47 protein-coding genes are annotated in these 44,139 nt (G+C 31.8%); 9 read left to right on the top strand and 38 right to left on the bottom strand.

Annotated features, from left to right (window positions below; translation table 11 throughout):
- A partial coding sequence (locus AAC053_RS03345; protein WP_339752791.1) for a 1-acyl-sn-glycerol-3-phosphate acyltransferase occupies window positions 1-364 on the bottom strand: 364 nt, incomplete at its 3' end.
- A 121-nt stretch (window positions 365-485) separates the two neighbouring features.
- Between AAC053_RS03345 and trpS the strand changes: the two genes are divergently transcribed.
- Window positions 486-1,457 carry a tryptophan--tRNA ligase gene (gene trpS / locus AAC053_RS03340; RefSeq protein ID WP_339752797.1) on the top strand — a complete coding sequence of 324 codons (972 nt, stop codon included), beginning with the start codon at window positions 486-488 and terminating at the stop codon, window positions 1,455-1,457.
- Window position 1,458: 1 nt separating this feature from the next.
- Here trpS and AAC053_RS03335 read toward each other — a convergent pair whose 3' ends face one another.
- Genes AAC053_RS03335 through AAC053_RS03325 form a run of 3 tightly spaced genes read right to left on the bottom strand, consistent with a single transcriptional unit; the run spans window position 1,459 to window position 5,107 of the window.
- Window positions 1,459-4,113 carry a hypothetical protein gene (locus tag AAC053_RS03335; RefSeq protein ID WP_339752788.1) on the bottom strand — a complete coding sequence of 885 codons (2,655 nt, stop codon included), beginning with the start codon at window positions 4,111-4,113 and terminating at the stop codon, window positions 1,459-1,461.
- A complete protein-coding gene (locus AAC053_RS03330) occupies window positions 4,103-4,852 on the bottom strand; it encodes a GLPGLI family protein (protein ID WP_339752786.1) in 750 nt (249 codons plus the stop codon). Before AAC053_RS03330 ends, AAC053_RS03335 begins: the two co-directional genes overlap by 11 nt.
- A gap of 9 nt (window positions 4,853-4,861) precedes the next feature.
- Window positions 4,862-5,107: a hypothetical protein gene (locus AAC053_RS03325; protein WP_339752783.1), complete on the bottom strand. Its 246-nt coding sequence runs from the start codon at window positions 5,105-5,107 to the stop codon at window positions 4,862-4,864.
- 106 nt (window positions 5,108-5,213) lie between these two features.
- On the opposite strand from AAC053_RS03325, the gene AAC053_RS03320 reads away from it, so the two are divergent.
- Window positions 5,214-5,564 (top strand): helix-turn-helix transcriptional regulator, encoded by a 351-nt coding sequence (locus AAC053_RS03320; protein ID WP_339752781.1) that lies wholly within the window; start codon window positions 5,214-5,216, stop codon window positions 5,562-5,564.
- A gap of 26 nt (window positions 5,565-5,590) precedes the next feature.
- Here AAC053_RS03320 and dprA read toward each other — a convergent pair whose 3' ends face one another.
- A complete protein-coding gene (dprA, locus tag AAC053_RS03315; RefSeq protein WP_339752779.1) occupies window positions 5,591-6,694 on the bottom strand; it encodes a DNA-processing protein DprA in 1,104 nt (367 codons plus the stop codon).
- Window positions 6,695-6,801: 107 nt separating this feature from the next.
- Here dprA and AAC053_RS03310 point away from each other — a divergent pair, with 107 nt between their 5' ends.
- The gene (locus AAC053_RS03310; RefSeq protein WP_339752776.1) at window positions 6,802-7,740 is read left to right on the top strand and encodes an SPOR domain-containing protein; all 939 of its coding nucleotides are present in this window, start codon (window positions 6,802-6,804) and stop codon (window positions 7,738-7,740) included.
- A gap of 62 nt (window positions 7,741-7,802) precedes the next feature.
- Window positions 7,803-8,312: an acyl-CoA thioesterase gene (locus AAC053_RS03305; RefSeq protein WP_339752774.1), complete on the top strand. Its 510-nt coding sequence runs from the start codon at window positions 7,803-7,805 to the stop codon at window positions 8,310-8,312.
- Window positions 8,313-8,454: 142 nt separating this feature from the next.
- Here AAC053_RS03305 and AAC053_RS03300 read toward each other — a convergent pair whose 3' ends face one another.
- The 25 genes from AAC053_RS03300 to AAC053_RS03180 form a co-directional block, all read right to left on the bottom strand.
- Window positions 8,455-8,730 carry a GIY-YIG nuclease family protein gene (locus tag AAC053_RS03300; protein ID WP_339752794.1) on the bottom strand — a complete coding sequence of 92 codons (276 nt, stop codon included), beginning with the start codon at window positions 8,728-8,730 and terminating at the stop codon, window positions 8,455-8,457.
- A gap of 105 nt (window positions 8,731-8,835) precedes the next feature.
- The gene (locus AAC053_RS03295; protein WP_339752772.1) at window positions 8,836-10,059 is read right to left on the bottom strand and encodes a peptidoglycan DD-metalloendopeptidase family protein; all 1,224 of its coding nucleotides are present in this window, start codon (window positions 10,057-10,059) and stop codon (window positions 8,836-8,838) included.
- Window positions 10,059-10,850 (bottom strand): DUF4292 domain-containing protein, encoded by a 792-nt coding sequence (locus AAC053_RS03290; protein ID WP_339752769.1) that lies wholly within the window; start codon window positions 10,848-10,850, stop codon window positions 10,059-10,061. The genes AAC053_RS03295 and AAC053_RS03290 overlap by 1 nt, the downstream gene beginning before the upstream one ends.
- A gap of 87 nt (window positions 10,851-10,937) precedes the next feature.
- Window positions 10,938-12,299 (bottom strand): tetratricopeptide repeat protein, encoded by a 1,362-nt coding sequence (locus AAC053_RS03285; RefSeq protein WP_339752767.1) that lies wholly within the window; start codon window positions 12,297-12,299, stop codon window positions 10,938-10,940.
- A gap of 112 nt (window positions 12,300-12,411) precedes the next feature.
- Window positions 12,412-13,431, bottom strand: a complete 1,020-nt coding sequence (locus tag AAC053_RS03280) for a sugar phosphate nucleotidyltransferase (RefSeq protein WP_339752764.1) — start codon at window positions 13,429-13,431, stop codon at window positions 12,412-12,414.
- Between the two features lie 250 nt (window positions 13,432-13,681).
- On the bottom strand, window positions 13,682-14,116 hold the full coding sequence (gene dut / locus AAC053_RS03275) for a dUTP diphosphatase (RefSeq protein ID WP_339752762.1): 435 nt from the start codon (window positions 14,114-14,116) through the stop codon (window positions 13,682-13,684).
- 170 nt (window positions 14,117-14,286) lie between these two features.
- A complete protein-coding gene (locus tag AAC053_RS03270; protein WP_339752760.1) occupies window positions 14,287-14,868 on the bottom strand; it encodes a DUF6090 family protein in 582 nt (193 codons plus the stop codon).
- 1 nt (window position 14,869) lies between these two features.
- Window positions 14,870-16,330 (bottom strand): oligosaccharide flippase family protein, encoded by a 1,461-nt coding sequence (locus AAC053_RS03265; RefSeq protein WP_339752758.1) that lies wholly within the window; start codon window positions 16,328-16,330, stop codon window positions 14,870-14,872.
- Between the two features lie 170 nt (window positions 16,331-16,500).
- Window positions 16,501-17,034, bottom strand: a complete 534-nt coding sequence (locus AAC053_RS03260) for a hypothetical protein (protein WP_339752755.1) — start codon at window positions 17,032-17,034, stop codon at window positions 16,501-16,503.
- Between the two features lie 224 nt (window positions 17,035-17,258).
- Window positions 17,259-18,119, bottom strand: coding sequence for an ATP synthase F1 subunit gamma (gene atpG, locus AAC053_RS03255; protein ID WP_339752752.1), 861 nt, complete (start codon window positions 18,117-18,119; stop codon window positions 17,259-17,261).
- Window positions 18,120-18,236: 117 nt separating this feature from the next.
- A complete protein-coding gene (gene atpA, locus AAC053_RS03250) occupies window positions 18,237-19,817 on the bottom strand; it encodes a F0F1 ATP synthase subunit alpha (protein ID WP_339752749.1) in 1,581 nt (526 codons plus the stop codon).
- Between the two features lie 61 nt (window positions 19,818-19,878).
- Complete coding sequence (gene atpH / locus AAC053_RS03245) at window positions 19,879-20,415, bottom strand: ATP synthase F1 subunit delta (RefSeq protein WP_339752746.1); 537 nt, start codon at window positions 20,413-20,415, stop codon at window positions 19,879-19,881.
- 6 nt (window positions 20,416-20,421) lie between these two features.
- The gene (locus AAC053_RS03240; protein ID WP_339752744.1) at window positions 20,422-20,916 is read right to left on the bottom strand and encodes a F0F1 ATP synthase subunit B; all 495 of its coding nucleotides are present in this window, start codon (window positions 20,914-20,916) and stop codon (window positions 20,422-20,424) included.
- A gap of 75 nt (window positions 20,917-20,991) precedes the next feature.
- Window positions 20,992-21,201, bottom strand: coding sequence for an ATP synthase F0 subunit C (atpE, locus tag AAC053_RS03235; protein WP_339752741.1), 210 nt, complete (start codon window positions 21,199-21,201; stop codon window positions 20,992-20,994).
- Between the two features lie 19 nt (window positions 21,202-21,220).
- Window positions 21,221-22,309, bottom strand: a complete 1,089-nt coding sequence (gene atpB / locus AAC053_RS03230; RefSeq protein ID WP_339752738.1) for a F0F1 ATP synthase subunit A — start codon at window positions 22,307-22,309, stop codon at window positions 21,221-21,223.
- A 144-nt stretch (window positions 22,310-22,453) separates the two neighbouring features.
- On the bottom strand, window positions 22,454-22,849 hold the full coding sequence (locus AAC053_RS03225) for a hypothetical protein (protein ID WP_339752736.1): 396 nt from the start codon (window positions 22,847-22,849) through the stop codon (window positions 22,454-22,456).
- A gap of 9 nt (window positions 22,850-22,858) precedes the next feature.
- Window positions 22,859-23,119: an AtpZ/AtpI family protein gene (locus AAC053_RS03220; protein ID WP_339752733.1), complete on the bottom strand. Its 261-nt coding sequence runs from the start codon at window positions 23,117-23,119 to the stop codon at window positions 22,859-22,861.
- Entirely contained in the window at window positions 23,055-23,504 is a 450-nt protein-coding gene (locus AAC053_RS03215) for a polymer-forming cytoskeletal protein (RefSeq protein WP_339752730.1), read from the bottom strand. The genes AAC053_RS03220 and AAC053_RS03215 overlap by 65 nt, the downstream gene beginning before the upstream one ends.
- 15 nt (window positions 23,505-23,519) lie before the next feature.
- A complete protein-coding gene (locus tag AAC053_RS03210; RefSeq protein WP_339752727.1) occupies window positions 23,520-26,087 on the bottom strand; it encodes a tetratricopeptide repeat protein in 2,568 nt (855 codons plus the stop codon).
- Window positions 26,088-26,426: 339 nt separating this feature from the next.
- Window positions 26,427-27,149, bottom strand: coding sequence for an ABC transporter ATP-binding protein (locus AAC053_RS03205; RefSeq protein WP_339752724.1), 723 nt, complete (start codon window positions 27,147-27,149; stop codon window positions 26,427-26,429).
- Between the two features lie 23 nt (window positions 27,150-27,172).
- Window positions 27,173-28,651 carry a DUF5687 family protein gene (locus tag AAC053_RS03200; protein ID WP_339752722.1) on the bottom strand — a complete coding sequence of 493 codons (1,479 nt, stop codon included), beginning with the start codon at window positions 28,649-28,651 and terminating at the stop codon, window positions 27,173-27,175.
- A gap of 60 nt (window positions 28,652-28,711) precedes the next feature.
- Window positions 28,712-29,401 carry a hypothetical protein gene (locus AAC053_RS03195; RefSeq protein ID WP_339752719.1) on the bottom strand — a complete coding sequence of 230 codons (690 nt, stop codon included), beginning with the start codon at window positions 29,399-29,401 and terminating at the stop codon, window positions 28,712-28,714.
- Window positions 29,398-30,033: a hypothetical protein gene (locus AAC053_RS03190; RefSeq protein WP_339752717.1), complete on the bottom strand. Its 636-nt coding sequence runs from the start codon at window positions 30,031-30,033 to the stop codon at window positions 29,398-29,400. Before AAC053_RS03190 ends, AAC053_RS03195 begins: the two co-directional genes overlap by 4 nt.
- Window positions 30,034-30,035: 2 nt before the next feature.
- Complete coding sequence (locus tag AAC053_RS03185) at window positions 30,036-30,683, bottom strand: hypothetical protein (protein ID WP_339752713.1); 648 nt, start codon at window positions 30,681-30,683, stop codon at window positions 30,036-30,038.
- A gap of 5 nt (window positions 30,684-30,688) precedes the next feature.
- Window positions 30,689-31,021, bottom strand: coding sequence for a PadR family transcriptional regulator (locus AAC053_RS03180; RefSeq protein WP_339752710.1), 333 nt, complete (start codon window positions 31,019-31,021; stop codon window positions 30,689-30,691).
- Window positions 31,022-31,144: 123 nt separating this feature from the next.
- On the opposite strand from AAC053_RS03180, the gene AAC053_RS03175 reads away from it, so the two are divergent.
- Window positions 31,145-32,203, top strand: a complete 1,059-nt coding sequence (locus AAC053_RS03175) for a ferredoxin--NADP reductase (protein WP_339752708.1) — start codon at window positions 31,145-31,147, stop codon at window positions 32,201-32,203.
- Window positions 32,204-32,260: 57 nt separating this feature from the next.
- On the opposite strand, the gene AAC053_RS03170 is transcribed toward AAC053_RS03175, so the two are convergent.
- Together AAC053_RS03170 and AAC053_RS03165 are read right to left on the bottom strand one after the other, a co-directional pair.
- The gene (locus tag AAC053_RS03170; protein WP_339752705.1) at window positions 32,261-33,247 is read right to left on the bottom strand and encodes a glycosyltransferase family 9 protein; all 987 of its coding nucleotides are present in this window, start codon (window positions 33,245-33,247) and stop codon (window positions 32,261-32,263) included.
- 158 nt (window positions 33,248-33,405) lie between these two features.
- Window positions 33,406-34,014, bottom strand: a complete 609-nt coding sequence (locus tag AAC053_RS03165; protein WP_339752703.1) for a DUF4254 domain-containing protein — start codon at window positions 34,012-34,014, stop codon at window positions 33,406-33,408.
- Window positions 34,015-34,084: 70 nt separating this feature from the next.
- Between AAC053_RS03165 and upp the strand changes: the two genes are divergently transcribed.
- Complete coding sequence (upp, locus tag AAC053_RS03160; RefSeq protein WP_339752700.1) at window positions 34,085-34,744, top strand: uracil phosphoribosyltransferase; 660 nt, start codon at window positions 34,085-34,087, stop codon at window positions 34,742-34,744.
- Here upp and AAC053_RS03155 read toward each other — a convergent pair.
- Window positions 34,733-35,650, bottom strand: coding sequence for a DUF6427 family protein (locus AAC053_RS03155; protein ID WP_339752698.1), 918 nt, complete (start codon window positions 35,648-35,650; stop codon window positions 34,733-34,735). The genes upp and AAC053_RS03155 overlap by 12 nt on opposite strands.
- 201 nt (window positions 35,651-35,851) lie before the next feature.
- On the opposite strand from AAC053_RS03155, the gene AAC053_RS03150 reads away from it, so the two are divergent.
- The gene (locus AAC053_RS03150) at window positions 35,852-36,079 is read left to right on the top strand and encodes a uracil phosphoribosyltransferase (RefSeq protein ID WP_339752695.1); all 228 of its coding nucleotides are present in this window, start codon (window positions 35,852-35,854) and stop codon (window positions 36,077-36,079) included.
- On the opposite strand, the gene purD is transcribed toward AAC053_RS03150, so the two are convergent.
- Complete coding sequence (gene purD / locus AAC053_RS03145; protein WP_339752692.1) at window positions 36,074-37,345, bottom strand: phosphoribosylamine--glycine ligase; 1,272 nt, start codon at window positions 37,343-37,345, stop codon at window positions 36,074-36,076. The two genes, AAC053_RS03150 and purD, sit on opposite strands and share 6 nt — an antisense overlap.
- Before the next feature lie 56 nt (window positions 37,346-37,401).
- On the opposite strand from purD, the gene AAC053_RS03140 reads away from it, so the two are divergent.
- Window positions 37,402-38,727 carry a hypothetical protein gene (locus tag AAC053_RS03140; protein ID WP_339752689.1) on the top strand — a complete coding sequence of 442 codons (1,326 nt, stop codon included), beginning with the start codon at window positions 37,402-37,404 and terminating at the stop codon, window positions 38,725-38,727.
- Here the strand turns inward: AAC053_RS03140 and AAC053_RS03135 are convergent.
- The 4 genes from AAC053_RS03135 to AAC053_RS03120 all read right to left on the bottom strand — a co-directional run bounded on the left by AAC053_RS03135 (window position 38,717) and on the right by AAC053_RS03120 (window position 43,090).
- Window positions 38,717-39,490, bottom strand: a complete 774-nt coding sequence (locus AAC053_RS03135; RefSeq protein ID WP_339752686.1) for a glycosyltransferase family 2 protein — start codon at window positions 39,488-39,490, stop codon at window positions 38,717-38,719. The genes AAC053_RS03140 and AAC053_RS03135 overlap by 11 nt on opposite strands.
- Window positions 39,491-39,493: 3 nt before the next feature.
- A complete protein-coding gene (locus AAC053_RS03130) occupies window positions 39,494-40,849 on the bottom strand; it encodes an undecaprenyl-phosphate glucose phosphotransferase (protein ID WP_339752683.1) in 1,356 nt (451 codons plus the stop codon).
- A 205-nt stretch (window positions 40,850-41,054) separates the two neighbouring features.
- Window positions 41,055-42,164, bottom strand: coding sequence for a DUF1972 domain-containing protein (locus AAC053_RS03125; RefSeq protein WP_339752680.1), 1,110 nt, complete (start codon window positions 42,162-42,164; stop codon window positions 41,055-41,057).
- A gap of 8 nt (window positions 42,165-42,172) precedes the next feature.
- On the bottom strand, window positions 42,173-43,090 hold the full coding sequence (locus tag AAC053_RS03120; RefSeq protein WP_339752678.1) for an SDR family oxidoreductase: 918 nt from the start codon (window positions 43,088-43,090) through the stop codon (window positions 42,173-42,175).
- A gap of 80 nt (window positions 43,091-43,170) precedes the next feature.
- Between AAC053_RS03120 and AAC053_RS03115 the strand changes: the two genes are divergently transcribed.
- The coding region (locus AAC053_RS03115) for a hypothetical protein (RefSeq protein ID WP_339752675.1) at window positions 43,171-44,139 on the top strand (969 nt) is incomplete at its 3' end.

The following is a 44,139-nucleotide window of genomic DNA, read 5'->3' as shown; positions in this document are numbered from 1 at the left end:
AGGTGCGTTTGTAAAAGAAACCGAATAATGGAATTTTTGCTAATTCTTTCTTACCTACAAATACAAATGGGTTTTTAGAAGCCACCAACATTAGCATAATATCTGCCATAGATGTGTGGTTAGCCACAAACATGTAACTCTTTATAGGGTCTGGAGTTTCGGCTCTTGCTATTTTATATCCAAAACCCATTCCTATTAAAATAAATTTAGACCAAATACGTGCTAACCTAAAGAAATAAGGATACCATTGTTCTCTAGAGATAGAAATAATAAGTAAAGGGAACAAGGCTATTATCGGAATTGCTACTAATATGTAGAACCAAATACGATAAAAAACCCAGAATGGATATTTAAAAAACTTCATTTGTTCAAAACTAAGTATTTAATTCAAATACCTTCTAATAGTTCTTTCAAAAAATTATCTTTGTTTCAATTTTAGAATTAAGTTTAATTTAATGAGATTCCTGCTTTCGCAGGAAGTTGGCATGGCAAGAATATTAACAGGAATACAAAGTACAGGCACACCTCATCTCGGTAATATTTTAGGCGCAATACTACCTGCGATAGAACAAGCAAAAGATGGAGCTAATGATTCGTATTTGTTTATTGCAGATCTACATTCTTTAACTCAGATAAAAGATGCTGAGACATTAAGAAGTAACACTTACTCTACAGCAGCCACCTGGTTAGCTTTTGGTTTAGATATAGATAAAACGGTTTTTTACAGACAAAGTGATGTGCCACAAGTCACTGAATTATCTTGGTATTTAAATTGCTTTTTTCCTTTTAAACGTTTAGAATTAGCGCATGGTTTTAAAGATAAAGCAGATCGTTTAGACGATGTAAATGGAGGGTTATTTACGTACCCAATGCTTATGGCTGCTGATATTTTATTGTACGATGCAGAAATTATTCCTGTAGGTAAAGACCAAGAACAACATATAGAAATGACACGCGATGTGGCATCTCGTTTTCATGCCAAAATGGGAAGTGAAACTTTTGTATTGCCAAAAGCAGATATACAAAAAGATACGATGTTAATTCCTGGTACTGATGGTTCTAAAATGAGTAAAAGTAAAGGGAATATCATTGATATATTTTTACCTGAAAAGAAATTGCGAAAGCAAATAATGTCTATTGCAACAGATAGTACACCACTTGAAGAACCAAAAGATTGGAAAACTTGTAACTGTTTTGCTTTATATAATTTATTAGCTTCAGATGCTCAAATTTCTGAAATGAAAGCCAATTACGACCGTGGGAATTATGGCTATGGACACGCCAAACAAGCTTTATACGAATTAATTTTAGAGCGTTTTTCTGAACCAAGAGAACGTTACGATTATTATATGAATAATCTTAATGAAGTTGATGCTGCACTAGCCAAAGGAGCTGCTAAAGCGAAGGTTGTTGCTGAAGGTGTTTTGAAACGTGTTAGAACTAAACTTGGGTATTAAATTAAAATCTAAAGCCAATTGAAAATAAGGCAAAACGTTCTTGTAAATTATGCTCAAAACTTGTTGTAGATAAATCTGAAGAATTTATATTTCTATATTTTTTCTGATTTAAGAGATTATTGGCTTTAAACATATATTCTATTTTTTTATTTTTTGAGGTCAATCGAATAGATGCATCTAAAAATAAATCTCCTGAAATATCTTGTTTTAAATCTGGCTTAAAATATTGGGTATTTATATTAAAATGAAAACTATTTTTGATATACTTTACAGAAAAATCATTTTGAAAAGAAGTAAATTCGTTAGAATTACCTAAGCCTGTTTCAAAGAAATTGTTATTTACAAATACATTATTTTCAAAGTTTAAGGTGCCTTTAAAACCTGTTCTTATTTTAAATTCTACAAATAAATTTTTACTTGTATTGTCTCTTAAGCCCGAATCATTTATAATATTTTGATATTGCCTAATCGTATAATTGGAATTTAAATTTAGTGTACTTCTTAAAAAATGAAGATACTTCTCTAGTCTAAACCCAAACTGCAAATTCTTATTATTCACTGATTCTACAATTGATGTAGAAAAACTTAAATCTTCATTAATATTTAACTGAGATAAGTAACCGTATTTGCTATAATTATAATTAGCATACACATTAAATTGAAACAAATTATAAAAATCATTAACTCTAAAACCAACATCGAAAGACTGATTATTAAATAAGTTAAACGAAAAATCATTATTCAGAAATAATCTGTTATTAGTTAGTATTAGTCCAGAAAAAACATTTTGTGCGTCTGGTATTTGATTGGATAGCTTATAACCCGTATATAAATTTGAAACTTTACTTAATTTATGTTGAATAGTTAATGAAGGGTTTATAGTATAAAAGGAATTATTATAATCCGTGTCTAAATTCATATCAATTAGAGAAATATTAAAAATCTCATTTTCTATATTTGCTATAAAATTCCATTGACCTAATCTATGGTTATAATCTAAGTTTAAGTACGGTTTGGATATTCTGTAATATACATCATTTGATATATTCTGATTATTAAAAGAAATACCTTGCAAGTCTGAATTAACAAAATTTTCATCAAAATTATAGCCTAACTTAATGCCATATTCGCTTTTTTTTATTTTAGATAATAAAGACGCATTAATATCTAAGGTGTTTTTCTTAAAATCAATTTGCTGTCTAGCATTATCTAAATCAGTAGTAATATTTACATTTTGTGGTAAGTCATTAGAGGAAATTTCAATAGAAGATTGAAATACAGTAGATGTTTTAAAACGATTGGTGTATTCTATTTTATTATTAAAAAATACATCTCTGCTAGTGGTCTTATTAGAAAATAAATCTTCATTATTAAAACCGCTGGAAGCACTATTAATTTTTTGATAATCAACTTTTCCTTTAGAAGTTAATAACTCTTTTTTATTGATTTTATAGATGAGCTCGTAAGCACCTGCGTTTATTAGTGGGCTCTTAATGAAATTTTCAGCGGTGTTTATATTAATTTCTTGGTTATTAAATATAAAACGCGTGTTGGTGCTCTCGTTTCTAATTAATTTATCTTTAAAAAGATTATAATTTACTCGTAATGAAAGGTTGTCTTTGAGTTTATATAATGCGTTTAGACTCCCGAAAAAATTATTATTAACACGTACTCTATTATCTGGCAGTATGGAATTAAAACCATTATCGTTAACTAAATTAGAAGTGCGCTGAGATAGCTCTGACAATCTCGAAATATCAATGTTATTAGATACGAAATTATAAGGGCTATAATTCTCACCAATGTTATTATAACCAACAGAAGAGAAGCCTTTTGCTTTTTTTGAAACTACGAGAGCATTACCCTTTGCATATTTTTTAGAATCAACACCTAAGCCTAACTCTGTATTTCCTGAAATATCTGCTTCTCCTTTTTTTAGTTTAAGATTTAAGGCAACATTTTGAGAAGATTTTACGCCTTTTAACAATGGGTTTTCGTTATAATCTTCTATCGCTTCAATACCCTCAATAATATCTGAGCTTATGTTTTTTGTGCCTATGCCGTAATTAGAATCAAAAATATTATCATTATCCAATAACAATCTGGTAACAGTTTTTCCTTTAAATTTTACCAGACCATTTTCCCCTACTGTAATGCCTGGTAGTTTTTTAAGGATATCTTCCACAACACGCTCCGTACCATCTTTAAACTTTTCTAAATTATAAACCGTAGTGTCTTGTCTTACCGTAATAGGTCGCTTTTTTCCTTCAATATATACTTCTTCTAGTTCATCCAGACGCTCTTTAAGAGCAAAGTCTAAAATGTAAGTCTCCTTATTTGAGTCTATAATTTTTATAACTTTAACACTTTTTTTGTAACCAATAATCGATACTTCTACATAAAGTAAGTCATAATCTTTAGGTAATGTCTTTTTATAAAACCCTTTAGAATTAGTGAAGGTAAAATCTAATAATTTATTTTTATTGGATTTTATAAGAATATTTACGTTATGTAATGGTACATCTGTAAGAGAATCTTTGACAAAACCCTGAACAACACCTTGGGAATATGATATATTACTAATAATAAAAAACAAAACCATAAAAAAATTTATGGTTTTGTTTTTATTTCCATGAATACTTAACTTAGTCTTCAATTAATACTTCTATTTTCCTTTTCGGTATTGTCATTGTAACGTTGTTTTCATCAACATATGAAAGAAGTTCATCGTATTTTTTTCTATATTTTAATATGAATTCCTCCCAATTAATTGCTTTTTCTAAATTTTCGTAAGGACTTGATATATCTGTACTATTATTAATAATTTTCAGATTAACTGCATTCATTTCAAAAACTCCATCTTCAGATTTAATTTCCAAAATTGTACCAGGTAAACCAGAAAATTTCCAAGGGCCTGCATTAAAAGGAATGTCAGTAGTAAAAAAAGCTATATAAACCCTCCCTCTATATTCTAACTTGGCTTTTTGACAATCATAATTTAAAATGGTCTTTCGCTCTTCTAATAAATTCCATTTAAATATATTAGTCGAATCTTTAACCAAAAATGGCTTAATGCTAATCCTTTCAGTACTATAAAAAATTTCTTTTGAATAATCTTTGAAAATATACGGGTTAGAAGAAGTTCTTATTGAAAGAAACGTTTGACCATCATCATTGTCTTCCTCGTCAATTAAATTTTGATTATTACGATAATCCATTTCATATAATGAAAATTTATCATTTGAAATTAAGGTAGCATTAACCGAAGTCTTTGAAGGCAAACCTTCAATATGAGTAGAATGAATATAATTGATAATCAATGTTCTTTCTTCTTTCCCCTTGATTCCTAAGACAAATGTAGAAAAGCAAAGAATTGTATAAACAAAAGTTTTCATTATATATTTTTATTCAGCTGCTGCTGTCAATTCTTTCATTAATTTATTTTTCGCCATCTTACAAACAAGATTGATAGTTTCCGGTCCAGAAACTCCATTTACACAGGCAGTCGCAGATGGACCAGGTTCTCCATTAATTATTAATGTTGCTTTACAACAAACTTGAGGTAGCTCGGATTTATTGGTAATTAATTTATTACTAGTAAATGACATTAGACTAAAAGCCAATACAAATAAAACAAGAATTTTTTTCATAATATTAAATTTTAAGTTAAAAGATTAATAATTAGTTAAAATTCAATCAAAAGAACAATTGCACCAATTAAAAAAATAATATCTTTATTAAAATTTTAATAATTCTATGAGTATAGGCAGTAATATTAAAACCAAACGCGCTGGTAAAGGCTTATCACAAGAAGTTTTAGCTGAGAAATTACATGTGTCACAAGCAACACTTAGCAACATTGAAGCAGATAAATCTGTGCCAGATGTTATTCTCCTGCAACAAATTGCAGAAATTTTAGATACCAATATTAATGAATTGTTAGATGGAAAGACTGTTTTTGTGAATAACAACAATCAGAATGGTGGTGTTGGCTATGCAGAAGTAGTTAATCAATTATCAGAAAAATTAATTGAACTCTATGAGAAACAGCTTAAGGATAAAGATGCACTAATAAGAGAGTTGAAAGAAAAGTTGAAAGATTCCTAAGTTAAGATTCCTGCCTGCGCAGGAATTTAAATAACCTCAAACAACTTACCTGGCAAAGGTCGCACAACTCCTTTCAATTCCATATTTAATAATATGCCTGCAATCTTATAGGTTGGCATTTCACAGCGTAAAGCAATGACATCTAGTAACTCTTTGTCATTATCTTTTAAAAAATTATAAATGATTTTCTCATCTGGTTCTAGCTCTACAAATAACTGTTTTTGTACTGCTGGTTTTTTATCGGATTCCAGTTCCCAATTCAACATATAAGGTACATCTAAAGGGTTAGATAGTAAATGTGCTTTCTGAAATTTTATCAAATTATTACAGCCAATACTTTGGCTATCAGTTGTTCTTCCTGGTACGGCAAATACTTCTCTATTGTACGAGTTTGCAATATCTGCTGTTACTAAACTTCCACCTTTTTCGGCAGATTCTATAACTATGGTCGCTTCACTAAGTCCTGCAATGATTCTATTTCGTTTTAAAAAGTTGTTTCTATCAAATGTATCTGTACTCCAAAAATCGGTATAAAATCCACCATGATTTTCAATACCTGCTACATATTTTTTATGCACTTTAGGATAAATCTGGTTTAGTCCATGCGCTAAACAACCTATGGTTTGCAAATTGTGTTTAACTGCTGCCTTCTGTGCTGTAATATCGGTACCATAAGCAAAGCCCGAAACAATTACTGGGTTAAATTGAGATAAGGATTCAACCAACTTTTCACAAAATGCGATTCCGCTAGTTGTTATTTTTCGAGCTCCAACGATACTAATAATCCGTTGTTGTTTTAAATTGATGTTTCCGGATTGGAACAATACAATAGGACCATCAATACAATGCTTTAATTTTTCGGGATAAGTATCTTCTGTGAAATAATGAGCGATAATGTTATTGTCTTTGATGAATTTTAATTCGCTTTCTGCTTCTTCAAGATGAATTTTATCAAAAAGCCCTTCAATTGTAATGGTGCCAATGCCATCAATTTTTAAGAGCTTCGATTTTTTCTCTTTTAAGACTTCCTCAGCAGAACCACAGTGATTAATAAGCTTTTTGGCTGTTGTTGCACCAATTTTTGGAACGTGTTGCAAAGCTAAAGCGTAAATTAATTGTTGGTCTGTCATTTTAAAGTATTGATTTCAAACCTACAAGAAACTAAATTTTTCTGATGTTAATAACTAAATCATGCTAAACTTCATTCAGAATCAAAAATTTTTAACTTTGTTTCACTATGCAGTTAGAGACTTACATTAGCGATCTTTTATACCGTTACGATTGTGTAACCGTTCCTGGTTTAGGAGCCTTTTTAACCAATCGCGTTTCGGCTAAAGTCCATAAGACAACTCATACCTTTTATCCTCCTAAAAAAGTATTATCATTTAATGAGCAACTTCAAAATAATGATGGCTTATTAGCTAATTATATTTCTGAGGTCGAAAAAACACCATATTCTAAGGCTGCGGAAAAGATTTCTGAACAAGTGAAATCTATAAAATCGTTTTTAGTTGAAGGTGAAACAATTAAGTTTGAAAATATTGGTGAGTTAATTTTAAATGCTGATGGAAACATTGTGTTTGATCCTTCTTTCCATATCAATTATCTAACAGACTCTTTTGGTTTTTCTCACTTTATGTCTTCTGATATTACACGCGAGATTTATAAAGACACTGTTGAAGCAATTGAAGAAACAGCTCCAATTGCTTTTACACCAGAAAAACGCTCTAACAACAATTGGTTAAAATATGCAGCTACTGCTGTAATCATATTAGGATTAGCTGGTTTAAGTGCTGCATTTCTCTATAATAACAGTATTGAAGACCACAATCAATTAGCACAAGAAAAGGCTAATGAGCAACTTGATGCTAAGGTACAAGAAGCAACTTTTATTATTAGCAATCCATTGCCTGCCGCAACCTTATCTATAAAAAAGCAAAGTGGCAACTACCATATTGTTGCTGGTGCTTTTAGAATTGAAGCTAATTCTGATAAAAAAGTAAATCAACTTAGGGCTAAAGGTTATAAAGCTAGAAAAATTGGTGCTAATCGCTATGGTTTGCACGAAGTGGTTTACGCTAGTTTTGAAACCAGAGCAGAAGCGCAAAGCGAACTTTACAAAGTACGTCGTGAGCACAATCGGGATGCTTGGTTATTGATTAAGAAATTAGATTAACCTTTCTCTTATCCATTTATTTAAGTAAAGCACCTTATCTTTGCGCATAATTTCGAAAATTTATGCAATCAAGAACAGCATTTCAGTCTAAAACAATCGTTACTGATATAGTTTTACCAAGTGAAACTAATCCCATCAATAATTTATTTGGTGGAGAGTTGCTAGCGCGTATGGATAGAGCTGCAAGTATTTCTGCCAGACGCCACTCTAGATGTATTGTGGTAACAGCCTCTGTTAATCATGTTGCATTTAATAGGTCTGTGCCTTTAGGAAGTGTAGTTACAATTGAAGCTAAAGTATCTAGAGCGTTTAACTCTTCTATGGAAATCTATATGGATGTTTGGATTGAAGATAGAGAGTCTGGTGAATCTGTTAAAGCTAATGAAGCCATTTACACCTTTGTTGCAGTTGACGAAACTGGCCAGCCTGTAAAAGTACCAGAGCTTGTACCAGAAACTGAATTAGAAAAACAACGTTTTGATGCAGCTTTGCGTAGAAAGCAATTGAGTTTGCTTTTAGCTGGGAAAATAAAGCCAAATGAAGCTACTGAGCTTAAAGCGCTATTTGAGTAATTAACTTGTCATTCAGAAGGACGTAAGGATTGAAGAATCTATATAACTTTTTGATTGTTTCTTTTGAGATTATTCGCTAGTGCTCTGAATGACACACATTATGTTTTGTCATTCAGAAGGAACACAGTGACTTAATGAACTCTCAGATATCCTCGTTTAAAAATTTCCATTTAGCATTAATTGAATTAATTAAATCCTCCTTTTTCTTTCTGCTCCAACCTTTGATTTCTTTTTCTCTTTTTATGGCATCGTCAATGTTAAAAAAATGTTCATAATATAACAGATATAAACACTTATACTTCGCAGTAAAAGCCTTTGAAAATGGCTCTGGATTATGATGAAAATGTAATCGGTCTTTAAGATTGTTTGTTACACCAGTGTACAGTACTGTTTTCGTTTTATTTGTAAGAATATAAATATAGTAGTTGTATTGCCTATAGTTTTCATAATGTAAATTATATGAATTTTAGGTGTTTATAGATTCTTCGCTAGCGCTCTGAATGACAAATCAATAACTTTATAGCTAGTATTTAGCAAGCCACAACTCAGGATTAAGCTTTTGGTCGTTTTTGTATATTCTAAAATCTAGTAATGATTCTCCAGTGGTTTTATTACTAAAAACCTCACCAATCACTTGTCCTGTTTCAATTTTATCACCAGTTTTAACATAAATTTTTGATAGATTATAATATATACTTAGGTAGTTTCCGTGTCGTATTATTATAGCGGCATTTGCGTTTTTCACAATGGTAATTGAAGATACTTTACCTTTAAAAACAGACTTAACTTCAGCCCTTTTTTCAGCAGCAATTTTAATTCCAGAATTATTAACTTCAATTGAGTTATCTGTCAATGAACGTCCTTTACCGAATTTACTTTTTATAACTCCTCTAGAAACCGGCCAGCCTAATTTACCTTTGTTGGCCTCAAAGTTTACAGCTAATTTTTTAGCTTCAGGAGTAAGTACAAACTTTCCTGTTGAGGTTGTTTTTCCTGCTTTTTTATTAGATGCAGCAATAGCTAGCTTAATTAAACGATCTATCTCCCTATCTAAGCGATCAGCTTCTTGCTTCTTCTTTTTTATTTGAGCCGAAAATTTTCCCATATCAGACTTAATTGAAGCCATCAATACTTCGCGATCCTTTAACTCTTTCTCTAGTTGTCGTTTTTCACTTCGGTTTTCTTCAATAAGCTTTTGCTTGTCTTCCTTTTGTTTAGATAATTGAATATTTAAGTCTTGAAGTTGCTTTGTTTTTGTCTTTATAGCTACACCTTGCTCTTTTTGATAATTAGCATATTGCTTAATGTATTGCAAACGTTTATAGGCTTGTTTAAAGTTATCTGAAGATAATAGAAACATCACTTTACTTTGTTCTGATTTACTTTTGTAAGATTTTACAAGCATTGCCGCATAATCATCTTTTAATTCTTGAAGCTGTGTTCTAAGGCTTGTAATTTCTTTTTGATTGCCGTTAATCTCTCTTGTTAGTAGATTAGCTTGTTCGTTAGTAATTTTAATTAAATTTTTTCTAACCCTTACTTTATAGGTAAGGTCTTCAATGAGAGTGATTACTGATTTTTTTTGCTTTTTATTAGAGAATAATAAGGCATTAAGTTCTTTAAGTTCTTTACGTTTTTGCTGAAGTTGAGCCTCCAACTCCTTTTGCTTATTGCCTTGTGCAGTAACAGCAAAGCAAGATAGTAGCAATGCAAAAACAAGTGTAATATAGAATCGCTTAGTACTCATTATTTTATAACTATTTCTTTGTATCCAGTAGGAATTTTAAACGGGAAACGAACGTCTTCATTTAAAGATACCGATTTAAATTCTATAGTAATGGCAACCTCATCTGAATCTTCAACTGCAATTATTCTTATGTTTTGAGGTAATACTTGATTCTTTACTTCTTGATAAGAGGAATAATCGATTTGAAGCATTCTTCTTTTCAACTGTTGGAATAACTGTAAACTATCCATTTTAAAATGCGACGGATTAATAAGATAAAACAACTCTAAAAGTGCATTCTGATCTTTTGGTTGCAATGCATAAGAATTTTCATTAATCTCAACTCTATAAGGTTCATCTTTGAGGTTATAAATAGCCTGACCTAAAAGAATATTCTGCACTTTCAAAAAATCTAAATCTACACCAACAAAATCAATCAATAGCTTATAGTCTCCATCAAAATATTGATTGTCTTGTTTATTATAAAAACGAACTTTATCTGGAGTTAACATCATTCGTGCTATTCCAAACGGAGCGCTTAACCAGATCACCTTATTCTTTTCCATTCTAAAATTAAACGTAAGGCCTTGTTCTTTTTCTCCTTTAATTAAGTCAATTCTAACTTTCGCGAGCATAGTTTTAAAATTAGCATCATTCTTCTGGTGCTGCTTAATGACTTGCTTAGCAGAGAGTTTATTGCTTGCTTCACCAGATGCGATGACACTTTTAGCAGACCTACAGCTAAAAGCTAATAGAACTAATACTATGCAAAATGTGGTTTTTAAGTTTTTATAGGTTTGAGGTAAATTCATGTGTGTTTTCTATTGCTTTTCATTGGTCACATGTCGTTTGCTGTTAATCATTTTTTTTATTTAAACTTTTGAAAATGCTCGTTTCATTTATTGTTGCGCTTTTATGGCTTGTGCCTTTTTAGCAAACGTTTCAGATTTAATAATATTATTTAAGGCTTTATAAGCAATACTTAATTGAGAATAAAAATCGGCTTCCATATTAGGGTTATCAATTAAAAAATCTAAACCCATTTCTAAATTATCGATTGCTTTTTTATAGTGTTCTAAATTATTATTAGCTACACCATTTACTAAATACAAAATAGGTTGTGCAGGGTATAACTCTAGAGCACTTTCACTATCATTTATAACGGCTATATAGTCTTTAATGTCTAATTGAAGTAGTAATACGTCTTTTATTAATTTAAAGTCGCTAGGGTCTTGCTTAAGCGCTTCTTTGAAATTTGAAAGTGCCTTAACCTTGTCTCCTGCTTTTAAATAATACTGACCTAAGTCACTATGGGTTTGTGCGTCTTTATTCTCGTCAACCAAAACCATAATGTTAATTAATTCAGCTTCGTGTTTAGGGTTTTTAGCCACAAAATTCACAAAATCTTTTAGAACTTTAGCTTTAGCATCTGCATTAATCTCTGGACTCGTTAATGCTATCTTTACAGAACGAATAGCAGCGTTGACTTTACCATCTTGAAGATGAAATTTATACAACGCTAAATGCACAAACTTAGAGTCTGGCTTCACTTTTAATAAGTTTTTAGCCGCTTTAAAAGCGTTTTTCCGATCTCCTGTTTGACTGTATCTATAAATGAGCTTTAAATGATTGTCTTCGTTATTGGGATTATTAGCAATGCGCTGTTCAAGATTTTCAATTCTATCGTCTGCATTGCCTGTAATACTGTAAACATCGTTACGCATCGCATCTCTAGATTCGCTAATACCTATTTCAGAATCCAACTCATCTAATAATTGTAAAGCTTGCTTGTATTTTTCTTCTCTAACATAAAGTGCTGCTAAATCTTCCTTATAATCTGGATGGAATTTTACAAGTTGTTTTATGGTTTTTATGGCATTATTAATATCGTCTTGCTGATAATAAACATCGTAGAGTTCATCCAAAAACCATTCGTTATCTGGTTGCATACTAATCGCTTTTTTTAGATTGTCTTCTGCAGCACCAAAGTTTTTGAGTTTATTATAATTCTTACCGAGTTCGAAATAGATAACTGGAAATTTACTATTTAGGTTTAAACATTTCTGAAGTGCATCTATAGCACGATCATAGTTTTCAATTCCTTTTTGTTTTAAGGCTTCAAAAAAACACTCTTGAAATTCGTCTTCTACGTTTCCTAAGTCATCATCTGGTGGTTTATTGAAATTGACTTGAGCCACAGCAAGCATTGGTACTATAAAAAGTACTAAGAAAAGTCTTATTATTTTTCTATTCAATTTCATTTAAGATGCTTCATTTTACTCTGAATGACAATTTAACTTTCAAAGATTGTTCCAAACTAAAATCAAGAGATTAGATTCGTTGAATCTTCGATTTTCAGCCTTCGTAGGAATTTTACTCAATTATTGTATAATCACCAATACTAATCTTAGTAAACTCACCATTATACTTCACATGGTTACCAATCATAGCTTCGTCTAAATTAGCGTTTTTAATAGTGCTTTGGTTTTGAATTAAGCTATTTTTAACGGTTGAGTTTTCTATGACACAAGCTTTACCTATTGAAACATATGGTCCGACCGTTGTGTTTTTTAACACAGTGCCTTCACCAATATAGCATGGCTCAATAACTGATGAGTTTTCTAAAACGACAGAATCATCAATTAATTGTTCTTCTTTATCTGCTGTTAAAAAGCCTAACATCTTAGCATTGGTCTCTAAAGTAACCGCTTTGTTTCCGCAGTCCATCCACTCGTCAACTGTACCTGTTTTAAAAACTCTTCCATCTGCCATCATACGTTTAATACCATCGTTAATCTGGTATTCGCCTCCATTCATTATGTTTTCATCTAATACTTCTTGTAGTTTTTCCTTTAATACTGCAACATCTTTAAAGTAATAAATGCCTATTACGGCTTGGTCACTAACAAAGGTTTCTGGCTTTTCAACCAACTCAACAATATTATGTTGGTCATTTAATTTTACCACTCCATAAGCTTCAGGATTTGCCACGCGTTTTGTCCAAATGACACTATCGGCAGCCGAATCTAAATCGAACTCTGCTCTAATTAATGTATCTGCATAAGCAATTACAGCAGGACCAGACAAAGATGGTTTAGCACTCATAATAGCATGCCCAGTTCCTAGTGGTTGATCTTGTCTGTAAATAGATGCTTTAGCTCCAAGTCCTTCAGCAAGTTCAGTTAAACTCTCAATAACTTCATCACCAAAAAATGCAGGATCGCCTAAAACAAAAGCAATTTCTTCAATAGGTTGCTTTAAAATTTTGGCGATATCTTTTACTAAACGGTGTACTATAGGTTGTCCCGCAACCGGAATTAAAGGTTTTGGCACGGTTAAACTATGCGGTCTAAGGCGCGAACCTCTGCCTGCCATTGGTACTATTATTTTCATATTACATGCCTGCAAAAGCAGGTATCTTTTAAAGGTTAAACTTCTTTTCTAATTTTACTATAATTCAGATTCCAATTGACACTTATACCTGACCAACTTGGATTCAAATCTTCTATTAATTCTATTTTCCAATCTCTTCTATATTATCAGGTACTCCAATTTATAAAACACCATCTTTCTTATTGCTCATTTTATAGACGTACCAATGTTTTATACAATTAATTATGAGATTCCTGCTTTCGCAAGAATTTTATTGAACGCCTGTACTCCCAAAACCACCTTCACCTCTATCAGTGTTAGATAATAACTCAACCTGTTCCCATTCAGCACGTTCATGTTTTGCGATAACTAATTGTGCAATACGTTCACCATTATTAATTGTGAAATCTTTATTTGAGAGGTTTACTAAAATTACTCCTATTTCACCTCTGTAATCTGCATCTACTGTTCCTGGTGCATTTAGTACTGTAATTCCTTTTTTTGCCGCTAACCCACTTCTTGGTCTTACTTGTGCTTCAGTACCTATTGGTAATTCTATAAATAAGCCTGTACCAACGATGGTTCTTTCTAAAGGTTTTAATATTCTAGACTCTGTTAAACTGGCACGCAGATCCATACCAGCAGATGCGATGGTTTCGTAATGCGGTAACTCGTGTCTTGATTTGTTTATTATTTTAATTTTCATGTTTTTCGATTTCTTCTTCTAATAAATTAATTATAGAGACTATTTCTTCTCTTAAAATTGGACCTTCGGTAAAAATATCAGTCATCCATGATTTTAAGTAAACCAATATATTTACATATTTATCAGACTCTATTAATTCTATATATATTTTTAAGTCTTAACTCTTCCCTTTAAGTTGGTGAATAATTTTGTTGATTTAATTTAAAATTATCAAAAACCGTTTCTGATAATATATATTTATGAAGATTTTGAATGGCGAAGTTCCTTGAGCCAATTTCTTCCTCTTTGTAATCGCTAATTAAATCCTGTACTCTATATATTTTTTCTTTTAATGAATCGTTTGATACTATCTCTATTTTTCCGGAATTAATCACAGAATTATAAATGCCTTGATATGGGTCGAAGGTGTAATTATTAGCACTAACAGCTTTTATTAAAGTCCATAAACTATCCATTGAAAGTTCTTGAGGCTTAATAGCCATAATTAATTCTATATTTTTTTTTCTTTCTAAATGAACATTATAGACTTTATCAAATTTAACAAGGTTTTGACTAAACTCTTTATGAAGGCTTTTCATTACTTTAAGCTCTTCTTTTTTTAAGGCTCTATTTTGGTTCCAGTTGTTTAATTGTAATGCAATAAGAATCCCAATAACTACCAAAAAAATCTCGCCAATAGCGTATTTTAAATACTTGCCTGTTTTGTTTTTTTCCATAAGGTCGTAGCGTATTTTACGAAATAATTTTATCATTTCAGCGTTTTAAGACCTGTTTTAGTTGGTTCTTTTCCAACACAATAACTAGCACCAAAAATACAATTAACATTGTAATTCCTATAAAATAATTGCTAGGATAATAATAAAAAGACAATACTGATAAAAAGATTGAGGTCAGCATATACAACCCTATTTTCTTGATATTATAAGGAATTGGATAATACTTTCTCCCGAAATAGTAGGATAATAACATCATTATCGCATAAGCCACAAGTGTCGCTATAGCTGAGGCTTTATAGGAGTACGATTCAATAAAAACAAAATTGATTATTAAAGTTACTATAGCTCCAACGACAGAAATATAGGCTCCAAATTTTGTTCTGTCTGTAATTTTATACCAAACAGAAAGGTTGTGATAAATACCCAAACAGAAATTTGCAATTAAAATAATTGGTACAATCCACATGGCTTCCCAATATGCTTCGCTTCTAATTATGATCGGTTTTAAGACATCGGCAAATACAACAACAGCTAGTAAAATGATTGAACCAAAAGCTACAAAGAATTCTAAAATACTGGCATAATTTTTTTGCGGATTTTTAGTCTTTGCATGACTGAAAAAATAAGGCTCAATACCCAAACGATAAGCCGTCGCAAACAAGGTCATAAACAATGCTAGCTTGTAACAAGCTGAGTACATTCCGATTTCATTATCAGCAACATCTGCTGGTAATAGTTCTTTTAGTAATATGCGATCAAAAGTTTCATTGATTGAAAAGGCAATACCTGCGATTAAAACTGGCACAGCATATTTCATCATTTGTTTCCATAAGCTTATATCGAATTTATACTTAAGCTTAGCATAGAATGAAAACATTAAAACTAAAGTGAATGCACTTGAAACCAAATTAGCAATGAATATATAGCTGACTTCGAAATTAGGTTTGTAAATACCTTCAAATACCCCTCCATTTTGAGCTAAATCTTGTAAGGATAACAGCAAGAATAAGTTTAAGCCAATATTGATAACTACATTTAATATCTTAACTATAGCATAACGCATTGGCTTTTGATTGGCGCGAAGCCAAGCGAAAGGAATAATGACTAAAGCATCTAATAGTAATATCCAAATAACTAAGTTGATGTACTTAACATCGATATTGATATAATTTGCTATTTGATTTTGAAATAGTAATGCCAATACAAAGAATACTATGGAAGATATTATTAAAGAAATTGTAGCTGTTCCGACAACAGCATCTTTATCATCCTCTTTATTAAAAAAACGAAAGAATGCGGTTTCCATCCCGTAAGCTAAAATGACATTGAATAATACAAAATATGAAAAGATTACTGAGACTTTACCATATTCTGCAGGACTAGAAAGCACCTCTGGACTTGTGTATAATGGCACTAATAAAAAACTCAACATTCTTGGTAGCACAGTAGCTAAACCATAAATAAAGGTTTGCTTAAAAAGTGATTTGAATCCGCTCAATCTAAAAGTATTGATTAAGCTCAAAAGTATTAAATTAATACTTGGTTTACTCAACGGGCTAAACAATTAATTTTACCCAAAAAACCTGTACAAATGATTGTTCTGGTCTAATTTTATTTTAATATAACCTTTCAACCTATTTTAGGATGACTCAATAACTAAAATCTTTATTAGTCGGCATGCTCATCATCTAGCGTAGCAATTACTGTAGATGATCTGGTTGTATAAATTGATGGTGGTCCATTTTCATAATAAATACCTGCTAATTCGCTAGTCTTTGAGATTTTTAAATACTTAGTCTCACCATTTTCTATATAGCTAATTGCGCACTCATTGTTTAAAAGTGTGAACGGATACTCCACGGCACTTTCTGAAATTTTAAATGTGTAATCACCTGCTTTATTCTTAAGTAATGCGGAATATCTTCCACCCTTTTCGATAAGCTTTCCTTTTAAGTTTCTAAAATAAATACTATCCAATTGAACGTTATTGGTTTTATTAACAACAGGAACATAGATATTAATACCAGTACCACCAACTTTAATGCCCGCATACCATTCTTGAAAATAAACAGGTTTAACTTTAAATGGAGTTTGTTCTTCAAAAGTCGTAGTGGCTATTTCTTTGTGACTTGCACACTGAAAAGTAGATGCAACGATAACAGCGAAAACCATGGCGTAAGTCGCCTTTTTTAGTAGTTTCATTGTAATGTAGGTTAAGATTTGGAAAGGCAATATAGATAAAAAAATCAAATGTATCGTTAATAAGTATATTTTATCGATGAAGCGCGAGCTGTCCTCTCACTAAAAGAAATAAAAAAACCCAACTCGTAAAAGTTAGGTTTTATATAATTTAAGAAATTCAATCAAGTTCTGAATGACAATTGTTAGTTATTAATGGCCTCGCTATATTAATATTTGGCCATCTCCTAATTATTAAGTGCCTCAGCACCGCCAACAATTTCTAAGATTTCGTTAGTAATAGCTGCTTGTCTTGCTTTATTGTATGTTAATTTTAGCTGATCTCTTAACTCAGTTGCATTATCAGTTGCCTTATGCATTGCCGTCATACGTGCACCATGCTCTGAAGCAAATGAGTCTCTAATACCTTTATATAATTGCGTCTTTAAAGACTTCGGAATTAAGGTCTCCACAATTTCTTGTTTTGATGGCTCAAAAATGTAATCTAAATTTACATTTGCATCACCTTCTAAAGGAACGATTGGCAAAAACTGCTCAGTTATAACTATTTGAGTTGCAGCATTTTTAAAATTGTTATAGACTAGTTCAATTTTATCGAACTCACCTTCAACAAATTTTTCCATCAACATTTCCGCAATAGCTGCGACATTATCGAAAGCTAAATCATCAAACACAGTGCTTTTATTAGCTATAACTCTGTTTTGTTTAGCAAAAGCATCATTCACTTTTTTACCAATAGCCAAAACAGAAACATTTTTATCTACATAAACGTCATTAATCAACACATTTGTTTGCTTAATAATGTTAGAATTAAATGCGCCTGCTAATCCTCTATTAGAACTAATAGGAACAATTAATACGTTCTTCACTTCACGTTGAACAGAGTACTTACTTCCAGAATCTGCATCTAACGTTGCACTTAAACTTTGAAGTAATTCAGTTAACTTATTAGCATAAGGACGCATAGCAGTAATAGCATCTTGAGCCTTTTTCAATTTAGCAGCAGACACCATTTTCATGGCACTGGTAATCTGCATCGTTGAAGAGACTGATGATATTCTATTACGTATTTCTTTTAAGTTTGCCATAGTTTCTTTTTTGTCATTCTGAATTTAATTCAGAATCTTCATTTCTGAAATTTGAGATCCTGAAACTACACTTCGACTGCGCTTAGTGTGACAATTCAGGATGACACAAAACTGTAATTATCCTCTATATTTTCCTGAAAGGTCTTTTGCTACACTTGTAAGTGTATCTATAACCTGATCAGTTAATTTACCTGCTTTTAAAGTACTAAGCACATCACTATGCTTTGCTTTTAAGAATTCTAAGAAATCTCTCTGAAATTCTTTCACTTTCTCAACAGGGACATCTCTTAATAAGTTCTTAGAACCTGCATAAATAATAGCAACCTGATCTTCTACTTTAAAAGGATCGTTTTGTGCTTGTTTTAAGATTTCAACATTACGCTTTCCTTTATTAATAACATTTAAAGTTACTGCATCTAAATCTGAACCAAACTTAGCAAATGCCTCTAATTCACGGAATTGAGCTTGATCTAATTTTAATGTTCCTGCTACTTTTTTCATAGATTTAATCTGTGCATTACCACCAACACGAGATACAGAAATACCTACGTTAATTGCAGGACGAACACCAGAGTTAAATAAATCACCATCTAAGAATATCTGACCATCTGTAATAGAAATTACATTGGTTGGGATATATGCAGAAACGTCACCTGCTTGTGTTTCAATGATTGGTAATGCGGTTAATGAACCACCACCTTTTACCAATGGCCTAAGAGAATCTGGTAAATCATTCATCTCCTTAGCAATAGAATCATCATTAATCACTTTTGCAGAACGCTCTAATAAACGAGAGTGTAAGTAAAATACATCACCAGGATATGCTTCACGCCCTGGAGGACGACGTAATAATAAAGATACCTCACGATAAGCAACTGCTTGCTTAGATAAATCGTCATAGATAATTAAAGCTGGACGACCAGTATCTCTAAAATACTCACCAATAGATGCCCCTGTAAAAGGTGCATATACTTGCATTGCAGCAGGATCTGATGCATTTGCAGCTACTATTGTAGTATAGGCTAAAGCGCCTTTTTCTTCTAAATTTTTAGCAATTAAAGCTACTGTTGAAGCCTTTTGACCTACAGCAACATATATACAATACACAGGCTCACCTGCATCGTAAAATTCTTTTTGATTAATAATGGTATCAATACAAACGGCTGTTTTGCCAGTTTGACGGTCACCAATTACCAACTCACGTTGTCCTCTACCAACTGGGATCATTGCATCAATAGCCTTAATTCCTGTTTGTAATGGTTCTGTTACTGGTTCTCTGTATATAACACCAGGTGCTTTACGCTCTAATGGCATTTCGTAAGTTTCTCCAGTTATTGGTCCTTTACCATCAATTGGGTTACCTAAAGTATCTACAACACGACCAACGATACCTTCACCCACTTTTACAGAGGCAATACGCTCAGTACGTTTTACTGTAGAACCTTCTTTAACTCCTACTGAAGTTCCTAAAAGTACAATACCTACGTTATCTTCTTCAAGGTTAAGTACGATACCCTCTGCACCACCATCGAATTCTACTAATTCGCCATATTGCACATTAGCTAATCCGTAAGCACGTACAATACCATCACCTACAGTTAATACTGTTCCAACTTCATCTAATGAAGCGCTTGCTTCGAAACCTGAAAGTTGTTGTTTTAAGATTGCTGATATTTCAGCTGGTTTTACTTCTGCCATTTTTTATTAGTCTTTAGCTTTTATCTGTTAGCCTTTAGAAAAAGCTAACCTAAAACTATAATTAATTTAATGTAAATTCTCTTTTTAATTTATCGAGCTTATTTGCAATACTAGCATTATACTGAATATCACCAACTCGTAATATGAAACCACCTAAAATGCTTTCATCTATTATATTTTCTACTTCTGCTTCTTTACCTGTAAGTTCTTTTACTTTGGCTAATACTTTAGTTTTTAAATCATCTGTTAATGACACTGCTGTTGTAACTGATGCTACTTGAGAGCCTCTCAACTGATCATATAACTGAGTATAACTAGCGGCTACATCATTTAAAAGCGCTAGTCTCTTATTAGAGATTAAAGTATCAATTAGATTCGTTGTAGCAACATTAGCATCCTTAAATACTGCTATTAGTACACTCTTTTTATCTGAAGATCTTACTACAGGACTTTGAAGCAATTGACTTAAATCTTCGCTCTGACCGATTGCACTAGTGATTGATTTCATATCACTATTTACTGCATCAGCAGATTTTTGATCTGTAGCTAGGCTTAAAACTGCTTTAGCATATCGTATTGCTGCTCTTGATCCTGACATCTATAATTAGTTTAAAGTTGCTTCACCTAACATATCTTCGACCAGCTTTAATTGCTTGTCTTTGTTAGATAATTCGTTACGAACTACTTTTTCAGCTATACTAAGAGATAAACCTGCAACATGGCTTTTTAGCTCTGCCATAGCAGCTTTCTTTTCGCTTTGAATTGCTGCTTGTGCTTGCTCAATCATTTTGCTAGCTTGCACCTGTGCTTCATCTTTAGCATCAGAAACAATCTTGTTCTTCATATCCCGTGCGTCTTTTAACATTGCCTCGCGCTCTGCACGTGCTTCTTGTAAAATACGTTCGTTGTCTGCATGAAGATTTTCCATTTCTTTACGTGCCTTTTCAGCAGAAGCTAAAGCATTTTTAATTCCTTCTTCTCTATCACTTACAGCACCTAAAATAGGTTTCCAAGCAAATTTTCTTAAGATAAAAAGTAATACTAAAAATGTAATTAACGTCCAAAAGACAAGTCCAAGTTCCGGTGTAATTAAATCCATTCTATTTTGTTTTAAATAACTTAAATTTTAAAAAATACAGAAGTAACCAACCGTTACTTCTGTACCTTAAATGTCTTACCCTTGTAAGAAAGCAACAACAACACCAAATAGTGCTACCGCTTCTACGAAGGCTGCTAAGATTAATGCAGAAGATTGAATCTTTCCGTGCATTTCAGGTTGACGCGCCATAGCTTCCATAGCAGATCCACCAATCTTACCAATACCAATACCAGCTCCAATGGCTGCTAAACCAGCTCCAAGAGCTGCAATTCCAGTAATAGTCATAATATAAAATTTAAATTAATTAATGATGTTCTTCTTCTGTTGCCATGCCAAAATAAAGGGCCGACAATATTGTAAATATATATGCTTGTATTGCTGTAACAATAATTTCAATGACTGTAATAAACAATGAGAATGCTACAGATACTGGTGCAATTGCATAAGACTTAAATACAAATATTAATGACATTAATGCTAATATGATTACGTGACCCGCAGTAATATTAGCAAACAAACGTATCATTAATGATAGTGGTTTTACAAACATACCTATAATCTCAATTGGCATTAAAAATATTTTCATTGGTACAGGCACTCCTGGCATCCAAAAGATGTGTTTCCAGTAGTTTTTGTTACCACTAAAAGTGGTTATGATAAAAGTAATAGTGGCAAGTGTAAATGTGAACGCAATATTACCACTCACGTTTGCTTCATTTAAAAATGGAATCAACCCAAAAATATTATTGACCCATATAAAGAAAAAGATAGTCAGTAAATATGGCATATATCTTTTATACTTGTGCTCACCAATCATTGGAATGCCAATTTCATCACGTACAAAAATAACTAAAGGCTCTACAAAGCTTGCGATACCAGATGGCACAAAATTCTCTGACTTCTTGTATCGACGTGCAGCGGATAAAAATATTAAAAGCAATACCGCAATAGAAACCCACATCATAAAGACGTTTCTTGTAATAGACAAATCTAAAGTTGGCCTGTGTGCATTTGTTGGATGATGCTCGGCATCATAAGTTACAGCCGTTGCGCCTTCATCTAATATGTACATTTTTTCATGTACATTAACAAAACGTAGGCCGTCTTTCTCTACGATGACTTCACCACTATAATCATGTTGAAATTCTGAAGAGGAAAACGTTGTGAAACCATTACCTGTATATGCTATAATAGGCAGTGGGATTGAAACAACGTGACCATCCCAATCAAATAAATGCATTCCGTAAGCATCCTTAACATGATGTAAAATCATCTCTTTAGGATCAAATTTCTTATCATCTCCGCCCTCTTTAGCGTCCTTGGCAAAACCCAAGCTAAATACTGATAAAAACAGAACGGTAAATACTGTACGTTTAATGGTGTTTAATGTCATTATTTGCGGCTTTAAAATACCTTGCTATAAATTCCGTGCAAATGTACGTACATTAAATGAATTGTCAAACAATAATTTCCCTATAATTTCAATAGGCTTTTTATCGATTAAAATCGCTGATTTATAGGTGTTTTAAAACCTGTTTTAAGGTTTTTGAAGAAATTTAGTCAACGCAAAAACTTCGAAGAATAAATACAAGAAATACGGAATGAAAAAATTAAAAACATCGGGTTGTTTGTTCTCAAAATCTGAAAGTATTAAGGGCAATAGAAACAAAATAGCTAATGCCATTTTAAAAAAGGTCATTACCATAAATAAATTAAAGATGTCCTTTTTACCAGAAGAGAACCTATAATTAACTATAGTATATAATGCTAAGGTTATAATTAGATGAAAAGTATAAATCTGCCATAGAGGAAAAAAGAAGGTGATTTCTTTAGCAAAATAATACAATAGGTAACTATGTATTGCAAATAATAATACGCTAACACCAACTAACTGTAACAAAAAAGCTATTTGTCTCTTTTTAAAATTTTCCATAATGACTTATTAATTGTCTTTTGAGCCTGCAATAATACGTCTAATTACATAAACTATTGATAGTATTACGGATGCTAAAGACAAAATTAATGTATATAATTTGTGTTCATTAGGATAGCTTTCATCTAGTTTTACACCAATAAAAGTCCCAACTCCAATTATTGCAAACATTTGAATTGCAATCCCAGAAAACCGCGAGTAAGAATTATGCCTGTCTTTCTGGTCTTTGGGTGGTTTGTTGTTGTGCTGGCTTTGGTTTGATTGATTCATTAGATAAAGCTTTAACCGTACCCTTCATGCTACAAGTGGCATTAAAAGTTGCTCCTGGTTCTACGGCTAGTTTACTTGTATGTACTTCTCCTTCAATATGTGCGGTAGCTTTAAGGGATAAAGTCCCGGACAGAATGAGCTTACCTGAAAACTTACCTTCAAAATCGGCATTTTCACCTTGCAAAGTTCCTTTTATAAATCCCGACTTACCTATGACAACTTTCCCTGTGGTTTTAACATTACCTTCAACGGTTCCGTCTATTCTAAAAGGACCTTGGCTTGCTATATCGCCAACTATTTTGGTGCCTTGAGCTATGATATTCTGCTGAGTACTTGTTTCCATAGTTGTTTCTTGTTTTGGTTTTTTACTGTCTGAGGAAAACATAATAATAGTTTTAAATTACTGCAATTTTAAATACGCATTTAAGTTTTTATGTCGTTGAATAATAGTATAATTCGGTGAAGAAATTGCAAAATATGCTTTAGTAATTTTTGGCTTTACAGATCTTCCTCTTTTATCTTTTTCATCTGACTGAAGCAATTGTGCAAAACCACTAGCTCCCTGAATACTTTTTAGACCATGGACAACAACAAATATAGTGTTATCGTTGTAAACATCTTTTGAAGTCGTTAAGTCAAAATATTTAATCTTTTCGTCAATCTCTTCATTTAAGGTTTTGATAAAGGCAACTATGTCTTCACCAGAATTTTTGTTGAACTGATAAATTACATTAAAGTATTGTGCTGCATCATCAGGAACAAATTCTTTTTTCGCTAGAGCTGGTATTGCTTCATTTAATAAGGTTTGTGCTTTTTTACCCTCTTCGGTATTTGGATAGGTTAAAGCGATATAATTAATCCCGTCTTTATAAGCTTCAAAACCATAAAGCCTGCCTTTTGCTGATGTTTTTAATATTTCAAACTTCGGGACAAAATCATCGCCCTCTAATCGTTTAATTTGAGCTTCTGCTGTTGCAATAACCTCAGCATATTCTTCATTTTCAAATTGCTGATATAGCCTTGTGTAAATAGCTTCCGGACTGTTTTTGTCTTTAGTCAATTCGGATTGTGGGTTTAATAAAATTTCAGCATAACGCGACTGAGGGAAATTTGCAACAATATCGCTTTTCATCGCTTCTGCCTTTCTGTTAAGACCTAACGCAATATAAATTCTATAAAGGTTGTATTTTGAAGGTAGAATCAATCGCTCTTCAGGATTATTTTTTAATAGAGTTTCGAGCTTGGATTTTGCTAGTTCAAACTCTTTAAACTTTTCCTTATAAATAATGCCTAATTGATAATATGCGAAGTTTCTTTCTTTGAAGATACTATCGATATCACTTTGCTTTGTAGGAAGTGATGCTATATAAGTTTGAGGATCGAAACGCTCATCTATATTTAAGGCTATTGCTACTTCATCTTTATCAATGCTTTTTACAATGGAACGTTGATCTGAAAGTCTCCAATTATCTTGCAGCTTCCGTTCTCCCCAAATTTTTAAAAATTCATTTTTTCCATAAGCCACAGTTGTAGGGTTATAGAAATAAAAGCTACTGTTACCTTCTTTATTGCCAAAATTTCCCGGTAAATTTCTTGGGCTACCAATAGCCTTAGATTTACCTCCATCTACACTATTTAGTTTAGTAACAGCTGTGTTTTTACGATTTTCAGATTCCTCCTCTTTACGCTTTTCTTCTTCAAGCGTTTTTATCTTTAATTGCGCTGCATATTCTGTGAAAATTGCGAGTTGTTCTTCTTTAGATAGACTAATAATATTTAAAATACTATCGTTTGCCTGTGCTATACCTTCGTAATAAATAACATCATCAAGGTTTTCGCGCTTCTTTTTAATGATTCTGTATGGCTTAGTATTTTGAACCATAGCAGTCAGTGTACTATCGTAATAAGCTCCTGCTGTTTTATACACGTTTCTATCAAAATACATATTTCCTAAGGTCTCATAATTGAGTGATCTTAAATAATTGTCTGAACTCGTTTTTCTAAGCGATTTATTATAATACGTTTCAGACAGACTATCGGAAGTGTTATTGTGGTGAAACTCTGCAATACGGTAATATATTTTATCTAAGAAAGGCCTATTTTCTCTGTTCTCTTCTATATCTGTAAGGTAATTCTGAAACTCAACTAAATCACCGTTGGCCTCATCAAAATTATTTGATTTCTCAAGGTGTGCGTTAATATAAAATGATCTTGGTATTTGACGATGCATATTTATAATAGCATCGAACTCCATATTGGCACTGTCTTTTTTTTCAAACTCATTGTACAATTGTCCTCTAATAAAGTGATAACGTGCTTTTTCAGTTTTATTCTTAGTATAATTTGCGGCAATTTCTAATTGCGTTAATGCGCTATCTTTGTGCTTTAAATTAATATAAGCCTGTGCTAAAGTCGCCGTTGCATCTGCTAAATCTTGGTCTTCTAACTCTTCTTCATCGAGTAAACGTTTTAGCTTTTTAATAGCTCCTTCATTATTATCTAAACGCATACTTGCTTTTTCGCGCCAAATTTTTACTTGGTTAATTTTATCGCTTGTAGGATACTTATTCAAAATATTATTGAGAGCTGCTAATGCTGGAACAAAACGCTGATCGAAATAACGTGCTTTGCCTAAAAGTAGATATGCTTCATCTATCTGGTAATTCTTTTCCTTGCCATCGATATTCATTCCGTGAAGCTGAATTGCTTTTATAGCTTTCTCTTCGGCTCTATCAAAGTCTGCGTTTTTAGATTGTCCTGGAAGAAAAATATTTTCTTCCACTTTCAAACGCTCTATTGGCAATAGCTCCCAAAAATTCTCAGTAAACTCATCATTAACACCTTCTTTTCCACGCTCTAGTGCTAAATTACCATTATAAAGAATGTTGTATTTAGTCCCTAAAGCATGAAAATTTCTGTTAATAAACGTATCTTTTTTTCGTGAGCAACTTTGGGCAATAAGTACCACACAAAAAAGGGGTAATATAATTTTATAATAGGTTTTCAACGTTGGTTCTATTTGATTAATAGATAACTAAAATGTTACGTATTTAGTGTGTTACGTGGTAAAAATAAACATCTTTTTGAATTTTTGAAGGTATTTAATAAGATATTAGACTGCTACGCTTTTAGAAACAAGAATAAAGACTTATTTATTGTTGCTCTGATATTATAAGTTATATTAAAAATAAAAGCTGTTTACAGCCTGTCTTTGGATAGACTGAGGCGCTAATTCACCAAAATAATGAAGCATAAAAAACTTGTGATTAAATTTATAAAAACGAGCCTAAATATGATTGATTGATATTTACTCTTCTTCTTGCGAATCCATTGAGCCACTGGCAAAATGCGCTTCTAGCTCTTTTAACGTGTCTGGATTGGTTTCTAAATCTTTAATTACGTTTCCTTTTTCTAAAACAACTATACGTTCGCACACATCTGTAACGTGCATTAAATCGTGGCTAGAAACTAATACTGTTACGCCTTGTTTTTCTGCTAAGTTCTTTAAAATTTGCTTTAACCGAATTTGCGTTGTTGGGTCTAAGTTAGCAAATGGTTCGTCTAAGATTATTACTTCGGGATTTCCGATTAGTGCGGCTACAATACCAGCTTTCTTCTGATTTCCTTTACTTAAATCTCTGAGGTATTTTTTCTTTCCTATGATTTCCCCATTAAAAAAATCTTCAAATTTAGAAGTTAATGTGTCAACATCTGCTTTGTTTTGTCCTCGAAGTTCTCCAATAAAATAAAAATATTCTTCTGGTGTTAAATAACCAATTAAGAAACTTTCATCGATAAAAGATGATGTAAAAGGTTTCCAATTTTCGCTCTGTTCTACTACCACACTATTATTAGTAATACTTCCTGTTGAGGGTTTAATTAAATCTAGTAACAAACTAAAATATGTGGTTTTACCAGCTCCGTTATTTCCTACTAAACCAAAACTTTGGCCTTTAGGAATGCTTAACTCTACTATATTAAGAACGTTTGTTCCGTTATATGATTTTGAAAGGTCTTTTGTATATATCATGAGTGTATGTAATCTTAGTATTATTAATTGTCTTGACTAAACGCGTCAATCATTTTATATTTTGAATTTAGGTACCTTTTAGTAATCAATTTCATTAATTTTTTATGAAATAAAATCCCTAAAATTCCAAGTATCATTAACAAAGCTATTGCAGCTTCGAAACCAATAAGCCAATTTACAAGGCCAAATAATGCCATAGGTACTATCATTAATGGTATACCAATAAGCCATTGTACAGCACCTGTTCCTTGATAATTAAAAGCTGCTTTTTTATCTAAATCTATTTTTTTTCTATTATAAGAACCGCCCCACATAATTACATGTGTATTAATACCAATATTATAAATTGCTGCTGCAAAGTGGGTAATTAAAACCTTCCATCCAAAATAAACATAAGGAATCCCTAATACAAACATTATGACAACACTCATAGCCATGAGTACAAACTTAGAACGCAAATACTGCTCGTATTTAATATTCTGACTCATTAGCATTTTGTAATAACCACTATCCCATGCTGGAATAAATTGTCCGAAATTAATAAGGAAAAATCCTGTTGAGAAAATACCAATCAAAGCATACATAAATACCATGTCTTTATACATTGATTGCGGATAAAAAAACAAGCCATAAAGTAAACCTATAACCATTAACCAAGCCATAGATTTTGTTCGTTTGTTTCTCCAAATAAGTTTTAAGTCTAACTGCATAAAAGGTGCTATATCTCCAAAACGTTTGGTCCAAGATAAATCTGCTGCCTTTACTTCTGTCACTTTAGATTTTAAAGAACTATCTAAGAATAATTTCTCTTTTAATATTTTAAAATTATAGACATAACATAGCAATAAAATAGCTATTGGTATTAATATGAAAACAGGGTTATTAGCTACACCCATAAGAGCGTCTCCAATAAGTGCTTTCATTGGTAACAAATTAAAATAATCTAATCCAAATAACACTCCTACAACTATAATTATTGGAAGAAATGACAATTCTTTTTCTGCAGAAAATGCTTCGATAATAAAGTTTAGAAAATTAATAATGAGCACAATAAGAATCATGGTAAACATCCATGTTAAAACCATAGACGTTGCATAACCATCTCCAATAAGCATAATACTAAATGGTATAATAGCAAAAAGTGGTAAGAAGTTAAAAAAAGATATAGCCGATTTACCTAAGACATAGTTGACAACTGCAGACCGTTTTATAGGTAACGTTAGCAATGGCTTTACGCTCATTACAGGTAATTTTTGTAAAAAGAAACGCATCATTAAATCCCCAATAATCCAAAAGAATAAATATCTATTTGCTAAAACAAAAGGGTCTTCATCTGGAAAAAATTTCTTTAGACCTGGTAATAATCCAAAACCCAAAATTAAGAACATCCCGACAAAATATAGTGCAAAAAATACCATTAAAATATTTATGGCTATGCTTTTTTGCCAATAAGATGAACGGAAATATTGTTTCCATTCTAAATTAATAAAATGTTTTATCATGGTTGTTTGGTTCGTTTGTACGTAGGGTTAGTAATGTTTTATTAAGATTTGTTACACAAGTTATACAAATTTATACTCTGGATGTTGCTTTGCCATTTCTTTTCTAAGTTTTGGAGATACTATATAAATAGCAACATATAGTGCTAGAGAAAATAATACAATTGAAAAAGAAAAAATGAAGTTCGCTGTATTACTCCATATTCCATCACTATATAAAAAACCAACTTGCAAAATAATTTGAAGAAAATGAATAAAACCTCCTAATTGCAGTGAAATATTATCAAACAGCCATTTTTTATTAGTCTGTTTCTTTATCTGATTTATTTTTTGAGATTGTTGAAAGATTTTCCAAACAGGAATTACAAATAACAAGACTGCAGTTGGCGCAACAAGCCAAAGTCTACTGGGAAAAACAATTAGTAACTGATAGTAGCCCCAAACTAAAAACAACGTTAATATAATTTTTGGTAGCTTAAAAAAGCCTATAAAATATTTCCAAACTAATTTTCTGTAACGTTTATTTAAGGCTTTTGTCTTTTCTTCGATAACATCAGAAAAACCCATAATTCCGAATTTTTTAAATTCCGTATTTAAAGCAGACTCAAATGTTGCGTTAGGTTTTTGTTCTAAGTGTGACTCAATTCCGTTTGCTAGATGGTCAACCAATTCGGTTTGTACATCGTACCAATCCACGTAATGTTTTTGTGTGAAGGTGTAGAGTTGATGAATTTGGGGCTTAGTTAGTTTCATTCTTTATTAACAAGTTGATGATATTTTTCTAAAACCTTTTTTCTGTCATTTTCTATAATTATTACAGCAGAAAAACCTAATAAAATAGCAAATGAATAATAAATTATTAATAACAAAGGGTTCTCTAACATTACGTCTTTAATAGGGAAAAAAGCATATAAGAAAACTGAAGGAAGCGCTGTTATGCCAAATAATGATTGCATAGATTGTACGTTTTTAACAGCTTTACTATATTTTATTTGATAGACTAGCGGATAAATAATTAGAATTAATAAGGTGAAATAGCAAATATAACTGAAGGTCTTTAAACCAAAAAGTTGTAATGATATATAGCCCAAAGCAACTAATACAAAAAGTATTAATATAAACTTAGGTTTATAAAAAAACTTTGCAAACTTAACCCATAATTTGTTTTGGTAACTCCAGTGAATGGTCTTTTGGTGTTTTTCAGAAAAATTCTTAATGAAATCGACTTTGCTTAATAAATAATCTTTAATTAAACTATAATTAGATTTTTCTTCAAATTCCGTTACTAGATGATCTAAGAGTTCTGCCCTTATATCGAGGTGCTTTATGTTTTTCTCTTTAAGATAGTTATCTATAAGTTTTATTTCTTCTTTGGGTAATTTCATAATTAAACTAAATTTTTAAAACGCGCTTGATATGTTTTCGCAAAACTTAAGCTTATTTTAATTAAAACAAACAACAACGTTAATGACGCACTTACTATTCCGATAACCCATATTGTCTTATTTATTTCTGTAGTTCTATGAGAAATGTTGAATATTAAAGAGGATAATTGATAAAATAGTAACATCGGAAACGATAAGCGCTCAATCACTGAAAATCGTTCTAATCCGTAATATTTTGAATAGACCCAATAGAGCAAGCCAAACCCTAGAAAAGTGCCAAATGGTATTAAAAAAATTAAGGATCTAAAAGTTCTAAAATCTAGGTGATTAAAAGCTGTATAAAAACCGAGAAACGCTAAAACAAATATGCCTATAGTTAATGGTTTAAGTAATTCCTTGAGAGTGGCTTTTAATATTTTTTTGTCGGCGGATTTTAAAAACTTCTTGTTATCATTCAATAGTTTTCCTTTATTCTCAACCATATAGTCTTTAAATACGTAATAGAAATCGCGCATATCTCCTGCATCTATCTTAGTTTCAATCTCTGAAGCTACATGATCTACCATTTCCATTCTAATATCTGCATAAACCACATCAGAATTGTCCAAATAATTATCTATAAATTGTATCTCTTCGTTAGTTAGTCTCATATCAACTAAGCCAGTTTAGAATTTACCAAAGCCTGCATCGTTTTAATATAGTCTGCTAATTCTTCAAGTTTATTAACTGTTTCTTTTGTACCCGTTTCTGTGAGTTTGTAATATTTACGCAGTCGGTTATCTACTTTTGCAACCTCAACATCTAACAAGCCCTCTGCCTCTAATTTGTGCAATGCTGGATACAACGCACCTTCTGTTATGTTAAGTTCTCCTTTAGTTAAAGCCTTAACTTTTTGGGTAATCTCGTAACCATACATTTTATCGTGCTCATTGAGCAATTTTAAAATGATGGTATTTAAACTTCCTTTATATAATTTAGAATTACTCATAAAAACAAATATACATAATTTTCTTATGTATAAGATTCTTATATATATTAAAAAGACCTGACAAGTTTTAAAAACCCGCTAGGTCTGTAAGAGATTGTTTATTTTTGCCCAAAATTATTTTTAATGGCACAATTTCATTCGCTCACTATAAAGTCTATCGATAAGGTTACTGACAAATCGGTAGCCATAACTTTAGATATTCCAGAAAACTTAAAACCCAACTTTGAGTTTAAAGCTGGGCAGTACATTACGCTAAAAACAACTATTAATGACGAAGAAATTCGTAGAGATTATTCTATCTGTTCTTCAAAAAACAGTGGTGAGGTAACTGTTGCTATAAAAGCAGTAGATGGAGGTACATTTTCTATTTATGCAAATTCTAAGCTTAAAACTGGTGATGTTATTGATGTTTCTGCACCAAATGGTCGTTTTGTTTTTGAAGCCAATAAAGATAAAACCAGAACCGTTGCTGCGTTTGCTGCTGGCAGTGGTATTACTCCTGTTCTAAGTATTGCAAAAACGCTTTTAGAAGAAGAGCCATTTAGTAACTTTATATTGGTTTATGGAAACAAATCTTCTAGTGACACCATGTTTTTTAAAGAGCTTGTAGAGTTGCAAACGCTTTATGGAAATCGTTTTCACACCCATTTTATTTACAGTAAAGCTAAAGAAGAAGAGGCTCTATTTGGTCGTATTGATAAAAGTACGGTTAATCTTATTGTAAAAAATAAATACAAAGATGTTACGATTGAAAAGTTCTATCTCTGTGGACCAGAACAAATGATTTATACTGTTAAAGATGTTTTAATAGAAAATGGTGTGAAGGAAAAGGCAATATTGTTCGAATTGTTTACAGCTACTGTTATAACTGAATCAGATTCTAATACCGAAGTTCTATCTGGAAACTCAAAAATTAAAGTTCTTGTTGACGATGAAGAATTTGAGTTTGAAATGTCTAAAGAAGAGTCTATTCTTGAAGTCGCTTTAAAACAAAATATTGATGCACCATACTCTTGCCAAGGTGGTATTTGTAGTAGTTGTATTGCTAGGCTAACTGAAGGAGAGGCTAAAATGAGACAGAATAACATTCTTACAGATGGCGAAGTTGCTGAAGGGTTAATTTTAACGTGCCAAGCCCATCCTACTTCTGCTACTTTGGTTGTAGATTATGATGATGTTTAGAAAATAGAACCAAGAATCTAGACCGCTTTGCTTTTAAAAAAAAGACTTTTAGACCTGCTAAGTTTTAAAACCTAACAGGTCTCTTACTTTAGAAATAATATCACTAACAGAAACACTACCAGCTGCATTCTCATAACCTTCAGGAAATATATTACCATAAACTGAAGTTGGTATTAATGGAAATTGCTTTCTATCTGCTAATAAAGCATAATCTTCTGGTTGGTTAAAAGGAGTAAAACCAGCATAAGGATGTGTAACTCCCCAAACAGTAATCACTTTCACTCCTAGCATAGCTGCAATATGTGAATTTCCAGAATCCATAGAAAGCATTAGATCTAATTTAGAAATAAGCACTAATTCTTCATCTAAAGTGAGTATTCCTGCTGCGGAAACAACGTTGCTGTAATTAGTTTCAAACTGATTTAAAATCTTAATTTCTTTATCGCCTCCACCAAACAAAATAACATTGTAATCTTTAGAAAGTTTAGCAATTATATCTTCCATCTGCTCTAATGGATACATTTTACTTTTATGGGCTGCAAAAGGAGCAATTCCTATCGTTTTATTTTCTTTATTTGAGATAAAATGATGTGCGTTTTCTGATAATGGTTTTGGTTTTGGAAACGTTGGGTTTGATAAATCAACCAAATATCCCAATGCCTCAAAAACATCTGCGTAGCGTTGCTGTGTGGTTTTTAATTGCTGAAATAATTCTCCAGAAATCAGTGCCTTTTTCTCTGCTCTACCTTTATCGATTTGAATTACATGCTTATCGAAGAAAAAGAATTTTAAAATTTTACTGCGTAATACGTTGTGTAAATCTGCAACGGCAACAAATTGTAAAGCTTTGAGTTCTTTAGATAGTTTGTAAAGGCCTAAAATCCCTTTGTGTTTGCCTTTTAAATCTGCAGCATACACATTGACGTTCTTTAAATCTGCAAAGAATGGTTTAAAAAAAGCTCTTGTAACAACTGTGATTTTTAAATCGGGATATTGCTCTGTTACAGCTTTTAAAACAGGAATTGACATCGCAACATCTCCCATTGCTGAAAACCTAATGACTAATATATGTTCTGGTTTTAACAGGTTATAATTATTATTAAACTGTCACATTGAGCGAAATTAAAATGCATTATTAGTCAGAATTTCTATTCTCTCAACTACGCTCGAAATGACAGAGGAATTAAATTGGATAGTATCTTTTACTTCTGCCCTCTTAAAACAGGATTAAGCTCATCGTCATTGTACATTTTCATTTGTTTATAAACTTTCATGTACTTATCTCCACTAGAGATGTCCTCCAACAAATCGTCTATAGCAGTGCTTAAATCTACACGCTGATCTAGTAGAATATTTAGTTTTGTTTGGCAAGACGCTTTATGAGTATCACTAGCATCTTCCCTTACGGTTTCAATATGCATGTGATAAATTTTTAGTGCTAAAATTGACAATCTATCTATTGCCCAAGCTGGACTTTCAGAATTAATCTTAGCATTAGGCTTTATTTCAACAGCTTTATATTTATCTAAAAAATAGCTGTCAATAAATTCAACCGTGTCTGTTCTGTCTTGGTTAGAAGCGTCAATCATTCGTTTTAATTTTAAAGCCGCTACAGGATCGATTTTAGGGTCTCTAATAATATCTTCATAAGCCCATTGAACAGTATCAACCCAACTTTTTCTGTATAATAAATGTGCTATTAGATCTTCGTTTTTATTATACTTATTTGTAAACGACTGACCTACTGTGTTTAAGACTTTATAGGTCTTAATTACATCTTGGAATATTGCATTAGCTTTTTGTGAAAACATATAGAAATGAATTTATAATATGCAAATATAGTTTGAATTATTAACTTAGCCATTCAACAAAAACCATTCTATGCAAATTCATAACCTTTCCGAAACACCTACAATATTAAACACCTTCATTTCAGAAATTAGAGATAAAACGATTCAGAAAGATAGTATGCGTTTTAGACGAAATATTGAACGTATTGGTGAAATTCTGTGTTATGAATTGAGTAAGTCTCTGCAATTTGAAACTCACAATATAGAAACACCATTAGGTGTTTCTAATACTGTTTTACACAAGAATAACATAGTACTATGTTCCATACTTAGAGCTGGTGTTCCACTTCACAATGGTTTACTTAATTATTTCGATGCTGCTGAAAACGCCTTTATTTCTGCTTATAGACAACACAAACACGATCCTGAGAGTTTTGAAATTGTGGTTGAATATTTAGCCTGTCCGAGTTTAGAGGGCAAAACTTTGATTTTGGCAGATCCCATGTTAGCAACTGGTCAATCTATGCTAGCCACTTTTGAAGCTTTAAAACCATTTGGTACGCCAAAAGAAGTTCATTTAGTAAGTGTGATTGGAGCACAAAAAGGTGTCGATTTTGTTGCCAGTGAATTTGATACAAACACACATCTTTGGATTGCTGCAGTAGATGAAACCTTGAATGATAAGGGTTATATAATTCCTGGATTGGGTGACGCTGGTGACTTAGCATTTGGTAATAAATTACAGCAATAAGGTGATTATTGGTGTTATAATTAACAATACCACAAAGACTTCTTTAAACCAACGTTCTGAAACGACTTTAATATAATTTGCCATAATAATAGAAAACGGAGCAAATAAGAATAAAAACTCACTCCCATTTTTTACAGGTGCAATAATAGCGGCTAAAATGGCAATAATTGAGGCCCAAGCAATAAGAAAATAAGATGGTCTTAGTTTTTTATTTTTATCTGGTAGTGTCCTAAAGAAGTATATAAGTATCCATACAAACGATGTAAACAAAACAGTGAGTTTAATCACACTTTCTTTGCTGTTATAAGGCGTGTAGTCTAAACTGGCAAGACGCTGAAAATCAGATGGCCTAATGTAAACATCATATACCAGAATATTATAAACTAATAGTAACACAATAACCGCTGCAACGCCTATAAATGGAATTATGGTATTTTTTATTTCGTTTTGTGAGTAGTAAATCAACGCCACAATTACCAATGCAAAAAATAACATTGACCAAAAATAAAATAAGGTTGCAATGGTAATCCAAAAAGCGGCATCAAACAGTTTCTTTTTAATATGTAGTTTAGAATGTAAACTCACCAACCGTCGCAAAGCAAACCACACGAATAAATTTGCCAATAATAAATCCAAATATTTCATTGCCTGAGGAAACATTCCTAGAAGCAGTCCAAAAGTCATTATCGCATAACTATTTCCTTGAGTTAGGTTATTTTTTGAAATAATAAAATCTAAGAGAAATACTAGAAAAAGTGTAATCAACAATTTAATACTAGCATTTAAAGCACTATTAAAATCATTAAAAAGTAATTTGTAATTTGTAATTGCAAAAAGTAAAACAATAAAAACCGCTACTATTATAAAGTTTATAGGCTTAGATTTACTAAAAATTCTTGTAATCATATAGAGATTGATTAAAAATATGCCTCTTAAATTTTTATGCCTCTTTTTGGGCATAATTTCACTTAAATTTTGAACCAGATCAATGCTTGCTTAAAAATTTTATCTCATTCTGAATCAAAAATAACCTATAAAAATTCTAACCGCACATTTCCAACAGTCTCAATCTCTTTTTGTATTTTTGTAGTGTAAATTTATAAAGTTATGAAGGATTTCTTTTACGGAATACAAGATTTATTTGTTGATAGCCTATTTGCACCATTTGATGCGCTTAGAGCTTTGGAGTTAGAAAGTTGGTTTTCTGCTAATATTATATCATGGTTTTTTATAGCTATTGGCTTTGTGGCATTCACCTATTGGATGCTTCAATTAAAAAAACACAAAGATAATAACGAAGAGAACAAGAGCGTTTCTGCTCACTCTTATTTATAGATCGAAACCAATATCCTTTCGATAATTCATCTTGTCAAAATGTAGATTTTCTATACTTTGATAGGATTTTTTTATGGCCTCTTGGTACGTATTTCCGTAAGAAGTAATCGCCATAACGCGCCCACCAGAAGTTACAACTTTACCATCTTTAAATTTGGCTCCTGCATGAAATGCAATTGAATCTGTAATTTTTTCTATACCTGTAATTTCTTTGCCTTTCTCATAAGCTTCTGGGTAACCACCAGATACTATCATAATTGTTGTCGCTGCTCGTTCATCAATATTGATACTGACTTCAGACAACGTTTGGTTTGCCATCGCTTGAAAAATTTCAACTAAATCTGTTTTTAGTCTTGGCAAAACCACTTCGGTTTCAGGATCTCCCATTCTAACATTGTATTCAATCACTTTTGGGTCGTCGCCAACTTTAATCAACCCAATAAAAATAAAGCCAACATAAGGTAGATTATCTTTTTTTAAGCCTTCTACTGTAGGCTTTACTACTTCATTTTCAATTCTATCTAAAAATTTTTTAGTTGCAAATGGCACTGGCGAAACAGCTCCCATACCACCTGTGTTTAGTCCTTTATCTCCTTCGCCTATGCGCTTATAATCTTTTGCTGTTGGTAAAATCTTATAGTCTTTACCATCCGTTAAAACGAAACAGCTCAACTCGATGCCGTCTAAAAACTCCTCTATAACTACCTTAGTACTTGCCTCACCAAATTTTGCATCAATTAGCATGCTTTTAAATTCAGATTTCGCTTCATCTAAATCATTTAAAATTAAAACACCTTTTCCAGCTGCTAACCCATCTGCTTTTAATACATAAGGTGGGTTTAGGGTTTCTAAAAACTGATAGCCATCTTCTACATTCTCTTTTGTAAAACTCTGATAGGCTGCTGTTGGAATATTATGGCGTATCATAAACTCTTTAGCAAATTCTTTACTGCCTTCTAATTCCGCAGCTGCCTTTTGAGGCCCAATAACTGCAACATTTTTAAGTAAATTATCTTGCAAAAAGAAATCGTGAATACCCTGAACCAATGGGTCTTCTGGACCTACAACAACTAATTTAATTTTATTTTGAATTACCGCTTTTTTAATCCCTTCAAAATCTGTTACCGCGATATTTAAGTTTGTCGCAATAGATTCTGTTCCCGAGTTCCCTGGAGCAACAAAAAGACCTGTACATCGTTCGCTTTGCTTTACTTTCCATGCAAAAGTGTGTTCTCTTCCACCAGAGCCAATGATTAAAATATTCATGCTTAAAATTTGTTTGAGCAAAAATAATTGGTTTTAAGGTTAAAAAACAGCTAGTTTTGAAAAAAGATTTGATGCCTTTTTACAATTCACTATTAAACAAAATTATTTTACCAATTGGTGATGTGTTTTTTGGTGGATTATATACAAAATACCTCAAGGAATGGGCGGCTTATGATTTAAAATCTGAGGCAGAATTAAAAAAGCTTCAAGAAGAACGTCTCCAAAACATATTGGCTTATGCTACCGACAAAGTTCCTTTTTATAAAAATCAAGGTTTTAAAACCCTAAATGATTTTCCTGTTTTGACAAAAGATATATTGAGAAACTCGAAGGAACAACTTATATCCCTTGACTATAATTCTACTAAATTAACAGAGCATCACAGTAGTGGTAGCACAGGTGTTCAGTCTATTACTTATATGACAAAAGGTCATCAATTTTATTTAAGGGCATTGCAGACGCATTGGTGGAAATGGAGTGGTTATTCTGTTGGAGATAATCTTTTACAATTTGGAATGTCACAAAAAAGAACGTTTATAAAACGATTAAAAGACTTTTTTTATAGGTGCGATTATGTAAAAGCTTTTGGCCTGACTAAAGACGAACTAGAAGAAATAATTAATCGCTCTAAAAAACGAAGAAATTTATTTGTTACTGGATATCCTTCAGTAATCAATGAATTTGCTAAGGCAGGATCGGAATCGGAGATTTACAATGTAAAAGGTGTCGTTTGTTATGGCGACAAGTTATTTGATGGTTATAAAAAGAAATATTTAGAAGCCTTTGGTTCTGATACCACTATTATTGATACTTATGGTTGTGCAGAAGGCATACTAATGGCATCTAAAAAAGACTTGGACTTTTATTATATAATGTCACCACATGTTTATATAGAACTAGTTGATGATAATTGTAACCCTGTAAAAGATGGTGAAATGGGTCATGTCCTAGCTACTTGTCTTACAAATTTTGGCATGCCGTTAATTAGGTATAAATTAGGGGATTTGGCTATTATGCTTCCAAAAGAGGAATATCCTAAAAAACGAAAGTTAAATTATCCCTTATTGAAAAAGGTTATTGGACGTGATACAGATGTTGTAAAAACTAATAAGGGTATTAACCTAAGTGTGCACAGTTTTACTGGAATTATTGAATATTATCAAACCATTAAACAGTTTAAAATTATTCAGAATAACCTAGAAGAAATTATTGTAGAATATATTGTTGACAATGAAGACACATTTGATGCAGCAGTAATAAATGAAATTAAAGACAAATTTTTAAACCTTACCCACAATTGTCTTAATATTACTTTCCGCAAGGTTGAACAGATTAAACCAACAAAATCAGGAAAACCACAAATTATTGAATTTAACTTATAGCTTTAATATGCTTCTTTTTCACTAGCAAATGTTCGTGTAAAAACTGAAGCAAATAAAATATAGATTTAATTGTAGAAAAGCCTAAGCCTTTTTTGTAAACATTAAAATTATGTTTTATTAAATTAATTTTATTTGAGGACAGTGACCCTTGAGTTATACGGTAATAAGCTATGGTATCAGAAATTCCTAAAGCTGGTTTTTTACTTTTATTTAAAACTTCTAGCCAAAGCAACCAATCTTGGCGTTTTTTTAGATCTTTGGTATATATTTTACCTGTTTTTTCACAATTATAAATTCCGGTTAAGTTTCCTATGTAATTGGCTTTAAGTAATTTTTTATGGGTTAGCGTTTTTAAGGCTTGCACTTTCTTGTTGAGTGACTGACTATTGGAATTAATGAGTTCGTAACTTCCAAAACAGACATCTGCCTTATCACTACTTAATACGTTAACCTGTAACTCTAACTTGTTTTCTTTCCAAAGATCATCTGCATCTAAAAAAGCAATATACTTTCCCTTGGCCATTTTAGTGCCCAAATTTCTAGCTTCAGCAGCTCCTTTATTTTGAAGATGGTTAAATAGTTTGATTCTGTTATCTATCTTTCTTAACGCCTTAGATGTATTTATAGTCTGATCTGATGAAGCATCATCAACTAAGATTAGCTCCCAATTGGAATAAGTTTGTCTAATTACACTATTTATAGTTTCTTCAATGACACTTTCATTATTGTACATCGGAGTTATTATAGAAACTAGAGGTTGCATTTATTAATAGGCTTTATCGTCTCCTTTAACGGCATTCATAAAAGTTTGAGCGATAATCTTTATATCTAAAAGTAGCGACCAGTTTTCGATATAGAAGATATCGTATTTTACGCGTCCGATAATATCCTTGTCTGTTTCAACTTCCCCTCTAAACCCACTTACTTGAGCCAAACCAGTTATACCTGGTTTTACAAAGTGCCTTACCATAAACTTATCAATTTTTTTAGCATACATGTTGGTATGACTTACCATGTGAGGTCTAGGACCAACTACAGACATGTCGCCGAAAAGTACATTAAAAAATTGTGGTAGTTCGTCTATGCTAGTTTTTCTTATAAATCTACCCACTTTAGTGATACGCTGATCGCCTCTTGTCGCTTGATGCAGATGAGCGGTCTTATTAGGGGTCATAGAACGGAACTTGTAGCAATCGAACTCCCTGAAATTAAACCCATTTCTAGATTGTTTAAAAAACACAGGGCCTTTAGATTCTAATTTTATTAATACGGCAATTAAAGGTGTTAACCAAGATAAAATAAACACCACCACTACACTAGAAAACACTATATCAAAACCGCGTTTTATAATAGTATTTACAGAATCTTCTAGCGGAATTGTTCTTAAAGTAAGAACTGGTATGTAATCGTAGTATTCGTAGCGAAGTTTCTTTGAGTAAATCTCCTTGCTGTCTGGTATAAATTTTAAGATCTTTAGGTTATTGTCTGCAAAATCTACAATGTCTGCAATTTGTGAATTAGTAAGTTCGGAAATTGAACAATAGATTTCATCAATGCTTTCATTAAGCACATAATCAAAGCATTTATTTAATGATTGTTCTTTGTTCTTAAAATTAAAAGTCTTTTGATGTAAATACCCATATTCTGGATTCTTATTAAAAAAATTCTCTAATGCGATAGTCTTTTTGTTTAATCCAAAAATCACTGTAGACCTATAATTACCACCAAAAGAAACTCTAAATTTCTGTAGTAAATAATATATTGTAAACTTTAAAATAGTAATTAGTAAAAAACAAAGAAGCGTATATTTTACAATTGGTCTTGGGAATATGTGTAATTCATGGTAGAGGCCCGAAAAGGCAAATACAATTAGTAAAAACAAAATCAATTGTCTCACTATAAGTGACAAAATATTTACTGGTCTTGTATATCTATAAACCTCATAGAATTTTGAATACACAGATAATAAAACCCAACCAATTGATATAAAAGTTGCAAAAATTACAGGGTCTTTTCCTTTTAGTAAATAGAATATTGCTATTATATTTATAATACTCAAATCAATTAAGTAGGAAATTGGCCTTAAATATCCTGAATATCTTCCGTGTTTAAATAAACTCAAATCTTAAATTATCTTGAAGTAATACATAAATGTATCTTTTACTAAAGTTATGACAAAAAAATTAGACTCACAACGAAGTCTGTTATTATAAATTTTGAAAATAAATAATCCATTAATCTTATTTCTTATGTTCTAATTAATAAAAATATAAGGAAATAATATTGTTGACAATCTTGAGATTTAAAAATTAAACTAAACTTATGTGTTATTTAAATTCCTGAAATAAATCTATGTACTGTTGAGCTATAGACTGCCATAAATAATTTTTTCTTGCATGCTCATACCCCTTGTTTGCCATTTCATTTATATAATCGCTATCATTTTCACAAATTCGCCATTTAGTTAAAAGGTCGTTATAATCACATTTTTTAAACCAAACACCCGACGACTGTATTGTTTGAAGGTTCTCATTAATACCATTAACTAAAGCACAAACTTTAGCTCCCATAGCAGCGAGTAATGATGGAGATGTGCCCTCTAATTCACTAGCAGATAAATAGAGGTAGGCATTAGAAAGCAATTCCTCGTATTCATCATTATAGAGAAACCCTGGCAAAATTATATTGCTATACTTTTCTCCGATACTAAAAATATCTTTTTTATAATTAGTATCACTTGTGTCGTCTCCAACAAGTACTAAAGGCTTTTTGGTTTTGAGTTTTAAATATGCCTCAATAAGGTGATGAACGCCTTTTTCGGGAACAAAACGACCAACGAAGATGTAATATTCCCCAGAAATTAAATTATATTTTTTTAAATATTCCCCTTTAAAACCTGTCTTATCTATAAACTTTGCTCCATAGGTGATTATGGTTGTTTGTTTACCAAAGCACTTATAATAAAAATCATAAACTTCTTTATTATCAGTAATAATTTTATCAGCAAAGGACATAGCACATTTAGCACCGAATTTATGAATAGTTTTCGCCATTTTCCCCCACTTTTCTCTCTTCCACTCAATACCATCAACAGAGACTATTACCTTTTTTCTAAAAAATTTTAAAATCGGTAAAAAAATCCCGTTTCCTGAATTATATAAATGAACATTCTTATATTTTCTACGAAAAATAATCAAATGAATGATTGAAAAAAAAGTATGTAGTAAGGTGTCCACACCTGGAATTGGTAGTGAGTTAATATATTGCAATTTAACTCCATTAATTTCTTTAACACGAGTTTTATAATGTGATTTTCTGCAATACACTATCACGTCGTGACCCGTAGAAACCCAATTTTTAGATGTATGATCGGCACATGTCTCGAATCCACCATAATTGGCTGGCAATCCTCGTATGCCTATAATGGCTATCTTCATTCCCTGTTCTAACTACTTTGCAAATCTGTATTAAACTCTTTGGAGTAATCACGGAGAGCTTCTTTCCAATGGGGCATAAAGTTTATACCTCTTGCATTTAGCTTCATATTTATTAATTTCTCTGATGCAGGTCTTGGCGCAAAATACTCTTCCTTAAAATAATCAGAACTTACTTTGGTTATTTTAATGTCATCACTTAAGCCTAAAAGGTCAACTAACTCTACAGCTACTTCATAACGGCTGCAGTCACCCTCACAAACTTGATTATAAACTCCGTACAAATCAGTTTCTACTACTTTAAAAATACCTCTTGCAAAGCTATGAGTGTATGTAGGCGTTCCCAGTTTGTCATCTACAATAAATAGTTCTTTTTGACCAGATTTTATTTGTTGATATATTTTATTTATAAACTTCTTATCCTTCTTTGGTCCACCACCCATCATCCAACCAGCTCTGAATACAAAGAACTTTTCTAAATAATTTTTCACAAAGACCTCACCATGATACTTCGATTTAGCATAGGTCCCGAGTGGGTTTGGGGCATCAAAATCATTATAAACATCTTGTTCTCCATCCACGATGCCAGCAGTACTTATATATACCATTGGTACGCCTAGCTTTTTAGAAATTAATGCAATGTTTTCGGCTCCTAGAGCATTTGTTAACCAAGAATTTTCAGCGTTGTTTTCACAAAACTCTAAGTCTGTTAATGCGGCAAGATTAATTATTAGTTCTGGTTGAAAATCATTAATAGATTCTTCCATACTCTTATAATCTCTTACATCTGCATATTCCAACCAGTCAATATTTAAATCTATATCAGTCGCTTTAACAATGCATCTTTTTGCAAAGTAACTGTAAACGGCTCTTCCGAGCATGCCACCACAACCCGCAATGTAAACTTTTGTATTCTTGTCTAATTTCATATTCTGCTTTAATTATTGTAGATTTAGTGGCAAATATAATTTAAAAATAACTATCACTATTTTTTCGCATTAGAATTTTAATGACTCATACTTCACGTCTTAAATCCTATAGTAATATCCTAAGAGATAATGTTCCTACAATCATTTTGGCTGTGTTTTTTCTCACAGAATTTTTAACAAAATTTCTGGAATATTACGGTTTTGAATATCACAGAATTGGAGTTGTTTTTAAGGTGCTTTTTGTTATAATTATCTTATTAAATAGAGTTCTTCCAAAATCAATGTTTTGGCAATTATCCCTTCTATGTGTTTTATTTGTTATTTCTCAAGTTTTTATTGATTATGATTTGTCGTTTTACGAGGGTGTTTCAAAAAACGTATTGTACCTATCTAAATATTTGTTCATTTTTGTTGTTGCCGCGTATTTTAGATCTTTAAAAATGAATAGTGCTGAAATAGATCATTTAATTAACGTCGTGTTTTTTCTACTATGGGTTAATTTTGTTGTAATACTTATAGGAACATTATTCAATATTGGTTTGTTTGCTACCTATGGACCAAACCGCTTTGGTTACAATGGATTAATTCATATAAATAGTCACTCATCATACATTTATATTTTTGCTCTTATTTATGTGGTTTATAATTATATTAAAACCAAGAAATACAGCGCCAATTTTTGGATGATAGTATTAAGTGCTTTATTAATTGGGACAAAAACCTCGTATTTGTTTTGTGGTTTAGTAGCCGTTTATTTATGGTTCTATTATAGAATATATAAAAGTTTAGCTTTTTATTCTTTAGCAATTTTATTACTATTCTCTGGTTTTATATTTCAAGAAAAATTAATGTCTTTGTTTACAACACATTATAGTGCATTTGTAATGTTATACAATGACAGTGGAATTATAACCGCTCTTGCATCTCGAAGGAATCTAATCCTTGGCGAAACACTAGCATTAGCCTTTCAGGAATATTGGGTTTGGATAAATTATATGATTGGTGGTGGCTTCTTCAATGAAATAAGAACCGAAATGGCTTTTGTAGAT

The organism is uncultured Winogradskyella sp. (assembly GCF_963975125.1).
In the GTDB taxonomy this organism is placed as follows: domain Bacteria; phylum Bacteroidota; class Bacteroidia; order Flavobacteriales; family Flavobacteriaceae; genus Winogradskyella.
Note: the sequence above shows the minus strand (reverse complement) of the source record. Positions and strands in the feature narration are given on the sequence as shown.

What these genes read in the sequence shown, in the direction of transcription:
- AAC053_RS03295 (WP_339752772.1), bottom strand. Translation starts at nt 10,059, where the DNA reads ATGAGTACTAAGCGATTCTATATTACACTTGTTTTTGCATTGCTACTA.
- AAC053_RS03310 (WP_339752776.1), top strand. Translation starts at nt 6,802, where the DNA reads ATGCAGTTAGAGACTTACATTAGCGATCTTTTATACCGTTACGATTGT.
- AAC053_RS03205 (WP_339752724.1), bottom strand. Translation starts at nt 27,149, where the DNA reads ATGATATATACAAAAGACCTTTCAAAATCATATAACGGAACAAACGTT.
- AAC053_RS03125 (WP_339752680.1), bottom strand. Translation starts at nt 42,164, where the DNA reads ATGAAGATAGCCATTATAGGCATACGAGGATTGCCAGCCAATTATGGT.
- AAC053_RS03170 (WP_339752705.1), bottom strand. Translation starts at nt 33,247, where the DNA reads ATGGGAGATGTTGCGATGTCAATTCCTGTTTTAAAAGCTGTAACAGAG.
- AAC053_RS03195 (WP_339752719.1), bottom strand. Translation starts at nt 29,401, where the DNA reads ATGAAACTAACTAAGCCCCAAATTCATCAACTCTACACCTTCACACAA.
- purD (WP_339752692.1), bottom strand. Translation starts at nt 37,345, where the DNA reads ATGAATATTTTAATCATTGGCTCTGGTGGAAGAGAACACACTTTTGCA.
- AAC053_RS03165 (WP_339752703.1), bottom strand. Translation starts at nt 34,014, where the DNA reads ATGTTTTCACAAAAAGCTAATGCAATATTCCAAGATGTAATTAAGACC.
- AAC053_RS03305 (WP_339752774.1), top strand. Translation starts at nt 7,803, where the DNA reads ATGCAATCAAGAACAGCATTTCAGTCTAAAACAATCGTTACTGATATA.
- dut (WP_339752762.1), bottom strand. Translation starts at nt 14,116, where the DNA reads ATGAAAATTAAAATAATAAACAAATCAAGACACGAGTTACCGCATTAC.
- atpB (WP_339752738.1), bottom strand. Translation starts at nt 22,309, where the DNA reads ATGACATTAAACACCATTAAACGTACAGTATTTACCGTTCTGTTTTTA.
- atpA (WP_339752749.1), bottom strand. Translation starts at nt 19,817, where the DNA reads ATGGCAGAAGTAAAACCAGCTGAAATATCAGCAATCTTAAAACAACAA.
- AAC053_RS03150 (WP_339752695.1), top strand. Translation starts at nt 35,852, where the DNA reads ATGAAGGATTTCTTTTACGGAATACAAGATTTATTTGTTGATAGCCTA.
- AAC053_RS03320 (WP_339752781.1), top strand. Translation starts at nt 5,214, where the DNA reads ATGAGTATAGGCAGTAATATTAAAACCAAACGCGCTGGTAAAGGCTTA.
- AAC053_RS03225 (WP_339752736.1), bottom strand. Translation starts at nt 22,849, where the DNA reads ATGGAAAATTTTAAAAAGAGACAAATAGCTTTTTTGTTACAGTTAGTT.
- atpG (WP_339752752.1), bottom strand. Translation starts at nt 18,119, where the DNA reads ATGGCAAACTTAAAAGAAATACGTAATAGAATATCATCAGTCTCTTCA.
- AAC053_RS03185 (WP_339752713.1), bottom strand. Translation starts at nt 30,683, where the DNA reads ATGAGACTAACTAACGAAGAGATACAATTTATAGATAATTATTTGGAC.
- AAC053_RS03200 (WP_339752722.1), bottom strand. Translation starts at nt 28,651, where the DNA reads ATGATAAAACATTTTATTAATTTAGAATGGAAACAATATTTCCGTTCA.
- dprA (WP_339752779.1), bottom strand. Translation starts at nt 6,694, where the DNA reads ATGACAGACCAACAATTAATTTACGCTTTAGCTTTGCAACACGTTCCA.
- AAC053_RS03270 (WP_339752760.1), bottom strand. Translation starts at nt 14,868, where the DNA reads ATGATAAAATTATTTCGTAAAATACGCTACGACCTTATGGAAAAAAAC.
- AAC053_RS03260 (WP_339752755.1), bottom strand. Translation starts at nt 17,034, where the DNA reads ATGAAACTACTAAAAAAGGCGACTTACGCCATGGTTTTCGCTGTTATC.
- atpH (WP_339752746.1), bottom strand. Translation starts at nt 20,415, where the DNA reads ATGTCAGGATCAAGAGCAGCAATACGATATGCTAAAGCAGTTTTAAGC.
- AAC053_RS03240 (WP_339752744.1), bottom strand. Translation starts at nt 20,916, where the DNA reads ATGGATTTAATTACACCGGAACTTGGACTTGTCTTTTGGACGTTAATT.
- atpE (WP_339752741.1), bottom strand. Translation starts at nt 21,201, where the DNA reads ATGACTATTACTGGAATTGCAGCTCTTGGAGCTGGTTTAGCAGCCATT.
- AAC053_RS03220 (WP_339752733.1), bottom strand. Translation starts at nt 23,119, where the DNA reads ATGAATCAATCAAACCAAAGCCAGCACAACAACAAACCACCCAAAGAC.
- AAC053_RS03325 (WP_339752783.1), bottom strand. Translation starts at nt 5,107, where the DNA reads ATGAAAAAAATTCTTGTTTTATTTGTATTGGCTTTTAGTCTAATGTCA.
- AAC053_RS03190 (WP_339752717.1), bottom strand. Translation starts at nt 30,033, where the DNA reads ATGAAATTACCCAAAGAAGAAATAAAACTTATAGATAACTATCTTAAA.
- AAC053_RS03215 (WP_339752730.1), bottom strand. Translation starts at nt 23,504, where the DNA reads ATGTTTTCCTCAGACAGTAAAAAACCAAAACAAGAAACAACTATGGAA.
- trpS (WP_339752797.1), top strand. Translation starts at nt 486, where the DNA reads ATGGCAAGAATATTAACAGGAATACAAAGTACAGGCACACCTCATCTC.
- AAC053_RS03290 (WP_339752769.1), bottom strand. Translation starts at nt 10,850, where the DNA reads ATGAATTTACCTCAAACCTATAAAAACTTAAAAACCACATTTTGCATA.
- upp (WP_339752700.1), top strand. Translation starts at nt 34,085, where the DNA reads ATGCAAATTCATAACCTTTCCGAAACACCTACAATATTAAACACCTTC.
- AAC053_RS03155 (WP_339752698.1), bottom strand. Translation starts at nt 35,650, where the DNA reads ATGATTACAAGAATTTTTAGTAAATCTAAGCCTATAAACTTTATAATA.
- AAC053_RS03285 (WP_339752767.1), bottom strand. Translation starts at nt 12,299, where the DNA reads ATGAAATTGAATAGAAAAATAATAAGACTTTTCTTAGTACTTTTTATA.
- AAC053_RS03175 (WP_339752708.1), top strand. Translation starts at nt 31,145, where the DNA reads ATGGCACAATTTCATTCGCTCACTATAAAGTCTATCGATAAGGTTACT.
- AAC053_RS03180 (WP_339752710.1), bottom strand. Translation starts at nt 31,021, where the DNA reads ATGAGTAATTCTAAATTATATAAAGGAAGTTTAAATACCATCATTTTA.
- AAC053_RS03135 (WP_339752686.1), bottom strand. Translation starts at nt 39,490, where the DNA reads ATGCAACCTCTAGTTTCTATAATAACTCCGATGTACAATAATGAAAGT.
- AAC053_RS03120 (WP_339752678.1), bottom strand. Translation starts at nt 43,090, where the DNA reads ATGAAATTAGACAAGAATACAAAAGTTTACATTGCGGGTTGTGGTGGC.
- AAC053_RS03280 (WP_339752764.1), bottom strand. Translation starts at nt 13,431, where the DNA reads ATGAAAATAATAGTACCAATGGCAGGCAGAGGTTCGCGCCTTAGACCG.
- AAC053_RS03330 (WP_339752786.1), bottom strand. Translation starts at nt 4,852, where the DNA reads ATGAAAACTTTTGTTTATACAATTCTTTGCTTTTCTACATTTGTCTTA.